Annotated in this window: 48 protein-coding genes and 6 pseudogenes (1 of these 54 running past the window's edge); 21 read left to right on the top strand and 33 right to left on the bottom strand. The window is 58.6% G+C overall.

Annotated features, from left to right (window positions below):
- Positions 1–386 precede the first annotated feature (386 nt).
- The 3 genes from GGD50_RS30180 to GGD50_RS30190 all read right to left on the bottom strand — a co-directional run bounded on the left by GGD50_RS30180 (position 387) and on the right by GGD50_RS30190 (position 3,217).
- Positions 387–2,195, bottom strand: a complete 1,809-nt coding sequence (locus GGD50_RS30180; protein WP_183940802.1) for an SWIM zinc finger family protein — start codon at positions 2,193–2,195, stop codon at positions 387–389.
- Complete coding sequence (locus tag GGD50_RS33600) at positions 2,192–2,365, bottom strand: hypothetical protein (protein WP_425504000.1); 174 nt, start codon at positions 2,363–2,365, stop codon at positions 2,192–2,194. The genes GGD50_RS30180 and GGD50_RS33600 overlap by 4 nt, the downstream gene beginning before the upstream one ends.
- Positions 2,366–2,587: 222 nt before the next feature.
- Positions 2,588–3,217 (bottom strand): TetR/AcrR family transcriptional regulator, encoded by a 630-nt coding sequence (locus GGD50_RS30190; RefSeq protein ID WP_183940804.1) that lies wholly within the window; start codon positions 3,215–3,217, stop codon positions 2,588–2,590.
- Between the two features lie 194 nt (positions 3,218–3,411).
- On the opposite strand from GGD50_RS30190, the gene GGD50_RS30195 reads away from it, so the two are divergent.
- Positions 3,412–5,874: a beta-glucosidase gene (locus tag GGD50_RS30195; protein WP_183940806.1), complete on the top strand. Its 2,463-nt coding sequence runs from the start codon at positions 3,412–3,414 to the stop codon at positions 5,872–5,874.
- 585 nt (positions 5,875–6,459) lie between these two features.
- Here GGD50_RS30195 and GGD50_RS30200 read toward each other — a convergent pair.
- A pseudogene (locus GGD50_RS30200) lies at positions 6,460–7,112 on the bottom strand (plasmid pRiA4b ORF-3 family protein).
- A 137-nt stretch (positions 7,113–7,249) separates the two neighbouring features.
- Here GGD50_RS30200 and GGD50_RS30205 point away from each other — a divergent pair.
- Together GGD50_RS30205 and GGD50_RS30210 are read left to right on the top strand one after the other, a co-directional pair.
- Entirely contained in the window at positions 7,250–7,465 is a 216-nt protein-coding gene (locus tag GGD50_RS30205) for a hypothetical protein (protein ID WP_183940810.1), read from the top strand.
- A gap of 519 nt (positions 7,466–7,984) precedes the next feature.
- Entirely contained in the window at positions 7,985–9,127 is a 1,143-nt protein-coding gene (locus GGD50_RS30210) for a Fic family protein (RefSeq protein ID WP_183940812.1), read from the top strand.
- Between the two features lie 586 nt (positions 9,128–9,713).
- Here GGD50_RS30210 and GGD50_RS30215 read toward each other — a convergent pair.
- Positions 9,714–10,922, bottom strand: coding sequence for an NnrS family protein (locus tag GGD50_RS30215; RefSeq protein ID WP_183940815.1), 1,209 nt, complete (start codon positions 10,920–10,922; stop codon positions 9,714–9,716).
- A 198-nt stretch (positions 10,923–11,120) separates the two neighbouring features.
- Here GGD50_RS30215 and GGD50_RS30220 point away from each other — a divergent pair, with 198 nt between their 5' ends.
- Positions 11,121–11,801 (top strand): NnrU family protein, encoded by a 681-nt coding sequence (locus GGD50_RS30220; RefSeq protein ID WP_183940817.1) that lies wholly within the window; start codon positions 11,121–11,123, stop codon positions 11,799–11,801.
- Here GGD50_RS30220 and GGD50_RS30225 read toward each other — a convergent pair.
- Together GGD50_RS30225 and GGD50_RS30230 are read right to left on the bottom strand one after the other, a co-directional pair.
- Positions 11,756–12,394 (bottom strand): UbiX family flavin prenyltransferase, encoded by a 639-nt coding sequence (locus GGD50_RS30225; RefSeq protein WP_183940819.1) that lies wholly within the window; start codon positions 12,392–12,394, stop codon positions 11,756–11,758. The genes GGD50_RS30220 and GGD50_RS30225 overlap by 46 nt on opposite strands.
- Positions 12,369–13,886 (bottom strand): UbiD family decarboxylase, encoded by a 1,518-nt coding sequence (locus tag GGD50_RS30230; RefSeq protein WP_183940821.1) that lies wholly within the window; start codon positions 13,884–13,886, stop codon positions 12,369–12,371. The genes GGD50_RS30225 and GGD50_RS30230 overlap by 26 nt, the downstream gene beginning before the upstream one ends.
- Before the next feature lie 101 nt (positions 13,887–13,987).
- Here GGD50_RS30230 and ubiT point away from each other — a divergent pair, with 101 nt between their 5' ends.
- From ubiT to ubiV, 3 genes are read left to right on the top strand one after another with little or no spacing between them, the layout of a single operon-like run.
- Positions 13,988–14,494, top strand: coding sequence for a ubiquinone anaerobic biosynthesis accessory factor UbiT (ubiT, locus tag GGD50_RS30235; RefSeq protein ID WP_183940822.1), 507 nt, complete (start codon positions 13,988–13,990; stop codon positions 14,492–14,494).
- A complete protein-coding gene (ubiU, locus tag GGD50_RS30240; protein ID WP_183940824.1) occupies positions 14,485–15,462 on the top strand; it encodes a ubiquinone anaerobic biosynthesis protein UbiU in 978 nt (325 codons plus the stop codon). The genes ubiT and ubiU overlap by 10 nt, the downstream gene beginning before the upstream one ends.
- A gap of 1 nt (position 15,463) precedes the next feature.
- Positions 15,464–16,393, top strand: coding sequence for a ubiquinone anaerobic biosynthesis protein UbiV (ubiV, locus tag GGD50_RS30245; protein WP_183940826.1), 930 nt, complete (start codon positions 15,464–15,466; stop codon positions 16,391–16,393).
- A 48-nt stretch (positions 16,394–16,441) separates the two neighbouring features.
- Here the strand turns inward: ubiV and GGD50_RS30250 are convergent, their stop codons facing one another.
- The 6 genes from GGD50_RS30250 to GGD50_RS30275 are packed head-to-tail and all read right to left on the bottom strand — an operon-like array spanning position 16,442 to position 21,571.
- A complete protein-coding gene (locus GGD50_RS30250; RefSeq protein ID WP_183940828.1) occupies positions 16,442–17,254 on the bottom strand; it encodes a c-type cytochrome in 813 nt (270 codons plus the stop codon).
- Positions 17,255–18,877 carry a b(o/a)3-type cytochrome-c oxidase subunit 1 gene (locus GGD50_RS30255; protein ID WP_183940830.1) on the bottom strand — a complete coding sequence of 541 codons (1,623 nt, stop codon included), beginning with the start codon at positions 18,875–18,877 and terminating at the stop codon, positions 17,255–17,257. It lies immediately after the preceding gene.
- The gene (locus GGD50_RS30260) at positions 18,867–19,424 is read right to left on the bottom strand and encodes a cupredoxin domain-containing protein (RefSeq protein ID WP_183940832.1); all 558 of its coding nucleotides are present in this window, start codon (positions 19,422–19,424) and stop codon (positions 18,867–18,869) included. The genes GGD50_RS30255 and GGD50_RS30260 overlap by 11 nt, the downstream gene beginning before the upstream one ends.
- Positions 19,424–19,591 (bottom strand): hypothetical protein, encoded by a 168-nt coding sequence (locus GGD50_RS30265; protein ID WP_183940834.1) that lies wholly within the window; start codon positions 19,589–19,591, stop codon positions 19,424–19,426. Before GGD50_RS30265 ends, GGD50_RS30260 begins: the two co-directional genes overlap by 1 nt.
- Before the next feature lie 7 nt (positions 19,592–19,598).
- Positions 19,599–20,858 carry a c-type cytochrome gene (locus GGD50_RS30270; protein WP_183940922.1) on the bottom strand — a complete coding sequence of 420 codons (1,260 nt, stop codon included), beginning with the start codon at positions 20,856–20,858 and terminating at the stop codon, positions 19,599–19,601.
- Entirely contained in the window at positions 20,858–21,571 is a 714-nt protein-coding gene (locus GGD50_RS30275; RefSeq protein ID WP_183940836.1) for a c-type cytochrome, read from the bottom strand. Before GGD50_RS30275 ends, GGD50_RS30270 begins: the two co-directional genes overlap by 1 nt.
- A gap of 247 nt (positions 21,572–21,818) precedes the next feature.
- On the opposite strand from GGD50_RS30275, the gene nirK reads away from it, so the two are divergent.
- The 6 genes and pseudogenes from nirK (at position 21,819) to GGD50_RS30300 (ending at position 26,450) form a co-directional block, all read left to right on the top strand.
- Positions 21,819–22,970: a copper-containing nitrite reductase gene (nirK, locus tag GGD50_RS30280; protein WP_183940838.1), complete on the top strand. Its 1,152-nt coding sequence runs from the start codon at positions 21,819–21,821 to the stop codon at positions 22,968–22,970.
- A gap of 79 nt (positions 22,971–23,049) precedes the next feature.
- On the top strand, positions 23,050–23,985 hold the full coding sequence (locus tag GGD50_RS30285) for an SUMF1/EgtB/PvdO family nonheme iron enzyme (RefSeq protein WP_183940840.1): 936 nt from the start codon (positions 23,050–23,052) through the stop codon (positions 23,983–23,985).
- A gap of 17 nt (positions 23,986–24,002) precedes the next feature.
- Positions 24,003–24,698, top strand: a complete 696-nt coding sequence (locus GGD50_RS30290) for a Crp/Fnr family transcriptional regulator (protein WP_183940842.1) — start codon at positions 24,003–24,005, stop codon at positions 24,696–24,698.
- 139 nt (positions 24,699–24,837) lie between these two features.
- Positions 24,838–24,980: pseudogene (locus GGD50_RS33605) on the top strand (IS110 family transposase); the annotation flags it as partial.
- A 525-nt stretch (positions 24,981–25,505) separates the two neighbouring features.
- Positions 25,506–25,922 (top strand): hypothetical protein, encoded by a 417-nt coding sequence (locus GGD50_RS30295; protein ID WP_183940844.1) that lies wholly within the window; start codon positions 25,506–25,508, stop codon positions 25,920–25,922.
- Between the two features lie 30 nt (positions 25,923–25,952).
- Positions 25,953–26,450, top strand: coding sequence for a hypothetical protein (locus GGD50_RS30300; protein ID WP_183940846.1), 498 nt, complete (start codon positions 25,953–25,955; stop codon positions 26,448–26,450).
- Positions 26,451–26,853: 403 nt separating this feature from the next.
- On the opposite strand, the gene GGD50_RS30305 is transcribed toward GGD50_RS30300, so the two are convergent.
- Positions 26,854–27,072 (bottom strand): hypothetical protein, encoded by a 219-nt coding sequence (locus tag GGD50_RS30305; protein ID WP_183940848.1) that lies wholly within the window; start codon positions 27,070–27,072, stop codon positions 26,854–26,856.
- A 125-nt stretch (positions 27,073–27,197) separates the two neighbouring features.
- Between GGD50_RS30305 and GGD50_RS30310 the strand changes: the two genes are divergently transcribed.
- Positions 27,198–27,761 (top strand): threonine transporter RhtB, encoded by a 564-nt coding sequence (locus tag GGD50_RS30310; protein ID WP_183940850.1) that lies wholly within the window; start codon positions 27,198–27,200, stop codon positions 27,759–27,761.
- A gap of 97 nt (positions 27,762–27,858) precedes the next feature.
- Here the strand turns inward: GGD50_RS30310 and acnA are convergent, their stop codons facing one another.
- The gene (gene acnA / locus GGD50_RS30315) at positions 27,859–30,468 is read right to left on the bottom strand and encodes an aconitate hydratase AcnA (protein WP_183940852.1); all 2,610 of its coding nucleotides are present in this window, start codon (positions 30,466–30,468) and stop codon (positions 27,859–27,861) included.
- 16 nt (positions 30,469–30,484) lie between these two features.
- A complete protein-coding gene (locus tag GGD50_RS30320; RefSeq protein ID WP_183940854.1) occupies positions 30,485–31,837 on the bottom strand; it encodes an MFS transporter in 1,353 nt (450 codons plus the stop codon).
- A 144-nt stretch (positions 31,838–31,981) separates the two neighbouring features.
- On the opposite strand from GGD50_RS30320, the gene GGD50_RS30325 reads away from it, so the two are divergent.
- Positions 31,982–33,055 (top strand): lactonase family protein, encoded by a 1,074-nt coding sequence (locus tag GGD50_RS30325; protein WP_183940856.1) that lies wholly within the window; start codon positions 31,982–31,984, stop codon positions 33,053–33,055.
- Here GGD50_RS30325 and GGD50_RS30330 read toward each other — a convergent pair.
- From GGD50_RS30330 to GGD50_RS30375, 10 genes and pseudogenes are all read right to left on the bottom strand, one after another.
- The gene (locus GGD50_RS30330) at positions 33,046–33,930 is read right to left on the bottom strand and encodes a GntR family transcriptional regulator (protein ID WP_183940858.1); all 885 of its coding nucleotides are present in this window, start codon (positions 33,928–33,930) and stop codon (positions 33,046–33,048) included. The two genes, GGD50_RS30325 and GGD50_RS30330, sit on opposite strands and share 10 nt — an antisense overlap.
- Positions 33,931–34,308: 378 nt before the next feature.
- Positions 34,309–34,742 (bottom strand): annotated as a pseudogene (locus GGD50_RS30335) (cupin domain-containing protein).
- Positions 34,743–34,787: 45 nt separating this feature from the next.
- Positions 34,788–35,426, bottom strand: a complete 639-nt coding sequence (gene otnC, locus GGD50_RS30340; RefSeq protein ID WP_183940860.1) for a 3-oxo-tetronate 4-phosphate decarboxylase — start codon at positions 35,424–35,426, stop codon at positions 34,788–34,790.
- On the bottom strand, positions 35,423–36,685 hold the full coding sequence (otnK, locus tag GGD50_RS30345; protein ID WP_183940862.1) for a 3-oxo-tetronate kinase: 1,263 nt from the start codon (positions 36,683–36,685) through the stop codon (positions 35,423–35,425). Before otnK ends, otnC begins: the two co-directional genes overlap by 4 nt.
- Positions 36,686–36,709: 24 nt before the next feature.
- Positions 36,710–37,650: pseudogene (locus tag GGD50_RS30350) on the bottom strand (amidohydrolase family protein).
- Between the two features lie 37 nt (positions 37,651–37,687).
- The gene (locus GGD50_RS30355; RefSeq protein ID WP_183940864.1) at positions 37,688–38,347 is read right to left on the bottom strand and encodes an aspartate/glutamate racemase family protein; all 660 of its coding nucleotides are present in this window, start codon (positions 38,345–38,347) and stop codon (positions 37,688–37,690) included.
- Positions 38,348–38,427: 80 nt separating this feature from the next.
- Positions 38,428–39,504: an ABC transporter ATP-binding protein gene (locus GGD50_RS30360; RefSeq protein ID WP_183940866.1), complete on the bottom strand. Its 1,077-nt coding sequence runs from the start codon at positions 39,502–39,504 to the stop codon at positions 38,428–38,430.
- Positions 39,497–41,263, bottom strand: a complete 1,767-nt coding sequence (locus GGD50_RS30365; protein ID WP_183940868.1) for an ABC transporter permease — start codon at positions 41,261–41,263, stop codon at positions 39,497–39,499. The genes GGD50_RS30360 and GGD50_RS30365 overlap by 8 nt, the downstream gene beginning before the upstream one ends.
- Positions 41,264–41,323: 60 nt before the next feature.
- Entirely contained in the window at positions 41,324–42,424 is a 1,101-nt protein-coding gene (locus tag GGD50_RS30370) for an ABC transporter substrate-binding protein (protein WP_183940869.1), read from the bottom strand.
- Positions 42,425–42,545: 121 nt separating this feature from the next.
- Positions 42,546–43,640: an isocitrate/isopropylmalate dehydrogenase family protein gene (locus GGD50_RS30375; protein WP_183940871.1), complete on the bottom strand. Its 1,095-nt coding sequence runs from the start codon at positions 43,638–43,640 to the stop codon at positions 42,546–42,548.
- 351 nt (positions 43,641–43,991) lie between these two features.
- Between GGD50_RS30375 and GGD50_RS30380 the strand changes: the two genes are divergently transcribed.
- Entirely contained in the window at positions 43,992–44,243 is a 252-nt protein-coding gene (locus GGD50_RS30380) for an acylphosphatase (protein ID WP_183940873.1), read from the top strand.
- A gap of 48 nt (positions 44,244–44,291) precedes the next feature.
- On the opposite strand, the gene GGD50_RS30385 is transcribed toward GGD50_RS30380, so the two are convergent.
- Both GGD50_RS30385 and GGD50_RS30390 read right to left on the bottom strand, forming a co-directional pair.
- Positions 44,292–45,215, bottom strand: coding sequence for a GntR family transcriptional regulator (locus GGD50_RS30385; protein ID WP_183940875.1), 924 nt, complete (start codon positions 45,213–45,215; stop codon positions 44,292–44,294).
- A gap of 106 nt (positions 45,216–45,321) precedes the next feature.
- Complete coding sequence (locus tag GGD50_RS30390; protein ID WP_183940877.1) at positions 45,322–46,068, bottom strand: transporter substrate-binding domain-containing protein; 747 nt, start codon at positions 46,066–46,068, stop codon at positions 45,322–45,324.
- A gap of 89 nt (positions 46,069–46,157) precedes the next feature.
- On the opposite strand from GGD50_RS30390, the gene tam reads away from it, so the two are divergent.
- From tam to GGD50_RS30415, 4 genes and pseudogenes are all read left to right on the top strand, one after another.
- Complete coding sequence (gene tam, locus GGD50_RS30395; protein WP_183940879.1) at positions 46,158–46,931, top strand: trans-aconitate 2-methyltransferase; 774 nt, start codon at positions 46,158–46,160, stop codon at positions 46,929–46,931.
- Positions 46,932–47,073: 142 nt separating this feature from the next.
- Positions 47,074–47,585: pseudogene (locus GGD50_RS33040) on the top strand (cation:dicarboxylate symporter family transporter).
- Between the two features lie 16 nt (positions 47,586–47,601).
- Positions 47,602–47,796: a hypothetical protein gene (locus GGD50_RS30410; RefSeq protein ID WP_183940883.1), complete on the top strand. Its 195-nt coding sequence runs from the start codon at positions 47,602–47,604 to the stop codon at positions 47,794–47,796.
- 1,402 nt (positions 47,797–49,198) lie between these two features.
- The gene (locus GGD50_RS30415; protein WP_246451629.1) at positions 49,199–49,957 is read left to right on the top strand and encodes a helix-turn-helix transcriptional regulator; all 759 of its coding nucleotides are present in this window, start codon (positions 49,199–49,201) and stop codon (positions 49,955–49,957) included.
- A 252-nt stretch (positions 49,958–50,209) separates the two neighbouring features.
- Here GGD50_RS30415 and GGD50_RS30420 read toward each other — a convergent pair whose 3' ends face one another.
- From GGD50_RS30420 to GGD50_RS30435, 4 genes are all read right to left on the bottom strand, one after another.
- A complete protein-coding gene (locus GGD50_RS30420) occupies positions 50,210–51,301 on the bottom strand; it encodes an IS5 family transposase (protein ID WP_183940887.1) in 1,092 nt (363 codons plus the stop codon).
- Positions 51,302–51,365: 64 nt separating this feature from the next.
- On the bottom strand, positions 51,366–53,174 hold the full coding sequence (locus GGD50_RS30425) for a diguanylate cyclase (RefSeq protein ID WP_343070039.1): 1,809 nt from the start codon (positions 53,172–53,174) through the stop codon (positions 51,366–51,368).
- A 474-nt stretch (positions 53,175–53,648) separates the two neighbouring features.
- Complete coding sequence (locus GGD50_RS30430; RefSeq protein ID WP_246451631.1) at positions 53,649–54,113, bottom strand: chemotaxis protein CheW; 465 nt, start codon at positions 54,111–54,113, stop codon at positions 53,649–53,651.
- Positions 54,113–56,131: a HAMP domain-containing methyl-accepting chemotaxis protein gene (locus GGD50_RS30435; RefSeq protein WP_183940893.1), complete on the bottom strand. Its 2,019-nt coding sequence runs from the start codon at positions 56,129–56,131 to the stop codon at positions 54,113–54,115. The genes GGD50_RS30430 and GGD50_RS30435 overlap by 1 nt, the downstream gene beginning before the upstream one ends.
- Before the next feature lie 1,058 nt (positions 56,132–57,189).
- Between GGD50_RS30435 and GGD50_RS30440 the strand changes: the two are divergent.
- Positions 57,190–57,423: pseudogene (locus GGD50_RS30440) on the top strand (short-chain fatty acyl-CoA regulator family protein); the annotation flags it as partial.
- Between the two features lie 214 nt (positions 57,424–57,637).
- Here the strand turns inward: GGD50_RS30440 and GGD50_RS30445 are convergent.
- A protein-coding gene (locus GGD50_RS30445) for a TetR/AcrR family transcriptional regulator (RefSeq protein ID WP_183940895.1) crosses the window boundary here: on the bottom strand, positions 57,638–57,671 show its 3' end. The gene runs 587 nt beyond the window's last position; only the last 34 of its 621 coding nucleotides appear in the window; the start codon falls outside the window, past its right edge; its stop codon occupies positions 57,638–57,640.

The raw sequence follows: 57,671 nt of genomic DNA on the forward strand, positions 1-57,671 counted from the left end.
TCAAGCGCAGCATAGCGCAGTTGGATGGCGGCCTCGTCAATCACACCGCGATTCTATAGGCTTCAAACCAAAAGGGAATCCCGGCGCCGCAAAAATCCAAAGCTGCGATTCCTTTATTTATCAACAGAGCCTTAGACCAAAGCCGTGGTTGCCAAGGCTAAACATAGCATCAGTGCGCCAACATAGATCATCGCCTTTGCGCAAGAGCTGCGCTCCTTAAAACCTCGAGGCGAGCTAAGGCACGCGTCTATGAAGAGCAGCCCAAAACTGGATTATCGTCGACGGATTAGCGGGGTCATTTCCGCCATAGGACCATGGCGCGGATCACGCTGTCGTGAGCCTGGACGGCGACAATCACGGTGAGAGTCGCCTTGGTGTGATTGACGTCAAGGCGTGCGAGCGCCCGGCCGCAGCGCTGCAAGCAGCGGTCTAAGCTTGTGTTTGCGCCGATGTTTTTCGATCAGTAGTTCGATCCTTGCAACCCAGTCCTCCAACCGGCCTGCAGCGTCATAGGCGAGCGCAGCTTTTTCAAGCCACTGGGCCGCCAACTCATATCGTCCCGAATGCCCAGCCTCCATGATGCTGTTAGCCATGCGTTCGGCAATGTTGATCACCCAGTCGGGATGGCTGGCACGCGCGACGTCCGCGAGCCGCATAAGATCCGTATCCTTCGGATCGACCAGCATTGTCTTGAGATCGACGGATCGTACCGCTTCAGTGGTCATGCCTTCATGGAGGTAGATCTTCGTTCGATCCCAAGCATACGGCGCGGCCGCAAGGCTTGCCAACAGGCTGACGCGCAATTCGATCCAATCCGGTCCCGCCAAGATCGCGGCCACCTCAAAATCCTCAAGCGACAGGCTCAAGTTAAACGCGTAACGTGCAGCTATCACCGCCAGCTCTTTTCGTCCGAGCAAACCGGCGTTATCGCGTAACCAGCGTGCTAGGTTCGCCGCTCCCGAGAAACGGTCTTCTCCCAGCCTCTGGCCCAATCCCCACTCAGCAAGGTCCAGCGCTGCATCGATATGCCCTGCGTCCTTGAGGAGACGCGCAAGCTGGAGCGTCTCTTCGCCAGAGCGGAACCTTTTACGCGCGTGGTCCACGGCCTCATCGAGGCGTCCAAGGCGGACCAACATGGCCGTATAGTCGCCATGGCAGCCCGCAGCGCTGGCGAGGTTGAGGTATGCTTCCGTCCGACCGTCAACATTGAGAACGCGCAGCCGCGCTTGTGTCAAACGCTCGCTCGTCCGGTCGCTTCTTCCCGATGGCGGCCAGGATCGACTTCTTCCAGCCAGAGCATCGTCAAGGCCGATCTCGTCCCACCCCTGCTCAAGCGCATCGACTGCAACCTGCAGATAGTCATCCAGGCCGTAGTCGTCGAGCATGCCTTGCCAGACATCGAGCCGCACCATCAGATCGTCGCGCTCTTCTGGAAGAAGGTCGCTCATCAGGACTGCTTCGGCGATAAGTTGTCCGAGTGAAGGAAAAAACTCGTGCAGCGTCTCATCGAAGTCGGCCTGTTCGCTCCACGCTGGCACAAGCGCTTCCATCACCGGCTCCAGGATCTTCAGAGCATTGCGTCCTTCACCGATATCCAGGAAAGGTTTTGCTTTGTCGATCAGCGCCGAGAATGCCTCCTCATCGAGGGCAGGCCCGTCGTCGTCCCAGGCTCGCCTGCTTGGATACCGGCCCGACAGCAGCCGCTCGGCCTGCCGCCTGACGAACTCTGGATTGATCGCGGCTGGAGGCTGACCCATCATCTCCGGCACGCTGGTCGCCAGTTCGGCCTCCAGCCAGGGTTCCAGTCCGGGATCTTGTCCGGCCCGCTTGACCAACAGTGCCATCAAAGCCTGACGATCAAGGTCGCCAAGCATGTCGGCAAGGGACGGACGTTCGACGACCGCACCGGGCGCCTCCATGCATTTGAGCAGCACGGCAACGATATGTTTGCAGGCACCACCCCAGTCATACGGGCAGGTACAACGGGTGGCAGCTACACCGGCGTCGTGAAGCTCGATGGTGACGGCATAGGGCGTGGACGTGAACTCGCTACCTTCGACCTCGGCAATGATCCGCCCACCGCGGCGCTCCAGCCCCAACACAGCATCGCGCCGCAGATACTCCCGGCCACGGGCGAAGGATTCTACCGTCGCCAGCGCACGCACCGCGTTTTCGTCGAAAACCGGCCTCTTCATGTGTCGTCTTGCTCCCCGAGCCCAAATTCGTCGCCGCCGGCATTGTCCACCAGCTCGTCATCCGCATGTTCGCCATTCACCAGCCCTGTTGGAGCATCGCTCACCAGCAGCATTTTTCTGCTTAACGACCCTGCATCCTCCATCGCCTCGAGGTTCAGCATATCGCGCAATGTCTCCATCCCCAAGGCGAAGAGGAAATGTTTGGTGGTCACAAAGGTGTAGGGCGACCTGGTGCCGGACTGCGTGGGCCGGACGCAAGAAACCCGCACCGCGGAGCACCGCGATCGTGTCACGGCTGGCCTCCTTGCCGAAATTTTCGACCGAGCGGCGCGGGTGATCGGCTGGACATATCCGACCTCCATCAGCACGATGAGGCGTCCGCAAGCCAAAGCTCAGCCCTGCAAGCCAAGGCTGGTCAGTAAACGGCTGACATAGGCTTCCAGCCCGCCGACCATGTCGAAACGATTGGGATCGCGGAGCCAAAGCATCTGCAGGCCATCCATTATGGCGATCAGCTCGGCCGCCATCGCCGGGGCGTCGATCCCACCGTCGATCGAGCCATCGGCGATTGCCCGCTCGAAGGTCGCGGCGATATCGTTCTGCATCTGGACGGTGCGATCGAGAAACCACGTCTTGGCGGGGTGGTCCTTCATCAGGCTCTCGGCGTTCAGGATTGCGAAAGCTCTAACGACTTCGATCATTCCGGCGTTGTGCCGGAAGATTTCGACCATTCCCTTGAGCAGACCGCGCAGATCCGAACGATAGTGGCTGATGAAGTCAGCGCTATCGAGATCGCGCTTGGCGAGGATCGCAAGCAAAAGATCGACCTTGGTCGGGAAATGGTGCAGCAGGCCGGGCAGCGAGAGGCCGACATCGCGGGCAATGTCGCCGATCGCGGCATTCTGGTAACCGTCTTCGGCAAAACGCCGCATCGTCGCCGCCAGGATCTGCACGCGGCGTTCTTCGCCCTTGCGGGACCGGCGCTGCCGTTTGTCTTCTTGTTCGGTCGTCGGTTCTGCCATCATTTCTCCCGTCCGCTTTTTACGGCAAGGCGCCGATCCGCAATCTTCCAGTCGGTCTGCCTATGTCTTTTCATACAATAGGCTCGTCAGGTTGACATCTTAAAAATACCGAGTAATCGGTAGGTTTAAGAGCTTTCGTAAGCCTCAGTGGTAGCTTGCCCGGCGGCTCGCATTTCTTTGAACGGGAGATTTGCATGATCGATTCCATTCTCGAAAAGATGACGCTCGAAGAGCAGGTGTCCCTGCTATCTGGCGCCGACTTCTGGACGACCGTGCCCGTCGAGCGTCTCGGCGTGCCGAAGATCAAGGTGACGGACGGCCCGAACGGCGCCCGCGGAGCGGGCTCGCTGGTCGCCGGCGTCAAGGCGGCCTGCTTTCCTGTCGCCATCGCGCTCGGCGCCAGCTGGAGCCCCGCTCTGATCAGGCAGATGGGCACAGCCCTTGCGCGCCAGGCCAAGAGCAAGGGTGCTGCCGTGCTGCTGGCGCCGACGGTGAACATCCATCGCTCCGGTCTTAACGGGCGCAATTTCGAATGTTATTCTGAAGATCCGATGCTGACTGGCGAACTTGCGGTCGCCTATATCGAAGGCGTACAGGCCGAGGGGATCGCTGCGACGATCAAGCACTTCGTCGGCAATGAATCCGAAATCGAGCGGCAGACGATCTCGTCAGACATCGACGAGCGGACGCTGCGCGAAATCTACCTTCCGCCCTTCGAACAGGCGGTCCGCCGCGCCGGCGTTATGGCCGTCATGTCATCCTACAATCGCCTCAACGGCACTTATACCAGCGAGCATCATTGGCTGCTTACCAAGGTTCTGCGCGAGGAATGGGGCTTCGACGGCATCGTCATGTCCGACTGGTTCGGTTCGCATTCGGCGGCTGAGACGATCAATGCCGGACTCGATCTCGAAATGCCAGGCCCGGCCCGCGACCGCGGCGAGAAGCTGGTTGCGGCGGTGCGCGAGGGTAAGGTGGAGCCAGCGACCGTGCGCGCGGCGGCGCGGCGCATGCTGCTGCTGCTCGAGCGGGTCGGCGCGTTTCGAAAAACGCCCGATCTTACGGAGCGCGCGGTCGATCTTACAGAAGACCGGGCGCTGATCCGACGGCTCGGCGCGGAAGGCGCGGTCCTCCTCAAAAATGACGGCATCCTGCCACTTGCCAAGACCTCGCTCGACCGGATCGCCGTCATCGGGCCGAATGCCGCGACCGCCCGCGTCATGGGCGGCGGCAGCGCCCAGATCGCGGCGCATTATATGGTGAGCCCGCTCGAAGGCATTCGCGCCGCTCTTTCCAATGCCAACAGCATCAGCCACTCCGTCGGCTGCCGCCACAACCGCCTGATCGACGTGTTCAAGGGAAAAATCACGGTCGAATATTTCAAGGAACGCGGCTTTAAGGGCGCCCCCCTTCATGTCGAGACTGTCGATAAGGGCGAGTTCTTCTGGTTCGAGCTGCCGTCGGGCCAGCTTGAACCAGCCGATTTCTCTGCGCGAATGAAGATGCAGTTCGTGCCGGAGGAGAGCGGCGAGCATGTCTTCGGCATGACCAATGCCGGACTGGCGCGGCTCTTCGTCGACGGGCGGCTGACGGTCGACGGCCTTGATGGCTGGACGCGCGGCGAGAATTACTTCGGCACCGCCAATGACGAACAGCGCGGTGCGGTGATGCTCGAGGCGGGCCGGACTTACGAGGTGACCGTCGAGTATGAGCCCTCCATAACGAACGAGGACGGCATCAACCTCATCGCCGTCCGTTTCGGCGTCGAAAAGCCGCTTGGCGATGCCGACATCGAGGCCGCCGTCGAGACGGCCCGCAATGCCGACGTGGCCCTTCTCTTCGTTGGCCGTGACGGCGAATGGGATACGGAAGGACTTGATCTGCCAAACATGCGGCTTCCGGGCCGGCAGGAAGAACTGATCGAAAAAGTGGCGGCCGCCAATGCCAATACCGTTGTCGTGCTGCAGACCGGCGGCCCCATTGAAATGCCCTGGCTCGGTAAAGTCCGCGCCGTGCTGCAGATGTGGTATCCCGGCCAGGAGCTCGGCAACGCCGTCGCCGACGTGTTGTTCGGCGATGTCGAGCCCGGCGGTCGCCTGCCGCAGACCTTCCCGAAGGCGCTTTCCGACAATTCCGCCATCACGGGCGATCTCGCCGTCTATCCCGGCAAGGATGGGCATGTGCGTTACGGCGAAAGCGTCTTCGTCGGCTACCGTCATCATGATACTCGCGCCGTCGAGCCGCTCTTCCCCTTTGGTTACGGCCTCGGCTATACGCGTTTCCGCTGGAGCGAGCCGCGGCTCTCGGCAAGCGAAATGAGCTCCGAAGGCGTAATCGTCAGCATCGATGTGACCAATATCGGCGACCGCGCCGGCTCGGAACTGGTCCAGCTCTATGTGCGTTCGCCAAAAGCCAAAGTGGAGCGGCCGGACAAGGAATTGCGCGCCTTCGCCAAGCTCGCACTGCAGCCCGGCGAGACCGGCGCGGCCATACTGAAGATATTGCCGCGCGACCTTGCTTATTTCGACGCCGAAGCCGGTGCCTTCCGGGCCGAAGCGGGCGACTACCAGCTGATCGTGGCGGCGAATGCCGCCGACATCAGGTTCGTCATCGACCTGCCGTCACCATCGAGCTACCTGCAGCCGCCTTCGTACTAGGCGGCAGTTTGGAGGGATATGAAGGTCCACATCTGAACCTGCGGAGAACTGAGACGCCATGAACCGGCGCGGACCAAAGAAACGAACGCCGCCGAAGAGTGCCGCCCGAGCCCGATCGATCCGGTGGGACAAGCCTGGCAACATGGCAACGCCTCCCTCAGAAGAGGCTCGGCGCTGCGACCTTCCTGCTTCGCCAAGAAGACCTCTCGTTCCGCCCGCGTCAGCTCGAGTTCTGCGGCGATCTGGTGGCGCTCGTGCGGGTGTGGGGTTTCGCAGGTCCTTGAGCTCCTCGATGGTCCGATCCAGTTCGTTGGCCATGTCATCGTCTCCTTGACCTTTGTGAAAGACGAGCGCTCCGGTCATGGCGGTATGAGAGGGTCAGGGATCGCGAAGCGACCGGCGGAGCCGGCAAGTGGGAAGCCGATTTCTAGTGTCGCCCGCAAAGGCGACGACGAAAAATTGCGGGAACTGCTCTTAGGTCTTAGCCAAGTGTCCTCTTAGCTGGAAGACGCTGTTAGGATGAGTTTTCGGCTATGGCAGTTATTCCGAGTGTATCGTTAGGTCAACAGCCCTTTTTTCTGTCGATCAGGCGCTTTCGCGACGGAAGCGATAGTCTCCCTTTGATACGCGCATGGCCTTTGCGATCGCCTTGTTGATCTGGTCGAGATCGCAGGCTTCCGGATGGAATTTTCGGCCGACCCATCGCCGCATATCTTTGTGTTCATCATGCTCTGGATCAAGCCAGGCGTCGAGGAAGTCGGCATAGCCGGAGGTTCCACCGACATCCTCTGGAGGTCCGGAGCGTTTGCCGGCAGTGCAGCGGGGATATTTTGCGCCTTCCTCGCGAGGAACACGCTCCAAACGAAGGAGATGACGCCAACTGTCTCCGAAGTCGTATTCATAAAGGATCGTGAGGGTGTTCTCGTCGCGAACGTATGGGAAGTGAAGGTCGATCATTCTGACCTCAGTGGCCTCGAAGATCTTGCTGTCGAACAGCCCGTCTTCATCGAACTCCGGCGCGCCGTAGATCAGACCGCCGATGTTGAACTGGTGCAGATGACTGTCGGTCCAGCCGAAAGCGGCCTGCAGCACTTCGTGAAGTTGAGCAAGGTTGAGTGAGATCGGCAGTTCGAGAACACGGCTAATCTCGGGTTCGATGTCGAGGATATGAACCTCGGCACGCACGATGAAGTTGTCTGGGTCAAACGGGTCAAGCATGTCTGGACCATGCCCGGCATAATGGCCGTAGGCAATAGATGGGTCAGCAAGTCGGATAAATTGGAATGAAGTGGTGTGGGCGAGGTTAGGATTTTGGCGCGCTGTGGAGAGGCATAGGCCTCACGGTGCGATCGCGTTCGGCAATCAGGCGAGCGTTGTGACGCTTCTGTCGCTCGACCTGCGTTTCGGCCTTCAGTGTGGGCTTCATCAGGACGGTATTTTCACTCACCATGCGTCGCTCCTCGATTTGCAAAACCTGGATCAGGGCTCGCTGCTGGGCGAGTTGGTCTTCCCAGGCAGCCAGCTTTTCGGAAATAATCTTGCGTTCAGTGGCACGACGCGATCCTCGATCATGGAGCGAAGATTAGTGTAGATGGCGTTGCGACCGACACGCGCCTCGTGGGCACTGTAGTAGTTTGCGCTCACGCATCGTTGACTTCAGAATTTGCATGATACCCAGGAACCCTAGCGGCGGCCCAAATGCGGACTCCGCCTTTGAGCGCGGCTGCGGTAAGATCCTCGACAACATCGGCGGAGAAGGCCGGGATTTCCCAGAGAGATTCGACCACCTGTCTTTTGCAGTTGAACAAATATGAACTTCCGACCTATCGCCGATCATCGACGCCACAATGCAAGTAAATCAATTTGTTAGGATATAGCTGTCTCGGAGAGCACCGTGAAATAACTTGAAATGCCTTTCGAAAGGGTTTTCACAGTGCGCAAAGAAGTGACGGACCAAGCCTGCCACCGGCCTTTAAATCCAATCGGCCTGCGATAGACGATTTCACGTCTTCCCACTCTGACGGCCTTTGCGGAGATTACACCTATTATTCTCCGCATTGTTGCGGATAAAAAACTTGCTATTCTCCGCAACGGCGACCTATTCTAAGACATGACCTATATTTGGCAGTCTCCCAATTGGCCAGCATTTGAATGGCCGTCAGACGAGCTTGTGACCAGTCTCACAACCGTTCGCCTTGATCAAGGCCGCCTCATCGGTCGTGTGGAGGGTCTTGGTTTTCGCACCCGTGAAGCAACTTTCCTGCGGGCTCTGACAGATGACGTTGTCAAATCGTCAGCGATCGAGGGCGAACGGCTGGATGAGCAAGAGGTCAGGTCGTCGTTGGCCAGGCGCCTTGGCATAAGCATTGACGGCTTCGTGACGCCCAACCGCTCGGTCGAGGGCATCGTTCACATAACCCTTGATGCTACGATCGACTGTCTCAAGCCGTTAACAGCCGAGCGCCTCTTTCAATGGCATGCAGCTCTATTTCCAACCGGCCGCAACGAATGGGGACAGAGGCTTCGCGTCGGCGACTGGCGGGACGATTCCGGTGGCCCGATGGAAATCGTATCCGGTGCGTTCGGACACGAGAAAGTACACTATGTTGGGCCACCCGCCGACCGCCTGGAGAAGGAGATGACGGCCTTCCTCGATTGGTTCAACGGATCACAGGAGATGGATCCTCTCGTCAAAGCAGCCATCGCCCATTTGTGGTTCGTGGCCATCCACCCGTTCGGCGACGGCAATGGCCGCATAACCCGTGCGATTACCGACATGACCCTTGCGCGCGGTGGCGGGGGAGCTCCGCGGCTATATTCCATGTCCGCGGCCATCGAGAAATCGCGTACCGGCTACTACGAAGCTCTACAATCGGTAACCGCCAGAGAGGAACTCGATATCACGAAATGGGTTCGATGGTTTCTGGATTGTCTAGGCGATGCGGTGGGGGCCGCATTGCTGACCCTCGACAATGTCATACTCAAAAACGAATTCTGGCAGGCCCATGCCGCGCATCATCTCAATCCCCGACAGGCCAAGGTTCTCAATCGGTTGCTGGAAGGAAATTTCGACGGGAAGCTCACATCGACCAAGTGGGCAAAATTGACGAGTGCATCTCAGGACACGGCCTCGCGTGACATCGCGGACCTCTTGGCTAAAGGCATCCTCCGCAAAGGCGAGGCCGGCGGCCGCAGCACGGCTTACGAATTGGTTTTAGAAGTCTCTACCGACAGCCAATCCCCATCCGAATAGGATCGGCACGCATCCTTGCGTCATCCGGCTCGCTGCGTACAGGACTGCCAGCATCTCCCTCATTTTCTGACTACTCGACCGAATGGACAGGCGTTTGTTCGGTTTCCTCCCGGTGCGGCATTTCCATTCAAGCGCCCTTTGGCGGACATCTGAAGAATCTTCGCGTGAAACGTGAGCGACTGACCAAAATTTGTATAAATTCTTTGGTCAGACAGCAGAGCAACACGCCCAAACCAACGTCTGATACGCTCCATCGAATCCACGATCGGATAGACCGAGCAACGCTTTGCGCTTGATGGGACCCGAACCGGCAAGCGGCCACCTAAACTCCCGCGTCTTCAGTCTGATCTCATCGAGATGCAGATAGGTCCCAGTCAGGGTCCGACTATTTGGACGAGGCCATGAGTGAAGACTATCATGTTTTCTGCATGGACTGCGGTGAGCGCCTGACTCTCGGAAAATCCCAAAGGATTTTCGACGACCGTCTAAAGCAAGATGGCTTCGTTCCTTTCCCTGATAATGCGTCCCACACGCCGTCGAGTGAACTGGCGGCGTGCGGTGCACTCGGACTGAAAGACTATCAGCCTTACCGAACCGTCAATGGCTTTCTGCCGAAGCAGAGCATGGGTGCATGTTCGATGGCAAAGAGGCCGAACGCCGCTGTCCATCCGAGGAGCGCCATCATCAAGATCGCCACACTATAGTCAGGGAACAGTTCCGCCATCGGTCTGACGAAGGCTACAACGAGGAGAATAACATAGGATAGGTTCGTAACCCGGCTGGACTTCAGCTTCCGGCCGGTGTGGCCGCGGCTGGCACGCGTCATCACCGCCAGCATCGTCAGCGATATGGATCCGATCGCGAAGATATGAAGAACGGCAAGCTCCGGCAGGCCCACCGCCTGGAGTGCAGTGGCCGCAAACCCGAGAGGCACAAACGCGAAGGCGACGTGCAGCACGAACAGGATGGGTTCTGGCCAAGTTGTCCAGCCGCGCCAACGCACCAATCTGACAACGTTGAAAACGGCGGCTGCGAAGCCGAGAATGCCACTCGCCCATGCTCCGGGCCAGACTGCCCATACCGTGAGCGATACCGCGCCGACGATGATCGAGGCGGCGTCGAAGCGGTTGTAGGGCACGGGAAAATCGGTCCGGCCGGACTGGTTGATCCAGTTGCGCGTGAAGCTCGGAAGAATTCGCCCCCCGACGATCGTCACCAAGAGAACGTAGGCGCCGAGGCCCAGACGGATCGCCAGTTCCGGATGGCCTGCTTTCACGACTTGGAGATGGAAGAGAATGTTCGCAAGCGACAAGACAGCCAGACCGGCAATCACCTTGAGGTCGGCCCACTTCCGGCCGGCGACGACCTCACGGGTTGATAGAATGAGCATAGCAGGAAGGAACGCGCTGTCGATGATCACGGCAGGAATAACGCCTACGAGGCTGCTCGCGAGCATGGCGAGACGACCGGCAGTCCAGAGGCTCAAAAGAGAGATGAGCGGGCGGCCCGAAATCGGCAATCGTCCAGTCCAGTTCGGTATGGCTGTAAGCAGAAAGCCGGCGAGGATAGCTGGTGCAAATCCGAAGAGCATTTCGTGGGCGTGCCAGTAGAGCGCCCCGTACTCCGTGGCGAGTGGAATGCCGAGCGTCAAAAAGGCGGCCCAGAGATCGATACTGACGATCGCCCATATCGCGGCAGCGAGAAAGAATGGGCGAAAACCGTAGGAGAAGATGACAATACCCTCGCGAGACATTCCGCGGGGAGCATGGGCACCGCCATCCTTTTTGTTCTGCATGATCATTGTCTCCGAAGTTGATCATTGAGACATGTCATTATTTTCAGGAGGGGTCGTTGAGATTGCGCAAATACGGGGCGCGCCACCACAGAAACGCCACTAAACGCTGAAGTCGGTGGCGCCAATGTTGCGGTAATTGATTGCGATCAATCTTAAGGCGGAACCGATTTGCTATTACGAGCGCTTCAGGAGGTTCTCATGATCTCGTTCGTTTCCGCTTTCGCATTCTTCCTTCTCCTTCATTCGATCCCGGCTATTCCAGTGGTTCGCTCCAGCATCGTCTCGCGCATCGGCAGGCCGACATACTTCGTCGGCTATTCTGCCGCCTCGGTTGCCGCTCTCATTTGGCTGTTCTCGGCTGCGCTGGCGCTGGACTATATCCCGCTTTGGGACCTACGCCCTTGGCATGCAGCCGTAACATTTGTCCTCGCGCCACTCGGCGGTTTCCTGGTGATTGCGGGATTGTTGAGTGCAAATCCGCTCTCCATTGCGATCAGGCAATCGGACGATGTCGGTGCCGTGGTGGGCATAACAAGGCATCCGGTCCTTTGGGGATTTGCGATCTGGGCGTCCGGTCACATCGTTGCGAACGGCGATTTGCGGTCGCTGCTTCTCTTTGGAGGATTTGCCCTTTTCTCGCTGGGGTCGATCGCGATCACCGAAAAGCGGGCCCGCCGCCGCCTCGGGGACCGGTGGAAGACCTTGTCGAAAGGCACCTCGATCGTGCCGCTGGCAGCCTTCTTCTCAGGTCGCCGCCCCACTTGCGATCTCCCCATGCTCCTCGCCGCCCTGATTACGGTGGCACTCGGCGCCTGGCTGTTGTTCGCAGGAGGTCATGCTCTGCTTTTCGGAGCAGATCCGATCGCCGTGTTCGGCTGAGTGGACGAAGCCTCTCCGGTCCATGCCCGCGACTGATGCGGAAGAGATAGGCCCAGCAGGTCGATCGCACGGCGGGCCAGATGGTCAACGACGTCTTCGATCGACTGCGGCCGGTTGTAGAATGCCGGTACCGGAGGCATGACGACGGCTCCCATTTCCGTGACGGATGTCATGTTGCGAAGGTGGCCCAGATGCAGCGGCGTCTCGCGCGTCATGAGCACAAGACGGCGGCGCTCCTTGAGCTGAACGTCGGCGGCACGGGCGACCAGGGTTTCCGACACGCCCGTCGCGATCGCCGCCAGCGTCTTCATCGAGCACGGTGCGACGATCATCCCCGAAACGGGAAAGGAACCGCTCGCGATCGCCGAACCAATGTCCTTGTTATCGTACCATGTGTGCGCCTTGAGCAGCATCCGGCCGTGCGTTTCCGGCCCGACCTCATGCGCCAGCGTCCTCTTGCCACCGTCGGTGACGACGAGATGAACCCTGATCCGCAGCGCCGTCAGCCGGTCGAGAACCGCGACGCCAAGCGACGCCCCGGACGCTCCGCTAACCGCGAGAACGACGTCATGCCCGTCCGCTTGCCAGTTCACGACCTATCTTCTCCCAGATTTCGCCCGCGCGTCTTGTCAATTCCTCGGGCATATGAAGCTCACGACCCCATTCCCGTTCCGTCTCGACGCCGATCTTGTTCGTTGCGTCGAGCCCCATCTTCGTTCCGAGCCCGGCCTTCGGGGAGGCGAAATCCAGATAGTCGATCGGCGTATTCTCCAGGACGACAAGGTCTCGCGCCGCGTCAAACCGCGTCGATATCGCCCAGACGACGTCTTCCCAACTCCGGACGGACACGCCGGCATCCACGACGATGACAAGCTTCGTGTAGTTGAATTGGGGAAGCATCGACCAGAGACCCATCATCACCCGCCTCGCCTGACCCGGATATCGCTTGTCGATCGAAACGACGGCGGCGCGATAGGAGCAGGCCTCGGGCGGAAGCCAGATGTCGGCGATCTCGGGAAAATGGCGTTTCGCGATCGGGACGAACAATGCGGTCATTGCCTCGCCGAGCACCGAGGGTTCGTCGGGAGGTCGGCCCGTATAGGTCGTCAGATAGACCGGCGATCGTCGGCTGGTGATTGCCGTCAGGCGAACGACCGGAAAGGGTTCGACGGAGTTGTAGTAGCCTGTATGGTCGCCATAGGGACCTTCCAGCGCCGTCTCGTCTTTTGAAACCAGGCCCTCCAGAACAATCTCCGCATGCGACGGTACGAATAGGGGCACGGTGCGGCCTCTGGTCACCTGCGTTCGCGAGCCCCGCAGAAGGCCGGCGAAATTGAGTTCGCTCATTCCCTCCGGAAGGGGCATGACCCCCGACAGGATCGTGGCAGGGTCGGCGCCGATGGCGACGGCGATGGGCATGTCGAGCCCCTTTTGCTGCCACTGCCTAAAGTGCTTCGCGCCACCGCGGTGGGCAAGCCACCGAACGATCAGCGAAGCCTTGTCACGAACCTGCATTCGATAGATGCCCACGTTTATGTCGTGGGGATCGTCGGGGCTGCATGTGATCACGAGAGGCCATGTTATCAGCGGCGCAGGTTCGCCGGGCCAGCACCACTGGATCGGAAGACGGCCGAGGTCGGTATCCTCCCCTTCCAGCACAATCTCCTGACAGGGTGATTTTCGGGAGTAGCGGAAGCGCATCGATGCGGCGGCCTTCAATAGCGGAAGCTTCCTCCAGGCGTCGGAAAGCGACCTCGGAGGGGATGCCTGCTGCAATTCAGCCAACTCCTCTGCAAGACGCGGCAGACCGCCGGTCCCGAGCCCCAAGCCTAGTTCGATGCGTTCCCTGGTGCCGAAGAGATTGGCAACCACCGGTATCGCGGAGATTGCCCCTTCGCGGTTCATGGGTCGTCTGAAGAGGAGCGCCGGGCCGCCTTGACGGAGCACCTTCTGGTGCACCGCAGTAACCTCGTGGACAAGAGAAACTGGCTCGTCCACCGCAACGAGCATTCCTCGGCGCTCCAGGTCCGAGAGAAAACCCTGCAGGTTTACATGTCTTTGAATAGTCCGATCGTCGTTCAGCATTCATGAGCAATCGCACCACGAAACCGTCGACGTCTTTGTGCGGGATCAAACAGCGACCTCTCGATTGGAACTAGTTTGCCTCGTCAAATTAAGAGGCCTCAATGCTCGCTCCACCCTCCCTGATGGCGACAGCCAGGATCGTTCCGTTGCCAATCGCCGCACGCATCGCTGACCTTCTCCTTCAGCAAGTCCTGAGAAATCATCCGAAACTGTTCGATCGATTGGGCGAATACGGCAATGCGCGGTTTGCTTTCGTACCGACGGACTTCGCCTTCTCCTTCTGCATTCGACCCTTGGATCGTTCGGTGCGCACCGTTCGCAAGGGAAATGTTCCGCAAGCAGAGGCCACGATCACAGGCCCCTTGGCCCTCATGCTCGCTCTTGCCGAAGGCCGGGTCGATGGCGACGCGCTCTTCTTTGCTCGAAAACTCCTTATCTCCGGTGACATGGAGGCCGTGCTGGCATTGCGAAACGCACTCGATGACAACGAAATCGATCTGGTTCGGTCGCTGAGCAAGCTGGCCGGTCCGATGAGCCATTCGGCCGGGAAGATACTTGATGCCATCAGACGTGGAGCACTCGAAGTCCAGGGTGTCCAATGGAACTGATCTGTCCAGCCGGAACGCCGGCATCCTTCCGTGAAGCTGTCGACGCCGGGGCCGACGCCGTCTATTGCGGCTTCCGCGACGAGACGAACGCACGAAATTTTCCTGGCCTGAACTTCGACCTGTCCGAGCTTCGCGAGGCCGTCGCCTACGCAAGAAAGCGTAATGTGAAGACCTTTGTCGCGCTGAACACGTTCATGACGGCGGGCAAGGAAGACCTTTGGTATCGCCGGGCAGACGAAGCAACGCGAGCCGGCGCAAACGCATTGATCGTTGCCGATTTCGGTCTCATGGCGCACATAGCCAAACATCATCCGACCCAGCGTCTCCACATCTCGGTTCAGGCCTCGGCCTCCAACGCAGACGCCTTGGCCTATCTGGTGGAAAATTTCGGGGCCGCGCGTGTGGTGCTTCCGCGCACGCTCACGATACAGGACATCGCCAGAATTGCCCGTCAGGTCGCCTGCGAAGTCGAGGTCTTCGTATTCGGCGGCCTTTGCGTCATGGCGGAGGGGCGTTGTTCTCTCTCCTCCTATGCAACGGGCAAGTCTCCGAACATGAACGGCGTCTGCTCGCCGGCAAGCCATGTGCGCTATCAGCAGTCCGGCCGCGACATGATCTCGGATCTCGGTGGCTTCACCATCAACCGCTTCGCGGAAGCAGAACCGACCGGCTATCCGACCTTATGCAAAGGGCGTTTCGAGATCGGAGACGCCAAGACCTACGCCTTCGAAGATCCCGTTTCCCTTGATGTGATGGACCAGCTCGACCAGCTTCGCGACGCCGGCGTCAAGGCACTGAAGGTCGAGGGCCGCCAGCGCGGGAAGGCCTACATCTCGGAAGTCGTCTCGACCCTGCGAGCGGCCCTGCATGCGGCTCCCGATGAGCGAACCCGCCTGATGGCACGCCTTAGAACGCTGAGCGAGGGTCAGCAAACGACACACGGCGCCTATGAAAAGCGTTGGAGGTAAGATGACGGCTTCGATCAACCTAACCCTCGGGCCACTGCTTTATCTATGGCCGGCCGAGAAGTTCCGCGACTTTTACTTCGAGATCGCCGACGAAGCGCCCGTCGACGTCGTCGTCCTCGGCGAGACAATCTGCTCGAAGCGATTGCACGTCATGGAGGCCGAGATGGCCGCCGTGATCGACCGGTTGGAAAGGGCTGGCAAGACGGTTCGGCTCTCCACACTTGCGATGGTGACGCTCGAGCGCGAGTCAAAATATCAGAGGGAACTTGCCGAGGATGAATCGCATCTCGTCGAGGCAAACGACCTGTCGGCTCTGAGGATTTTGAAAGGCCGGCCGCATGCTGTCGGTCCCTTCGTCAACGTCTACAACGGAGAGACCGCGCGACTGCTTGCGCGAAATGGCGCGACAAGCATCTGCCTCCCTCCCGAGCTTCCTGCAACGTCCGTGTCGAAGATCACCCAAGCCTGCCCCGGCCCGGAATTCGAACTGTTCGCATTTGGCCGCATTCCTCTCGCCCTATCGGCCCGATGCGCCCATGCACGGTCCAAGGGGAGGACGAAAGACAACTGTCAGTTCGTCTGTCAGGAGGATCCGGATGGTCTCGCCGTCAAAACGCTATCCGGGCAGCCGTTTCTGGCGCTGAACGGCATACAGACTGTCTCCCACGCGTGTCAGGCTCTCCTGGATTCCCCTGAGGACCTGCGTCCGATGGGAATTGCGTCGCTCCGGCTTTCCCCGCAGGCCTGCGACATGGTGGGTGTGTCCAAGGCATTCAGAGCGCTGGTGAGCCGCGAGAGCGACGCCAGCGAGGTGGCCGCACGATTGAGGACCATCTTTCCCGATGTGCCGCTCGCCAACGGCTTTCATCACGGCCAGGCCGGAGCCGAGTGGATCGCTCGACTTAAGAATTCGGCATCGTCGAATTCATAGCCGTGAATATGCGAGGCCTCCAACCATAGTGGAATAGATGCGGCCGCCCTAATCGGTGGTGAGATAAGGCGGCGGCTTGCTGGCATAATATTTTGCCGCTTCGTCGATTTCCTCCAGTGTCATCGCGCGGGCGACGTTGCGCATCTGCTCGCTGATGTCGTTGCGGCGCAGGCCAGAGACAAACGCCAGAAGCTGCGTCTTCAAATAGAGTTCCGACTGCCCCTCGAGCCAGGGGCTGCCAAGCTTGTTTTCGATACTGCCGTGGCACGACCCGCAAGGAGCAATTCCGCGGGTTGGCGCGCCGCCGGCGACGATGCGCGGCACCGGTATCTCGCCAGCGGGATGGTAGCTGGGCAGGCGCGGAAGATAAGAATAGTATGCGGCAAGATCCTGCATGTCCTGCTCGGACAACTTCGCGGCAAACGGGCTCATGACCGCGTTGGTCCGAACGCCGTCCTTAAAATCGCGAAGCTGCTTGTAAATCACGCTTGCATACTGCCCGGCAAGGTTCGGTGAATCCGCACGGCTCACCCCCGTCGGTCCATGGCAGATGGCGCATTGCTGTGCCAGCGTGGCGCCTCTTCCGATCGCCGCTTGGTCCCGCTTCAGCGATACCGCGGTGGCGAGCTTCACCTGTGAGGTCTTATAGTCTGACGTCACCGTCTCGACCGGCGCGCTGCGTTGCGGCAGTCCCGCGGCTCGGCAGATCGAATCCCAGATGCCGGCGACCTTCTCCCTCGCCCCGAGGTTCGGAAGAATGACGAACCCCAGCGCGGCTGCGACCACGAAAACCGCCGCCACGACCGCAATGCTGGTGACGGTCCATCGATTTCGGAAGCTGATGAGGGGCTCGTCAGCCATTTACCGTTCTCCCACGTAAACCGCCGGCACCGACGTGTCGTTGCGCACTGCAAGCTGAAGGATCGGATAGCCGTAATTCGTGATCGTCAGCCCGATCATGAGGGTGATCCACAGAGCATAGCTGTTGAGCGCAAGGGGAACCTTCGTCGGCGGATGGACGGCCAGCGCGAAGCGATAATCTTCACACTTTTCCGGCGTACCAAACTGCGTGCGCACAAGAACCAGTATGAACAGGAGGCCGGAGATCACGAGTATGAACCCACCGATGGCGGAGAAGACAACCGACATCGCCTCGTTCGCGAGGGCCGGATCGGTGTAGTCGTAATAGGCCATTCGGCGAGGCATTCCCAAGATGCCGACATAGTGCCATGGGAAGGTCGTTACGATCATGCCGATGAACCAGAGCCAGAGCTGTGTTCGCACCAATGACAGGCTTGCAATGGGACGCCCGGTCAGGTGGGGCCATAGATCGTAGGCGATCGCAAAATACATAATGACGATCGCGCCGCCGAAGATGAGATGAAAGTGCCCGGTGATCCATTGCGTGTTGTGGATGGAGGCGTCGAGCTGGTAGCTCATGTTGATGAGGCCGCCGGCGCCACCGAAACCAAGCATGATGAACGAAAAGGCCAAGGCGAGCATCATCGGATTGCGCCACGGCAATGCCGTGACCCATCCGAACATGCCTCTTCCGCCTCGTGCGCGCGCAGCAATCTCCACGGAGGCGCAGATGGTGAAGACCGTAAGAAGTGTCGGCAGAGCCACGAGCGCGGTGAAGGCCGAATGCACGAATTTGAAGCCGGCGCCCACCTCAGGATCGGCGAAGGCGTGATGAATGCCGATCGGCATCGCCACGACCAGGAATAGGATGAAAGAAATTCGCGCCATCGTATCGCTGTAGACCCGGCCTCCGATCGAGCGTGGAACGATCGTGTAATAAGCGATGTATGTCGGCATCAGCCAGAAATAGACGATGGCGTGCAGGGTCCACGAAAAGAAGACGCGTGCTAAGCCGGCGTCGATCGTCGATTTGAACCCAAGCGCAACGGGAAGTATCTGGAGAAGCAATTCCAGGGCAGCACCGACCGCCGTCCAGGCCCAGAGATAGGAGCCCGCAACGTTTGCGAACATCGCCAAAGGCACGGGAACGTCCGGGTTGGCTTTCTTCCAGGCCCTGAGGTTGATCGACATGAGCACGACCCATATCCACGAGCCGACGACGACCAGGACGACGCCGATATAGTAAAACGGCGAGCCGATCAGCGGCGGATAGAACGTGTACAATACCGACGCGAGGCCGAGCGCGACGGGCACCATCGCAATGATCGCGCCGACCGCGATCAGCCAAAATCCCGCCCAGGCCCAACGGACGCCGATAAGCCTTTGTTTCAGCGCCGTCTCGCTGATCGCATAGCCGAACGCCATGGCAACCAAAGTCGGGAAGACATATCCCATGACGGTGCCGTGCGCCGTCACCGACCTATAGTACCATTCAGGATTGTTCAGCCACGAATGAAGCGGGCTGCGAACGTACATCTGCCAGGCGCCCAATAGAAGCGCGAGGCCGAATGAGGCAAACGCCAGCCAGAAATGCGCGAGGATCAGCCTGCGATTATGGAGCACAGGAAAGCCTCCTCTTGTTCGCCATTTCCGAAAGGAACTCTTGCTTGTCCACGACTTTCACCTTTCCCCACATTCCTTCATGGCCGACACTGCAGAACTCCTGACAGGGCATCAGGTGATCTCCGGGCTTGTCGAAAGTCGCCTTCAGTACGGACACATATCCAGGCACCAGCATCGTGTTGACGTTCGTGCCTTGGATAAGAATTCCGTGCACGACGTCGGCACTGGTGGCGCGGAACGTCAGCGGGGTCTGGGCGGGTACGACGATACAGGATGGAGAAAAGGAATATTGCTGCCCGATCGCCCGCACCGTCACGGAGCCGTCAGGCTCCAGCGCGCTTCCAAGGTTGGATTCGATGAACTCGCCCTGAAGGTGGATCGTCGTGGGATCCGTGGTCTCCACGCTCGTCTGCGGCATGGTCGCCTGGTGGATGCCCGCGAATGCAGCCATTCCGGCCAAAAAAACGATGATGAGGACCGATATGGTTGCCCACCGCCTCTCGACCCGTTCGGCGACCGCAGCACCTTCGCCATGAATGTCGCTCATCAGCCGCTCCTCGGTACGAATACGAGTAGGTAGAAGAGAACCCAGACGAGAAGGACGATGACCGTGGCCACGCCTGCGACCGCAACCGCTCCTCTTGGCCCCTCGGAGACAATCCTTTCCACCATCGCGTCGTCAGGCGCTTCGGCAGGTTCTTGCGAATTGATCATGACGTCCTCACTGGAGTGGTGCGGATCTGAGCTTGTTGGCGTCCGCGGCGCTTACCGGCGTGCCGCGGTTTCCCCATGCGGTTCTGATATAGGAGACGACGGCCGCCACCTCGTCGTCGGAAAGGTTGACGGCGAAGGGAGGCATGCCATGCGGCATCGGGTTCTTGTAGGTCGCGGGCGGATATCCTCCGTTGAGAACCATCCTGATCCCGTTAACCGCCGATTCCATCTGGATTGACTGGTTGCCGGCGAGCGGCGGATAATCCGGCGGCTTTCCCTCGCCCGCGGCTCCGTGACAGCTCGCACATTGCTTGTCGTAAACCGTCTTGCCCAAGCTGATCAGGAGACTTGCCTCGGAGGTCGCGACGGACGGCCGAGGTGTCGCCGGCTCGTCCTGGGCGATGCTCTTGAGGTAGACAGCCATTGCGCGGATGTCGTCATCGGTCATGTATTGGAGACTGTTGAACACAACCTCCGCCATCGGACCGTAGACGGCTCCCCTTGTCGAAACACCCTTTTGGAGAAGATCCGATATCTCCTCGAGCGACCAGCCGCCCAGGCCTGCCTCCTTGTTGGAGGTGAGCGAGGGGGCATACCAGTCTTGCATCGGAATGAGTCCGCCCTGGAAGGCCTCCGACTGCCTGCTGCCGCCCAATGCATTGATGGGCGTGTGGCACATCCCGCAGTGCCCAAGGCCCTCGACGAGATAGGCCCCGCGGTTCCATTCGTCGGACTTGTTTGGATCGCGTTCGAACTCTCCCTCCTTGAAGAACAGCGTTCTCCAGCCCAGGATGAGCGAACGGTTGTTATAGGGAAAATCGAGCTCATGCGGCCGGTTCGCCTGATGGACCGGAGCGATCGCCTTCAGGTAGGAGAAGATAGCATCGCTATCCTCACGGGTAACCTTGGTATAGGAGCCGAAAGGCATCGCGGGATAGAGAAGGCCGCCGTCCGGAAACCGCCCATGATGCATCGTCATGTAGAAGTCATCCGCGGACCAGCGCCCAATTCCCGTCTCAGGATCAGGCGTGATGTTGGAGGTATAAAGCGTTCCGAACGGAGTAGGCATTGCTCTCCCGCCTGCGAACACCTTCCCTTCCGGCGCGGTGTGGCATGCGACGCAGTCGCCGGCCCGGGCCAGGTATTCCCCCTTCTTGACAACGTCCGCACTGGCCTGCGGAGACTGGGCGGAAGCGGGGCCAAGCGTCGCCATCAGCGCGATAAGGGATGCGGCGGCCAGAGCCGGCTTGATCGGGTTGCGACGCATCATGGCTTCTTCTCTCCATCCGGCTGGCTGCCGCACGCAAAAGGAAGCGACCATGATCCGGCTGCCGATGGCACGGGGTCGGCAGGCTGGGGCTGGTTCGCCAGATAGGCCGCGACCGCGCGCACGTCGTCCTCCGTCAACCGCGCGGCGACAAGTTGCATGCAGTCAGGAGCCTTGGCGGTGCGCGTTCCGTACCGCCAGCCCCCGAGTTGCGCACTCACGTAGGTTGCGCGAAGACCAAGAAGGCCGGGAATACCGGGCGCCTGCCCGGTCAGAGAACTCCCATGACAGCTAACACAGGCGGGGATGGATCGGTCGAGATCACCCTTCGTTACGATCGCATGCCCGCGGTCAAGCACCGTCTGACTAACATCCGTCGGCGGCTTCTCGGGTAGCGACGGATGCTGGTCTGCAAAATAGGCAGCGATCTGGGCGAGGTAGTCGTCGGTCAGATATTCAAGCAAATAGTTCATCGGCGGGTATTTTCGTCGTCCCGCCTTGAATGCCTCGAGCTGGTTCAGGAGATACCCCGCCGGCTTTCCCGCAAGTCTTGGGAAATAGGCGTCGTTGGTGCCCTTCCCTTCGACCCCGTGGCAGGGCGTGCATGCCTGCACCCGGTCAGCCATATCGTTCGGATAATGGGCCATCTGTTGGGCGAGCGCCGGCGCCTCTCCCAACAAGGAGAGACAGAGAACCAAGAACATTCCTCGCATGATTACTACGTCCCTCCGCAGCAGCGTCACATGAAAGTGAAAGATCTCTAAGCGGACAATATGTCGTTGCGATAAACGTTCAAGTGGGAAAAATGGCGGTCTCTGAGATTACTCGAAGACCACAGCCTAAAGTTTGCGTCGCAGCAAATAGGCAGTTTGCGCCACATCAAAGAGTTTCTCGGGTCTTCTTCTACTTTCCTTGTCGACCGGGCGGCGTTCGCCCTCTCTTCGATGATGGAGATTGGAAATGACACATACTCTGCAAATGACCCGGCGCACCATGCTGACGGGCGCTGCTGTCGCGGGAGCGCTTACGCCCATCATCATGTCCACGGTTGCTCATGCCGACGAGGAAGTGGCCTCGGCGGAAGCGGTTAGGAAGCCGGGAGCGGCGGTAGATCTATCGAAGATCGCGCGCGAGAGGATCGAGCTCGTCAAGCCGCCCTTCGTCCATGCCCACACGCAGAAGGCTGAAGGCGGCCCCAAGATCAAGGAGTTCACGCTCACCATCCAGGAAAAGAAGATGGTGCTGGACAAGGAAGGCACCGAAATCAACGCCATGACCTTCGACGGCTCGGTTCCGGGACCGCTGATGGTCGTCCATCAGGATGACTACGTCGAACTGACATTGGTCAACCCCGATACGAACACGATGCAGCATAACATCGACTTTCATGCCGCCACCGGCGGTCTGGGAGGTGGAGCGCTCACCGTTGTCAATCCTGGCGAGAGCACGGTTCTACGCTTCAAGGCGACAAAGGCAGGCGTGTTCGTCTACCATTGCGCACCTCCGGGAATGGTCCCCTGGCACGTCACGTCCGGGATGAACGGCGCGATTATGGTGCTGCCGCGCGAGGGGCTGACTGACGGTCGCGGCAAACCGATCGTCTACGACAAGGTCTATTACGTCGGCGAACAGGACTTCTACGTCCCGCGCGACGCCGACGGCAAGTTCAAGAAGTTCGGCAGCCCCGGCGAGGCATACGAAGAGACGGTCGCCGTCATGAAGACCCTCCTGCCGACCCACATCGTGTTTAACGGCGCCGTGGGAGCGCTGACCGGCGAAAACGCGATGACTGCAAAGGTGGGCGAGACCGTCCTGATCGTGCATTCGCAGGCGAACCGTGACACCCGTCCGCATCTCATCGGCGGCCACGGAGAGTATGTGTGGGCGACCGGCAAGTTCCTGAACGCTCCGGATATCGATCAGGAAACATGGTTCATTCCGGGCGGCACCGCCGGGGCCGCGATCTACACGTTCAAGCAGCCGGGCATCTACGCCTACGTGAACCACAATCTCATCGAGGCGTTCGAGCTGGGTGCGGCTGCCCACTTCAAGGTGACCGGCGACTGGAATGACGATCTCATGACCTCGATCAGGGCGCCCTCGGCAACCTGATCGTATCTCGGGCGCGCGGGTCCCTCGATGTGGCCCCGCGCACCCGCTTCAATAGAAGGGCGCAATTGCGAACAAAGCCATGACACCGCACGCCGTTAGAAGAACGGTTTCGGAAATGTCGATCCTCATACCCCTCGCTATTCTCGGCTTGCTCTCTGGAGCGCTCGCCGAGAAGGCGGGGCTTCTTTCGTTCGAAGGACAAGGTCTCGCCGTCGTCTCCCCCGAGGTCGTCACCATCGCGCCGCATGCCTTCGAATATCGCGACGCGACGGAATACTTTCGCAATGGCCTCGCGATCGACGCTCCCAAACGGCAAGAAGCCGTGATGGTTCCGCTCGATGTCATGAAGTATCAGGTCACGCAGGCCGAATACGAACGTTGCGTCTCCGATGCCGCATGCGTCCCCTCGGAAGCAGGCGCTACCTTGCCGAACGACAGCATCCCGGTGACCGGCGTGAGCTATGACGATGCGCTGCGTTACGCCGCATGGCTGTCGCACCACACCGGGCAGGAATGGACGCTGCCGACCGATTTCGAACTCGCTTACGCGGCGGCCGATCGATTCCCCGACGATGCGCTTGGCATCGACCCGGACGATCGCAATCCCGCCAAACGCTGGCTCGCCGATTACGAACGCGAAGCCCGCCGCGCCGCGTCGGTTGATCCTCGCCCCCAGCCGAAGGGCTCTTTCGGCATCAGTCAGACCGGGCTCGTCGATTTCGCCGGAAATATCTGGGAATGGACGTCGACCTGCAACAGGCGCGTCGATCTCGACAAAGCGAAAGCCGACGAAGATCTGGACCCTTCCAGTTGCGGGGTCATGATCGCTGCCGGACGACATCGCTCGCCGATGAACAGCTTCGTCAGAAACCCGAAAGGTGGAGGATGCTCCGTGGGAGCACCTCCTGACAATCTCGGATTCCGTCTCGTGCGCCGCCCGTCGCTGTTGGAAAGCATCGCAAATTTTTTTCGCAGGGCCACCGCGCAGCTCCTTGCAACAATCATTAAAACCTAAAGAAAGACGAACAGACGATGAGGGTCGATCGCACAGTTTTAAAGACGCTGCCGCTATTCGAGCGAATGACGGATCCCGATCTCGATGCAATGCTCGAGCATGCTATCTCACGCCGTGTCGCAATGGGTGACTCGGTGTTCGAGCAGGGGGCGCCGGCGAAATCCTTCTTTCTGCTGCTGCACGGGCGGTTGAAGGTGACGCAGGTCACTCAGGACGGCCAGCAGATCATAGTCCGGATGGTTCATCCGGGGGATCTGTTCGGCTTCGCCATGGCACTTCGCCGATCGGACTATCCCGGCACCGCGGTTGCTGCAGCGGAAAGCGTAGTACTCGGATGGCCGACGGAAATGTGGTCGTGTTTCGTAGAGCAGAATCCCCGACTGGCTATGAGCGCGATGCAGACGATCGGGCAGCGCCTGGAAGAAGCGCATACCAGGATACGCGAAATGTCGACCGAGGAAGTTGAAAAGCGGGTCGCCCATGCCGTCCTGCGACTCTCCAAGCAGGCCGGTCGGGCGGTGGATGCAGGGATTCGCATCGATTTCCCAATCTCCCGTCAGGATATCGCGGAGATGACCGGGACGACACTGCACACGGTCTCAAGAATCCTCAGCGCATGGGAGGCGAAGGGTATCGTCGAGGGCGGCCGGCAGAAACTCACGGTAACTGATGGAGAGCGTCTGCTCATCCTCGCCGACGGCGCACGGAGATAACCGGCAGCCGGTCAGGGTACGGACCGAAGACATGGCAAGGTGGAAGCTCACTCGTCAAAAACTCCGGAATTAGATCCCATATGTGGCGACCTACGCTGTGGCAGAGTGTGGGCACAGAAACTCTCTTTGGAGGCCAATCATGCTTTTGTCCGCCTATCACCCCAAGGCATCTGCCGCTATTCGCATCGATCTCGGGGCGATATTCGTCTCATTGGAGCTCTTAACAAGTCGACCTGGCTGATAACATCGCTTGCACCGGGCAGCGAAAAGATCTCGCGCCACGCCCCTTGAACTCGTCGATTTCGGCGACAAGATTTAGTATCTCGGGCAGCGCATACCAGATTAGAAGCCAGATCATGCCCGAATAGATTTTCGCCCGTTCTCTTCTCCGACGGTTCAAACTAGCCAACCGACCCAAAGAAAGAGTTGGAGGCACGATAACTTCAGCTAGAATCCCGTGGCATTCACTGCATGATTCCAAAAAACTCAAATTGAGGCTGCTCCGAATAAGGGCGCTGCGAAAGCCTTCGTCGGAGCATAAGCGGTTTTCACATTGCGGATGTCGCGCGAGCGGGATTAGCGTCTTTGGCGAAGCGTAGCCTTCGCTAGAGCGGGCGCAACTCACATTCTGTTTGATGCCGAACAAGCAAGGCCGGCAATAAAATGGGTACGATACGGCCAATGGAGACGTCCCGATATGGCACCCCTGCTCGTGCCGATGCTTGGACCGATCCGATACGTCCAGGCCAGGTATTTTGGCCGAGACAATGTGGCTGAAAGCAATCGAATGGGTAAAGGGGGAAGCCGATGACGTCAACTCTCAGGCCGTCGCCGGATGAGTGGGACGTTGTCTCCGCCATCCGTCAGATAAAAGTGCTCGCCAGGCGACTCGAGCCCGAATACGACTGCTCGTCGGCCGTCGGCGAGGTTTTGACAAGAGTGGAGCCGTCCGAAAGGAAATCGATTGTTCAAGAGCTCTACCATCTCGCGCTTCGCCAACGTGTAAAAGTGGCCACCCTCGTCGACCTTACCACCGGACTGGAAGAGTTGGACTCGTATGCCGAGCGAGGCGAGCTTGAAGAAGCGGCCATGCTCTTCGATGACATGGCGCTGCAGGCGCGGCTTGGGTCGCAACTTCTCAAGGCAGTGGTGCTCAGCCGAGTGAGCCTCGCAGGAGCGTCAATGGGCACCCAGAGCTCCAGCATCGAAGGATCGGAACGATGAGGAACGAACTCGAGCGTCGCCGTCATCTGGATGTTCTCGAATTCCTCGGTTCAAACAGCGGTGTCGGTGGAGAGCCGCGCGCTATTCTGGAATCGTTTCTGCACGGTTGGCGCTTCACGCCTGGTGTCCAGGGAACCCAAACATATTCGCGAGGTAGAGGAAGTCGGAGTGGAACGCCGGAAGATGATCGGGATTGATCGACGCACCGCAGAGACGATCGCATTCGACAAAGCGACCAGAACCGGCTCCTTCCTGTTTCACGCGCATGACCGGCATTCTTGCCAGGTGACGGTGACAAGAAGAAGTATTCTGACCGCCGCCTTGCCGCCGCGCGACGGAGCGCTTCGATTTCTGGAGTGCATGGATGTGTTTGCGGCGATCGCTTCGGAAAAGCTTTTGCAACTCGGAGCAATTCCAGCCCTGAGGATCACCGCCGAAGACGTAAGATTATGGCAGCGGCTTGGTGGCAGGATGGCAACGAACAGACAAGATAAGCCTCACCCGGGCCAGCGGCAAAAGCAACTCTAGCATTCGGCGCCGCGATCAGTGCGAAAAGCGCGCACGAGCCTCGCGCTCGCAAATCTCTTGAACCGCCATTTCCTCATCGCTGCGAGCCAGGCTGCGAAGGATGAGCTTCAAAAGCTCCCATTCCGTAACCGAATTTCGATTAAACCACGAGGAGCCGGCAATCCTGGTATGAATCTGTTGCACCGCCGCGGCTTGCTGTGGATTTAGATTGATCAAGGCTCTACCTGCAACTTTCGAGATATTGACGTGGTCCCGCCCTCCTCATCCAAGAGCGGGCCACAGTGGGCATGCCTTCAAGAGGGTCGAAAACCGAGCATGGCCTAATATGCAACCAACCGGACTTCCCGTCCTTGACCTAACTCAAAATGCTGATCGATGGCTTCCCATGCGACGACGTCTCACTCTAAAGATCGTCCAGGAAAAGTGCCGTAGAGAAATAGCTGATGCCGATGGTGCTCGCGAAAAGGTAGACGAACATTCCGAACGCTATGTAGCGCTCCGGAGCAACGAGCGATGAAGCGACTGGTGAGACACCGTTCGTCCATATTATCAGGCCGACCACGGTGCCAATCGCAAACCCGATCAAAAGCCGAGTAAGCATGAATGAAATCAAGCGAGGCATGGAAACATCCTCCAATCGATTTCAACGGACAAGCGGGAGGCTGGTTCCATCCCAATATGACTTTGATCAATTACCGTCCATGTATCGTGTGCCAATAGAAGCGAGCAAACTTCGGAACCCCGTAAATGGATCTTCTACATTTCTTTATCGCCGCCTTCGCTCTGCTGATCCTGCCCGGTCCAACGAACACAGTTCTCGCATTGTCGGCAGAGGGCCTGACGCCCTTGCGCTTCACCTCGCTTCTGGCGATCGTCGTCTCGGCCTATGCCGCCGTGGTGATCGCCGTCTCCGGAATCGGGGGGCCATTGCTTCACGAGCATCCGGCCATCGCCCAGGGAGTCAAATTGTTGGCCGCGACATGGGTCCTCTATTTGGCATTCAAGCTCTGGGCACCCAATACCGCCAATGCGCCGGTCGCTATTGGCCGAAAGCAACTGTTTGTGACCACCTTGCTGAACCCGAAGGCAATCATCATCGGCCTCACCATGATGCCCTCACCTGCAGGCGCGATTTCGCCGGCCGCCCTCGGGGTCTTCGTGCCGACCGTGATTGCGACTTCGAGCGTCTGGCTGACAGTCGGACGACTCGTCGTTGGTCGCTCTACGGGAATGCCCAGAATTGCACGCCGGCTCGGCGCCGCCATTCTGGTCATGTTCTCCATTACGCTGACCGTAAGCGCTATATCCTAGGGATGTGGCTAAGATGGTTGCCGTCGCCAGGTAGAAATACGGCCTGTCTGGAGCAATTTGGCCCTGGTAGCCTTAGGATCGCCGCATGTTCTCGGGCTTACTGCACAGAAGCCTTTCGAACGGCCTTATTCAAGATTAGCGGCAGGATACCGCCAGCTCGGAGGATCTCGACCTCGGCAGTGGTCTCGATCGCCGCAGTCGCAACGAGGTTCGTTTCTAGCCCATCCTTCCGCTTCACGACGACCTTTATCTCGCAACGCGGATCGATGTGAGCCGGATCAGCGGTGATCACAATAAGGTCACCTGACTTAAGCGCGAGTTCGTCTGGACCAAAGCCTTCCGGCAGCCGCAGCGGCAGGACGCCCATGCCTATCAGGTTCCACCTGTGGATCCGCTCGAAGCTCAGGGCGAGAACTGCCCTTGCCCCGAGCAAGGCAACTCCCTTCGCAGCCCAATCACGCGACGATCCCATGCCATATCGCTCGCCGGCGACGATGACGACGGATCGATCCTCTCCCGAATAGCGTTGAGCCGCCGCCCATAGGGACACGACTTCGCCCGAGGGAGCGTGGATGGTCGAGCCCGGCGATAGATCTGCGCCAAGCAAGTTGCGGACGGTCTTGTTGGTAAACAGGCCACGGACCATGGCTTCCCAATTGCCCCGGCGGGAGGCGAAGACGTTGAGATCGGTGGGGTTCTCTCCTCTTTCGATGAGATAGTGGCCAGCATCGCCCTTTGCTGAAATGGCACCGGCTGGAGAAATGTGGTCCGTCGTTATGTCGTCGCCGAGAACCAGTATCGGATGGGCTTCATACTGACCCAGCCGTGTCCCCTGGCCAAAACTCGCAAAGGGCGGCCGGCGAATATAGGTCGACGTCTCGTCCCACGGGAAAATGGTCGTGGTCGGCGCCCCCAGCTCCTGCCATGCCTTGCTGTCTTCGGCAGTCTCATAGGCGGGCGCGAAGTCGGCCATATCCGCCGCCCTTGCCAAGGACTCGTCGATCTCCGATGCCGCTGGCCACAGCATCGAAAGCGTAACCGGCCGTCCCTCGCGGGAGTGGCCGATGGGGTCTTTCAATATGTCGAGCTCGACGGTACCGGCCAATGCAAACGCGACGACCATCGGCGGAGATGCAAGGAAGCCAGCTTCAAGCTGAGGATGCACGCGGCCTGGGAAATTCCGATTTCCGGACAGCACCGCTACGGGGAGAATCCCACGCTCTGCCATCGCCTTTGCCACGGGCTCCGTCAACGGACCGGAATTGCCGATGCAGGTGGTACAGCCATAGCCGACAATCCCGAAGCCCACGGCCTCGAGATCTTCAAGCAGGCCGGCACGCTTGAGATAGCGTTCGGCGGTTGGGGATCCTGGCGCCAGGGAGGTCTTGACCCAATGCGGTGGACGCAGTCCGTAGGCGCGTGCCTTGCGCGCAAGAAGTCCAGCAGCGACCAGCAGCCGGGGATCGGAGGTATTGGTGCAGCTCGTGATCGCGGCGATCGCGACGGCACTGTTGTTCGGCTGCCCTTCGATCTCGATCGATACCTTCTTCATGTCGGCGATTGCTTGCGCCGTCGCGCTGACCGGAATGCGATCCTGGGGACGCCGGGGACCGGCAAGACTTGGCTCGATGCCTGCGAGATCGATTTCGAGAGTAGAGGTATATCGTGGCTCGCACGACGGATCGAACCAGATGCCCACGCGTCTGGCATAGTGCTCGACGAAATCGACATGATCCTCGCTTCGCCCTGTCGCCCTCAAATATTGCGTCGTGTGGCCATCGATCGGGAAATAGCCGCTGTTGCCGCCGAATTCCGGCGTCATATTGGCAACGACGGCGCGATCGCCGGCTGTCAGCGTCGAAACGCCCGGCCCGTAAAACTCGACGAACTTGTCCTGAAGATCGATCTGGCGCAGCAGATGCGTGACCACCAGCGCGAGATCGGTGGCAAGCACGCCGTCGCGCAGGCCGCCGGTCAGCCGTACGCCGACGACATCCGGCACGCGCAGCGTCACCGGCATGCCGAAGAAGACGCTTTCCGCCTCCAGGCCGCCGACGCCCCAGGCAAGCACGCCGATCCCGTTGATCATCGGGGTATGACTGTCCGTGCCGATCAGCGTATCGGGAACGGCCCACCGCCTGCCGTCTTTCTGCTGATCGGTCACGACCGTCGCTAGCCGCTCCAGATTGAGGGTATGCATGATGCCCGTCCCGGGAGGGTGGACCCTGAAGCCGGAAAGCGTATTGGTGGCCCATTTCATGAAGGTGTAGCGCTCGGCGTTGCGCTCATATTCGCGCTGCATGTTGCGCTCAAGCGAAGCCGAGCTTCCGAACGCATCGACGGCGACGGAGTGATCCGTCGAAACATCCACCGGCACCACGGGATTGAGCAGGGCCGGATTGCCGCCGGCCTCCGCCAATGCCGACCGCATGCCCGCAATATCCACCAGTGCCGGTCCACAGGTCGTGTCATGCATGAGGACGCGGTTCGGCAGGAAGGGGATTTCGACCTCGCTGCTGCATTCGTCGAGCCAGGCGGTGATCGCCGATTTGGCGCGTTCGGCATCGTCCCCTCCTGTCCGGAGCACATTCTCCAGCAGGATGCGATGGATATAGGGCATCCGCTCGAGGAGACCGTCCGCCACCTTCGGCAGATCGATGATGTCGTACTGGATACCGTTTACGTCGAATTTGCTGATCGTCGTCATGCTCTGAAACTCTGCCTTACGCCTTGGGCTGCCTGGCGCGCCCGATGTGGAATTGTCCGGACGGATCACTATCGCCTGCCGCCTCCGCATTGGAGACGCGCATGAACCAGGTCATCAGGAAGGACAGCAGCAAAAGTGCCGCGAGAAACATGAGGCCGCCAAGCGCGCTGCCCGTCCATGTCTTGGCAGCACCCATGGCGTAGGGACCGACGAAACCGCCGAGATTGCCGATGGAATTGATGGCGGCAATCGAGACGGCAGCGGTCGATCGGCTGAGGAAAAGACCAGGCAGCGACCAGAAGGGTGACTTGAAGGCAAAGATGCCGGCGAGTGCCACGGAAATGAGGGTAACTGCGATATAGGGATCGCGCGTCAGACCCGTGGCCGCGAGCGCGATGCCGGCAATCAGCAAGGGTACCGCGGTATGTTTCTGGCGCTCGCCAGTCCGATCAGAGCTGCGCGACCACAAAACCATGGCGACGGTGGCGACGGCATAAGGGATCATGGCGACGAGGCCGATCTGCAAATGGCTGAGATCGCTCCCGAAGTCCTGAATAATCTGCGGCATCCAGAGTCCGATACCGAGATTTCCAACCTGATAGATGAAATAGATGGCCGATAGGAACAGTACCTTCGGGTTCGAAATAGCCTGCCAGAGACCAAGATGTTTGACGTTCTTGCGGTTGGCATGATCGGCGGCAAGCTCCTTGGTCAGCCAGCTCCGCTCCTCTTCGGTCGGCCATTTCGCCTTTTCGGGGCGGTCCGTCATGTAGAAGTAGTTGAAGATGCCGGCGGCAACCGCAGGGACGCCCTCGAGGATCAGCATCCATCGCCATCCGGAAAGACCGAAGCCGCTGACATTGTCCATGATCCAGGTGCTGAGCGGCGCTCCCATCAAATAGGAAACCGGAATGGCGGCCGTGAAGAATGCCACCGTCGTCGCCTGCTCCTTCGAACGGAACCAGTAGGTCAGATAGATAATGATGCCGGGGAAAAAGCCGGCTTCGGCAACACCGAGAAGGAAGCGCAGCACATAAAGCTGCATGGCGGTCTGGGCAAAACCGGTCAGCGCGGCCACCGCACCCCAGGTCAGCAGGATGCGCGAAATCCAGATGCGCGATCCGTATCTCTGCAGGGCGATGTTGCTCGGCACCTCGAAGAGGAAATAGCCAATGAAGAAGACGCCGCCGGCAAAGCCGAAAGCTTCGGCAGACAGCGCCAGATCCTTGTTCATCTGCAATGCCGCGTAGCCGAGATTGGCGCGATCCAGATACGAGATGACATAAAGCAGAAACGTATAGGGGACGATCCTCCAGAAGACCTTCCGCATCGTCGTCTTTTCTAGCGCGCTTGTCGCTATATCGGTCATTGCTACCTCCCAGAAGCATTGATGGTGACCAGGAGACCCCGGAGCACATTTGGCCTATTTACATAATATAATTATAAAATGCAATTGCGACGATGAAGGCAGCGCGTTATGATTTTCGACATATCGTTCACGGAGAGTGTCGGAATGGCTGGAGAGAAGACGAGGATCGTCTATGTCGGCGCACGCACGACCAAGGCCCGCAATGCGCGCGGCAACGGGCTGAACGTCTATCGGCTGACGCAGGATTTGAGCTGGAAGCATCGGCAGCTGCTGGAGATGGAAAACCCCTCCTTCCTCGCCTTCGATCGGACAGGTCATTTCCTCTATGCGGTTCACGGCGATTCCGACCGCGTCAGCGCTTTCTCCATCGACCCGGCATCCGGGCACCTGACCTTCCTGAACGAGCAATCGACTAAAGGGCGCAACCCTGTGCATCTCTCATTCGATCCATCGAACCAATTCCTGATCGTCGCCAACCACGTCACCTCTTCGCTCGCCGTTCTCCGGCGCCAGGACGATGGGCGGCTTGGCCCAGTCGAGAACCTGACGACCGTCGACGGACAAATCGGCCCACATCGTGTGGAACAGCCTTTCGCCAAACCGCATCAGGTGGAGTTCGACCCTTCAGGAAACTGGATTGCCGTGCCGGACAAGGGACTGGATAAAATCCTCGTTTTCCGTTTGGACCGCGCCTTCGGTAAGCTGATCGAAGTGACATCCTGCCAGACCCGGGAAGGCGCTGGCCCGCGTCACATCGCCTTTCATCCCGAGGGACGGCTCGCCTACGTGATCCACGAGTTGGATTCGACCGTAGCCGCCTATCGCTTCGACCCAGCAACGGGAAGCATCGAACCTTTCCAGATCCTCTCGTCGCTCGCCGACAGCTTTACCGGCAACAGCCGTGGCGCAGAGATCGTGGTTTCCGCCGATGGCCGTTTCGTCTACGCCTCAAATCGCGGCAGCGACACAATCGCAGCCTTCTCGGTCGGCGAAGACGGCCACATGGCGCCCCTCGGCTCGTGGGCCACGGCGGGAAGGACGCCGCGCTTCTTTGCCATGCTCCCGGAAGGCCGGACGTTGCTGGTCGCGAATGAGGACACCGATACGATCACAGCCTGCAGCATCGACAAGGCAACCGGACATCTCTCGCCTGCATCGAGCACCCTTACCGTCGGCAGCCCCGTCTGTATCGTTTTCAAGGATCTGGATCAGACCTGAGGCGCCTTGATGCGGCTTGCTCCCATGATGTGGGTATAGAGAAACGCCGCCGCCTCGTTGCGGCGGCCGTCCTCCACCAGGTCGAGAATATGCAAATGCTCGGCCGTCTGTCTGGGCAGCCGGTTCCTGTCGATGGTGATGTGATATTCGATCAGCCGGCGAAGCCGATTTATGCGCTTGATCGCATCGAGGAAAAATTCGTTGCGTGAGCAGGCAACGAGCATTTCGTGAAATTCGTTGTTCGCCTTGAATATCTCGGCGCGGGACCAGGTCTGATAGCCGCCGTCGCCAAGCTCGGTCTGGACCTGACGAGCGTGCCTGAACCCTTCCGGGTCGGGCTCAAAACTCGGCAGCAGCATAGCCTGCTGCTCGATCACCGCCCGGAAAGCATAGCCGTCCTCGTAGCTCTGCCTTGACGTCAAGGTTTGACGAAAGGCCCAGCCATTGCCGGGCAGCCGCTCGACCCATCCCTCATCGGCAATTCGGTGCAAAACTTTCAGCAGCCGGCTTCGCGGCAAATCGTAAAGGCGCATCATTTCGCTTTCGCTGACGCGCTCGTCGAGTTTGCCCGAGAAGCGATCTTCGGCGATCCGGAAATAGATAGCTTCGTCAGCATCGCTATCTTTCGCGGTCTCCGATCTGAGTGCGTCGAGATTTTCACTGTCAACTGCCAGAAAATAACCGCGGTTCGGTTCGGCGCGCACGATGCCTCGGCTCTCAAGACTGCGCAGCGCGCTCATGATCGGCGCACGCGAGACGCGGAAAGTATCGGCCAGCATCTGAAGAGGCAGATGCTGGCCCTGACGTATGCCGTTCGTCTTCACGAACTCAATGATATTGCCGCTCATTTGCGGTGTGAGACTGCTTCTCGCCATGGATTCCGATCTGTCGCTTTTGTCCTTCTTCTAACACCACCCGCCGGATCAGGACAGCCTTCACGATGCCGACAACCATCGCATTTATTTCGCAGCCTTTGCGAGGCCGTCGTATAGGTCCCGAGAGATCCTTCTACTTGCCCCTGACGTTCTTGGCCGGCGCAGGCTGCATCAGCGAGAGTGATCCCTTCACCTCCGCGATCAGGATCAAACTTGGCCGCTCCTAAACCGCCCTTTGTTTAGCTTCCTTGAACAAAAGGCACAATTACATTTTATAACAATATTATGCCAACTCTGTGGAACGGATGAGACGGTCAATTTCGTTCCGAAAGGTTGCGGGCAGATGAACCAAATGCGTGGTACGCGGATCCGCTCAACCTATTCCACCCCCGTCGTTGCAGCCTTCTGCTCAGCATCGATGGCACGTTCCTCACCGGTAGCGATCATCGTTCGCGTCGCGTCTATCGAAGCATATGTCCAGAATATCCGCATGGCTTGGCTGTCGGATGCATTTATGAAGCGGTGAGGCACGTGTGCGGGTATCCAGGTCGTGTCATTCGTGCCGAGACGATGTTGCTGACCGTCGATTTCGACGATCGCTTCGCCATTCAGCACCATGACGCTCTCCTCGCAATTGTGCTTGTGAAGAGGGATTGAGGCGCCGGTTCAAACTCGGTGATGCCGTTGATCATGTCCGCCGACCCGCACTTTCGTGTGACAAGCGGGATGGTGCGGGCGCCTCCGCCCCGATCATTGGCCTTCATCTCCTTCGGCCGGAATATCGCTGCCTGAATGGGAACGTGTCGATCCATCCAATCCTCTATAACAAAGACTGCCGGCCCTGTGACGGAGGCCGACTAATAGGCGGCGAAAACAGCCTTCAATTCGGCCACATTCGCGTCGCTGAGAAACCTGGCCGGCGCGCCACGCAACAGTACAAGCAGTTTCGCTGTCTCTTCGAGTTCTTCTGCGGCATAAACAGCCGAGCAGATGTCCCTCCCCGTGACGACGGGGCCATGATTTTCGAGCAAGACCGCCGCATAGCGTCCGCCGAGCTCGCGAATCAAATGACCGGCCTTCTCATCTCCCGGTCGAATGTAGGGGATCAGCTTCACCTGCCCGACGCGCATTACGACATAGGGCGTCAATGGCGGAATGCAGTCGTCCGGGTTTGTGTCGTCCAGGCAGGACAATGCCGTCGCGAATGTCGAATGCAGGTGTACGACCGCACCAGTTTCGGGCCGCGTTTCATAGAAGGCGCTATGGAGAAAGATCTCCTTCGATGGCTTGTCGCCGGACACGTGTCGTCCGCCACGGCTGATCTTGCTGATCTGCGCCGGATCCAGAAAGCCGAGGCAAGAATTCGTCGGCGTCATCAATATGCCATCGTCCACGGCCGCGCTGATGTTTCCCGCCGATCCTACGGAAAAACCCCGTTCGTAAAGCGAACGGGACAGACGAACGATATCCTCGCGGACTTTGCTTTCGGAACTCATCGGCCAGACAACCTCTTCAATGCTTTGACGAAGAAGTCCGGCGAACCAAAATTTCCTGACTTCAGCGCGAGTGCGATGGGTTTTTCACCGTGTGAAAGCAGAACAGGCACTCCAGGATCGATTTCCTTCCCGATGGTCAAAGCGCCGAGATCCAGCGCCGATACTACCGCGCCCGATGTTTCGCCACCCGCCACCACCAAACGAGTGACGCCGGAGGCGACGAGTTTGCGGGCGGTTTCGGCAAATAGCCCGTCGAGTTTTTCCGCCACGATTTCCCGACCATATTTGGCTTGTATGTCCCGCACATCCTCAGGGGACGCCGAGGAATAGGCCAGCGGCTCTCTACCGTGATGTGACCGGATGAAGTCGACGATATCTTCCGACGTAGTTTCTCCGCTCATGACCTTGTCGATATCGATGGCGAATACCGGATGATCTGCCTTGTGCAGATCGATCTGACCTCTCGTCGCTCCGGAACAACTGCCCGCCAAGATCGCCTCGGGACCCCCGACGCCATTTGCCGCACCGAGATTTCCCTTGGCTAGGCCATGCTTGATGAAATTTTCCGGCAGTCCCAACGCAATTCCCGATCCTCCGGTGACGAGCCGATGGCTAAGCACAGCCGAACCGATGTTGACGAGATCCTCGTCCGAGATGGCATCGACGATGACCATGATGTTCTCGGAGGCTGCGAGGGCCGCCCGGATCGCCAGATCTCCCTGCCTGACGACACCGTGCGGGACCAATCCGACGGGCGCTTTGGCTTGGTAGCCCAGCCAACGGCGGAGGTCCGGGTCAGTCATTGGTGTCAATGGATGGTTTTGCAGACCGGACTCATTCAGAAGACGGTCCTGAACGAATAGATGTCCCATATAAACGGTTCGGCCTGCCCCCGGAAATGCCGGGCATGCGACGACGTTCCGCACGCCGAGAGCCGCGGCAAGCGCCTCTGCGACCGGCCCGATGTTCCCCTCCCTGGTCGAATCGAAGGTCGAGCAATATTTAAAGACAATCTGCTGGCATCCTTGGGCAAGCAGCCAGCCGAGTGCAGCAAGAGATTGGGTGACCGCCTCTTCGACTGGAATCGACCGGCTCTTCAGCGCGACCACACCCGCTTCGACATCCGGCGGCGACGGCTGCGTCGGGATGCCAAGAAATTGCGCGGTCCTCAGGCCGCCATGGGGTTGCAAGCCCTTGGCGATGGTATTTGCAATGTCGCTTGCGCCCGTGAAGTCGTCGGCAATCACACCTAGTAGCATTTAAATTCCTTTCCTCCGGCCAGATCAAAAGCCGTAGAGCTTGGCCGCGTTATCGACAAAAATCTTCTGGCGCGTTGTATCGTCGGACGCCCATTCAGCACTGAGATCCACGAGAAGCGCGTCGTCGGGCTTGCCGAATTTTCCCGGTGATGGGTGTGGCCAGTCGGAAGCCCAGAGCACCCTGTCCGGTGCCATCTTGAGATATGCGCGAGCCAGCGCTCCCATATCCTCGTAGGATGGCGGCCCCACCTTCGTGTCCTGGTAGATGCTCGAGAGCTTCACATAGGCTTTCCCCTTCTCCGGCATCGCGACAATGACCGCGAATGCGGGATGCCCGGTACCGGCGGGCTGGGGAATACGCCCCAGATGATCGAAGACGACAGTCACCGGCAATCGCGTCATAAGGTCGGCATTGGCAGCGATATCGTCTCCCTGCATGTGGAGCTGAATATGCCATCCGAGCTCGGCGACCGCCGGGACAAGGGTTCGATCATGTCGACGGTCGTTGCGCCTACGCGGCCGAGATTGAAGCGAATGCCGCGAACGCCAGCCTTGTCCAATTGCTTCAGCGTCTCGTCGGTTACCGACGTATCGACCACAGCAATCCCCCTTGCTCTTGCGCCGAGCTTTTCGAGAGCCGACGGCATGCATGAATTGTCGGTGCCATAGGTGGAGGGCTGCACGATGACGCTGCGCTCGAAGCCCAGCCTCTCGCGAAGTCTCAAATACGCATCCATGGTCGCGTCGGGCGGAATGAGGCTGGCATTCGGCGCAGCCGGAAAACGGCTGTCATAGATATGAAAATGAGCGTCGCAGCTATTTGCCGGCACCTTGAATTTCGGCCGCTCATTGCCTGCAGAAGGCGACATGGTCTCTTCGCTGCGAACGTCAAGCCCCGAGTAAAGAGCCGTAGCTCCTCCCAGCGCCCCGACAACGAACATACGTCTTCCCACCATCATGGGCATGGCCTCCTCATTCGTTTATACGGCGGAGCTTCCCAAGCTAAGCAAGGAGCTTCCGTAGCTTTGCGACAGCGGCATCCGGGCTGCCGAACACAGGAATTTTGGTGACGGCTTGCACGGGCTCAAGCGCGCGCGCCGTCGAGAAATGGGCGAGCATGATCGCGTCGAAGCCACGCAATCGGGCAGCGGCATTCGCGACCAGTCGGTTATGGGTTTCGACATCGCCACCGCGGATCGCTTCGATTGCGCCATCGACCAGGAAGCTTTTGATCGTGGCCGAGGGCTGCAGGCGCCTGGCTTCCTCCAGGAACTCCTCCTCCATGCCCTTGCGTGCGGGTGGAAAGGTATAGAGCATCGCAGTCCGTCCGCCCTGACTGATCGCGGCTTCGAACATTGCTTCATTTGGCTTGAGGACAGGAACGGGAAGTTCGGCGGCCGCCTTTTCGATCGCCTGCCCGAAGGCGGAGCAGGTAAACAGCACCGCATCGCTCCCCGCCTGGACGCCATAAGCGGCAAGTGCGGCGATCCGCTTCGTAAGCCCCTCCGTCAGTTCCGCAACCTTTGCCCGATCAGGAGACAGACTGTCTTCTAGAATATTGATCGTCTCCGCCTCAGGCCAGGCCGATACGAAACATGCATGGATCGGTTCCATGGCGATAGGTGTCGCATGAATGAGCGCGATGCGAGGAGCGGCAGGCATGATGACCTCTGACTTTCTGGCTATTTTGCCGAGGAGTTGGCCGCCGCCTTGAGAGGAGAGGCGGCCGCCTTCGACGTGGCTTATTTCTGGGCGTCAGCGAAAACCCAGACGCTTTCGGGCGGGATCTGTGCCCAAACCTTGCCCGTCGCCATCTGTTTCGTTCCATGCGCCTTTGCCACGAAATCCCCGCGGCGGAGCCGGTATTCCCAGCGGTCGCCCAAATAGATGCTGTCATCGAGATCCATTTCGATCCCGTCATTTGCGGGAGCGTCCGTGACCTTGATCTGTTCAACGCGGATAACAGCCCGGGCTTCCTCAGCCGGACCGAGGCCGGAAGCCTCCCGGACCGTGCCGTTCAGCGACCACCCCTTGCCGCCTATGGTGGCTGCCTTGCCATCAACCGTCTGGATCTTGCCCTTGACGATGTTGTTCGCGCCAAGAAAATCCGCGGAGTAGAAGCTGTTCGGGTTCGAATAAATTTCTTGCGGACCTCCCTGCTGGACGATCCGGCCATCCTGGAGCAGAAGAATGTTGTCGGCGGCCGCAAGGGCTTCGCTCTGGTCATGCGTCACCAGGATCGCGCAGATTTCGAGATCGAGGATCAGCTTGCGAATCCAGTACCGTGCCTCCTCGCGGAGCTTGGCATCGAGGTTTGACAGCGGCTCGTCGAGGAGCAGCACGCGCGGTTCGTACACCAAAGCGCGGCAAATTGCGACGCGCTGCTGCTGGCCGCCAGACAACTGCGACGGATAGCGGTCGGCGAGATGACCTAGGCCAAGGCGGTCGAGGATTGCCTGAACGCGATTGCCGATGTCGCTCGGGTTCACACCGCGAAGTTTCAAGCCATAGCCGACATTTTCCTTGACGGTGCGATGCGGCCAAAGTGCATAGGATTGGAAAACAAGACCGATGTTGCGTTGCTCGGGTGGCAGAGCCAGTTTCTTTTCGCCATCGAGCACGGTCTTGCCGCCGATGACGATGGAACCGACCTCCGGCTGCTCCAGGCCCGCGACGCAGCGAAGAAGCGTGGTCTTGCCGCTGCCCGATGCGCCGAGCAGTGCCACGATGCTGCCCCGCTCCGCCGTAAACGAAGCACCCTTCAGGATTTGCAGACCGCCCAGCCATTTCTGGACATTGTTGACGACGAGTTCAGTCATGGATTTTTGCTCCCAGACGGAGTGCCAGGGCAAGGCCTGCACCCGTCAGTACGATGCTAATGAGGGAAAGCGCAGCAATGGTGTTCATTGCGCCGGTCTGCAGCAGCGAGACCATGAGGGAACCAACAACTTCGGTCCCAGCGCCCATGAGATAGACACCTGTTGCGTATTCCCGCAGAAAGATGATCATGATCAAGGCCCACGCGCCGGCCAGGCCTGGTCGAACGATCGGGATGACGACATCCTTCCAGGTCCGCCCGATCGTTGCACCGGTCGTGCGAGCGGATTCTTCCAATTCCGGCGCGACCTGCAGGAGCGTTCCCTGAAGAAGGCGCAGGCCGTACGAAAGCCCGACCACGACATAGGCTACGAATAGGCTGACCAGTGTGGGACGCAGCGGCGTCAGGAACGGCACGAACAGAAATACCCAGAAGAACGCTAGACCAACGACCAATCCCGGAAGCGCACGCGGCAGCAGGACGATGTAGTCCAGAACCGTGTTGGACATACCCCAGTTCCGGTGGCCTGCGAGCCCGACCAGAAGATAGATCCCAACGGCGACGGCGCCGCCGACAACCGAAAGCAGGATCGTGTTGATGATACCGTTCTTCAAGGCAGGCACGTCGAAGAGGTGCGCGAAGTTGGCGACGGTCAGATGATCGAAGAGGTTCACCCCCTCGCCCCACGCATCGACGAACGCACGCACAAGGATGCCGCCGATTGGAAGAACGACCGACACAAATAGCCAGAGGCCGATGATGCCAAGGGCGATTGCCTGGCCGCTGGCGCCAAGCTTGAGGGTCGCGACGCGAGCCCCCTTGCCACCGAGAGCCGCGTAACGGCGAGCGTTGCGAAGCAGACGGCGTTGCATCCACACAAGCGGAAGAGTGATCAGGACGAGGACCACGGCAACGACGGCCATCAGCTGATATGTCGGCGTCCCGAACAGGGTAGTCAGCTTATAGATGTAGGTCGTCAGCACCATGATGCCGTTCGGGTCGCCGAGAACGAGCGGGATGCCGAAGGTTTCGAAACCCAACAGGATATTGAGAGCTGCAGCAAAGATCAGCGACGGCAGAACCATCGGCAAGGTGACGTCTCGCGATACACGCCAGATGGACGCGCCAGTCGTCCGAGCCGCCTCCTCCAGATCGGACGGAAGGTTTCGCATGGCTGCGGAAACATAGAGGTAGACGTTCGGAACGTGGCTAAGGCCGGCGATCAGGATCATGCCCCAGATACTGTAGATGTTCCAAGGAACGAAACCGACGAGATTACGGACGAAGATCGAAAGGAAACCCGCAGGCCCCACCGAAACCGTATAGCCGAAAGCGAGCACGATCGACGAGATAAACATCGGCACCAGGACGAGGATTTCCAGCAGTCGTTTGAGCCGGATGTCCGTCCGTGTGATCAGGAATGCAAGGACACCTCCAAGCGGAACGGCGATTGCGACCATCCCGAATGAAAACAGAGCGGTTGTGCCGAGCGCCCGATAGAATGCCTTGTCGGTGAAGACATATTGGTAGGCATCGAAACCGAAGCGGGCCCGAGGACTGAAGAACGGCGCCGTGAGAAAGCTCTGGTAGACGATAAGGCCGACCGGCGTAAGCACTGCAATCGCCAGCAGCGTGATAACGATAACGCGGTATGCGTTGGCATTCCCCACGCGCGGCATCTTCGGAGGATAGTTTTTTTCGGCTGGCGCGGACTTTGCGGAGACCGCAATCGCGCGCGGAGCCTGTGCTTGTGTAGACATCAGTGCCTCTCGAATCCATCTGAGGGGCTGCAGCGCCACCAGCGCCGCAGCCGTTAAGCATTAGCGGCCGAGGGCTGCCTTCCAGTCATTGAGGAATTTGACGCGCTTCATCTGATCCATGTATTCCAGCACGCCTTCGTCGACTGCGATAGGCTTCAGGCCACCGCCGACACGGTCGTTGAGCGTCTTGACATTGAGGCCGCTCGTGACGTCTTGGCGAACCGACGGAAGACCGCTTTCGGCCAGCAGCGACTGGCCTTCGGACGAAAGCATGAAGTCGATGAAGAGCTTCGCCGCATTTGGATGCGGTGCATCCTTCGTCTTCAGGATCAGGCGAGAAAAGGCCGGGGTGTAGTCGGTGGCGAAGTGAACGCCGAGGTTCGGGCTTTCCTTGACCCAAGCCAGCGCATAGCTGCCGATGATGTTGATGGCGATGACGTTTTCGCCGGAAACGACGGTTTCCTTCATGCCGCCGGAGCTGGAGTAGATCTTCGCGCCATCGTCGCCCATTGCCTTGGCAAGATCCCAGAAGTCCTTGCGGTTGCGGGCGTCGTTCGAATGATGGAGAAAGCCGGAGCCGCTCTTTTCCGGATCGAAGGTAGCCACCTTGCCCTGCAGCGTCGACTTGTTGGTCTTCAGAAAGGTGATCATATCGGCATAGGTCTTGGGAAGCTTGTCTTCGCTCAAGGCCTTTGTGTTGAAGATAACGCCTATCGGTTCTACGGTCGTTGCATAGAGCTCATTCTTGTAATCGGCCCATGCCGGCAGCCTTGACGCTTCCGGAGAGACGTATTCGTCCGCATAGCCGTCCTGCACGAGCGTCATCTGAAGATCCATTGCAGAGCTCCAGACGACATCGGCCGTGGTCTGCTTTGCCGCCGCTTCCGAGATGACCTGATTATAGGCACCGTTCGTGCCCAGATCGTTATAGGCTATCTTGATGCCGTATTTCTTGCTGAATGCATCCTGCAGTTTTTGCGACTGCGCGGCATCGGTCGATGTGTAGACCGAGACGGTTCCCTCCTTTTTCGCCGCGGCGATAATGGAGGCGTAATCTGCCGGATAGCCCGCGGGAACGTCCTGCGCCAATGCCGCGGATGCCAGCAGCGAAACAACTGCAGCCGTGACGGCGATCCCCTTCGGGGACATATAGTTTTTCATGATTTTCTTCTCCCAAGAATGCGCCCGAACACCTGTCTCCCTCGGGCGATGGTCTGAAGGGCGCACCTCGCGTCCTTCAAAGGCTCGACTGGCTGCATGCAGCCAGAAAACCGATATGCTGCTATGCGTTTGCGGCTTTCCTCGCACCGCTGTCATTGCGGATTGCCTGTGCAACCAGCGTACCGAAGGCGTCGGTATCGACCGTGCCGCCCAGGTCGCGGGTACGGCTCGCCGGATTTGCCAGGACCTCGTCGATAGCGCGTTCGATCTCGGCACCGGCCGCCTCGAAATTCGCGAGCTTGCGCTGTTCGCCGAGCCAGCTCAGCATCATACCAACGGACAGGATTAGTGAGGTCGGATTAGCGATATTTTTATTCTGGATATCCGGAGCAGACCCATGTTGAGCCTGTGCGCAGACGAGACCAAGCTCGGCATTCGCATTGATCGAGCCGGCAAGACCAAGGCTGCCGGATAGCTCGCTGACGAGATCGGACAGGATATCGGCATAGAAATTGGTCGTAACGATCACGTCGAAGCGTGAGGGATCGCGCACCAGATGCGCGGCCATGGCATCGATGATGAAATCATTGAGTTTGACCTCCGGAAACTCCTCCGCGACCTTGCGAACCTGCTTCATGAACAAGCCGTCCGTCAGGATGAAATTGTTCGCCTTGTGGACCGCGGTGACGCGCTTATCTCGCTTCATCGCCAGGATGAAGGCCTGGCGAGCGATACGCTCGCACGCTTGCGCCGTGATCTTGCGCACCGAAAGCGCGACATCCGGTGTCGGCATGAATTCACCCGTGCCAGCAACCATGTTGCGGTCCGGATAGAACCCTTCGGTCGCCTCGCGCATGATCACGAGATCCATTTTCTTGGCATTGTTTAGAAAGTCGCGCGAGCGAGCCGGGCGAACATTCGCGTAAAGGTCCAGCTTGACGCGGAAGCCGGCAGAAACATTGACGCCGCCCTTATCACGCGCCGGATAATCCATGTGCGACTGCGGCCCGAGAATGATGCCATCATAACCGCGAGCTCGCTCCAGAACCTCGTCGCACAAGGTCGTACCGTACTTTTCGAGGCTGGTGAAACCGGTGTCCTCGTAGTCGTATGTCAACCCCAGCCCATAGGCTTTGTCGGTTGCCTGCAGGACCTCCATAGTTGCCGCGGTGATCTCCGGCCCGATGCCGTCGCACGGCGTAACCATAATCTTCATGTGATCAATCTCCCTGGAAGGCGACAGCGTTACTCGCCGCACATCATCACGGAGGCATATTGGCTTTTGAGATGTAAAAATGCAAACTATTATTGCGGAGCGGCCGAATTTTCTAATTCGTCCCCTTTTTCTCCCCTTAACTAGATTCCCATTCTACCTTTGGGCGGAGCAATGGATTAGCGTTTTATGCAAATCCAGTGAAATGCAATGATGACGGTGAGCCCTCGCGCACTATTGGCTTTATATTTCCATAAAGCCAACCGGCGCATTATAGCTCACGCAGCCCGGGAACCGGCACTTCCTGCGTCGGTCATAACGCTTTCCACTTTCGCTCACGTTGCCAGATAGGAGATGGTCATCGGCGACGATCGCGTTGTCGCTTTGGTGCGAATAACCGGCAAGGTGCAGGGGGTTGGTTTCCGCATCTGGACCCGCAATGAGGCGGATGGATCGGTCCTTGCCTTGATCACAGGACCGGATGCGGCGGCCTCAGCGATGATGACGCGCTTCTGGCAAGGGCCCGCAGGCGCATCCGTCTCAAGTGCCATCGAGGAGCCCACCCCGCTTGTGGAAGGGCCGGCGGATTTTGTCATCACCGGCTAATGGCGCCGCAACCGAAGCGCTTGCGAGCCGGTTTTTTCGCGATCTGGACTATTTGACGAGTTCCACGCGGCGGTTCGCGGCCACTCCCTGCGACCACTGCAGCGGAGACTTGCGGGACAGCGCGCCATCAAGATGGCGCCGCATGGCATAGGAAGCCTCGATGATTTCGCCTTTCTCCAGCAGGGCCAGGATTGCGAGATGCTCCTGACACTGGCCGTGCAATCGGTCACGATCGACATTGGATCGGTATTCCAGCAGGCGGCGCATCCGGTTCACCCGGACCAGTGAAATGTGGAAGAACGGATTGCAGGACATCTTGATCAGCTCTTCATGAAACAGCGAGCCATTGTACAGTTGCCGTTCGGCCGGCAAGTTCCTGATGTCGGTCGCCAACATGCGCTCCTGGATGCGGCGCTGTTCCTCGATGATCTTGCGATCGAGCGCAAATGTGGGTTCCAGCATTGCCGCCGGTTCGATCAGCATGCGGAAACGATAAATCTGCTCGAAGGCTTCCGCCGTCTTGGCGACGGGAAGCAGTCGCCAGCCGTAGCCCTGTTTCCGTTCGGCCCATCCCTCTCTGGTGGCACGCACCAGAATATCGTTGAGCTGCGCCTTGGTCAGATCGTAGCGTTCGCGAAGCATCTGCTCGGTCACATCGGCCGGAATGCGGTCGGTAAGCCAGTCCTCGGACAGCCGATGATAATCGCTCATCGTTTCGGGAAGCTGATCGTCGTGAGCATCGTTCTCTTCGATGGTCACTGTTGCTGAGACGAAGAAGCCGCGATTTAGTTTCTGCTCCAGGAGCCCCTGCTCGAACAGGACCTGCATGGCCTCGCGCACGGGCGAACGGGATACGCCGAACTTGTCCGCCAGCCCCTGGGTGCTCAGATGTTCTTCCGGCTTGAGTTCGCCGGACCGGATCAACTGAGCGATCTCCTTTGCAATATTTGTCGTGAGTTGGCTGCTTCGCATCTATGGTGCACTCGTTATCCCTGAATCACCATCAGAATAAGGCCTTATCCGATATCTGAGTAGCGCAAAGTCTGGCCCCCGGTGGATTTGCCAGACAAGAAAACCATCATGGTGCAACGGCCGCATGCGGCATCTGGTTCTCATCGAACACTCTTCTGATTGTACCGCCGGCTTTCATCACCTCGATCATTCGCGTGGCTGCCGCCAGAGCGTGGGCATGCGATTTCGGCACCACGACTGCGGTTCCGGCCTCGTGGAAATGGCCTTCCACGGCGCGGCAGTCCTTGAAATCGGCAAGCAGACTGAGAATAGACTCTTTTCCGAGAGCGAGCGCATCGATTTCGCGATTTCGAAACCTGGCCACCGCCTCGTCAAGCGATACGATCGCTTCTATGGAGGTGCGGTGAAGCGACTTCTGGGCGCTGCGAAACGTTGCGGTTCCGGCAATTCCCGCGACCCGGACACCGCTCGTGTCGACATCCACCACGCTGCGAAACTCATCAGCGCGCGTAAGATAGGTGCTCACGCCTAAATAATAGTTCGAGCCAACCGCGACCAGCCTGCGCCGCTCATCGTCAATCGGCACGAAGGAAAGCGTCCATGAGCCGTCCCCGGCATTGGCGACGATATCGCCCGAACTGGCGAATTCCACCAGTTGAAGCGGAAGAAGGCAGCGTCTGGCAATCTCACGCGCCAGCGTGACGGTCACGCCGCGCGGCTCCCCGCCGGCTGCATCGCGCACGCACCATACCGCCGAGGCGGCCGGGCCAACGGCGATGCCCGCAAGCATGCTGCCATTCGGGGCGAGTTCGTTGCGTTCTTGTTCTGATAGTTCGAAGGAATTGGCTTGCATGGGATATCCTGCCGCATTTCGACGATGCATTATCGCATTTATAAAGATAGAAATGCAAATTTATTGGCCATAGAAGAAGGAGCATCGTCATGTCCGCCGCCTGGTCACCGTCCCAATATCTCAGGTTCGAAGATCATCGCACCCGTCCGGCCATGGATCTCCTGGCGCGCGTGGCAGCACCGAATGCGACCAGAATAACCGATATCGGCTGCGGTCCCGGCAATTCGACCGAGCTGCTGATAGAGCGCTTTCCCTTAGCCGATATCCTCGGGATGGATTCGTCACCGAAAATGATCGAAGCGGCTGGAAAGCGGCTTTCCTCCTGCCGCTTCGAACTCGCCGACATCGCCTCGTGGAGGCCGGATGCACCGCAGGATCTACTGTTTGCAAATGCTGTCCTGCAATGGCTGCCCGATCATGAAACGCTGCTTCCGACCCTGATGTCCTTCGTGAGGGATGGCGGTATGCTCGCCGTCCAGATGCCTGATAATCTGAACGAACCGACCCATGTCGGCATGAGGACCGCCGCCGACGACGGACGCTGGGTCGACCGTCTCCGGGCTGCCGACGGCGAGCGCACGACGATCTTGTCGGCATCCGACTATTGGTCGATCCTGAAGCCGCATGCGGCAAAGATCGATATTTGGCGGACCACCTACAATCATCCTCTGGCCGGACTGGATGGGATCGTCGACTGGTTCAAGGGTTCGGGGCTGCTGCCTTACCTCAGCCGCCTGTCGGTCGTAGAGCAGGCCGAATATCTCAGGATCTACAAAGGCCTTCTTGCTGACAGCTATCCGGTGATGGCTGACGGCACAGTGCTTTTGCCGTTTCCCCGGCTGTTCATCGTCGCCTCTCGCTAAGGTCATTAGCTGCGCTGACTGAACCATTTCGCAAAGTTTGCGCAACCGCCACCCCAATTGCAGTCACATGTTCCCGGCATACGGCGGCGACTAATCATCAATTCTGAAGCCGCTCGGCGACGGCTTCATCAAGCTCCTGAAAATGGTCGTCGCGCCGGTGATCTTCACGATCATTGTCATCGGCATCGCCAGGATGTCCGATATGAAGGCGCTCGGCCGGGTCGGACTGACGACGGTCCTCTACTTCGAGATTCTGACGACCGCCGCATTGTTAATCCGGCTTGTCGTTGCGCATATCATTGAGCCAGGGGCCGGAACGAACATCGATCCGTCCTCGTTGAAGGCGGACGCCGTAGCGGGCTTTGCGAAAACCGCGGAATCCCAGCATCTGGTCGATTTCTTCCTCAAGATCATTCCGGATACCTTCGTTGCGGCCTCGTGAACGGTGAAATTCTTCCGGTCGTGTTCATCGCCGTCCTGACGGGATGCGCGCTTGCCCGTGCCGGCCGTGCGAGCGAACAGCTTATTGTCGTCATCGAGCAGGTCTCCGACCTATTCTTCAAGATGGTCGGCTTCCTGATGTATCTTGCGCCGATCGGCGCTTTCGGGGCGATGGCGTTCACCATCGGCAAACCCGGCGCGGTTCACAATTGATGATGAAACTTTTATAGTGAACCTCAAGGCTGCTGGCGTGCCTGAAGCCCACGCACAAGTTCTGGCCGGCATCATGCTACCTGTCCGAATGGGCTGGACCGCTGCCGTTACGGATTCTGTTCTGAAGCTGACCGGGCACGAGCCGCGCGCACTTCAAGTTTTTGCCGTAGAGATGTTTGCAGATGTTGCTGAAACTTCAGCCGGTGCATGAAGAGAAAGACGCTGCATTCTAGTCTTTTGGAACGTATGCCCTTTCAATGGGCACTGTAGGGGCGTGAGCCTTGAAAGTTTCCTATGAAGGGGCATAGTTATTCGCGATCGGGGGACCGCCGGAGTTTCCAAGACCTCCGAGCATTAGGCTCAAATCCAGCCAGACACTTCGGTTGTTTGCACAGCGATCGGCCCCACTGTCTACGCGCGATACTCAACTAAGTCCCGCGTCTCAGTTTAACATTAGCCGGGCAATAATGTCCGGACGGTCGAATGGAACATTATGGCCTGATCCTTCCGCTACATGCAGCGCGATCGAACGGTTGGCCTTTTTAGCGCGTTGCACATGCGGCAAAGGCTTTGGGACTGCTGGAGCCATAGACCCAGTCGCGCTGCAGCGTCATTGCGGCAAGATCACTTTTCGAAATTTCCTTTTCACCTGCGCCGCATGCAAGGTCGAGGATGATGGCTGGTCCTGCCGCAGCCAGTTCCTCGTCGGGAACACGGCTGAGATCTGCGGGCTTCCCGTCGGTTCGGGCATCCGCGCAACCTGGTTCTAGGCGTGGCGGGGAGGCGGAGTTTACGGAGGGCACGATCGATTCCACCTCCAGCTCGCCTAGCGTCAGCCGCAGATTATACCTCTGTCCGCTTGGGCCAGATCGCCAGAGGCATTGTGATTTTCGTGCCGATCAGAACCTCGCGAACGGAAAGTCCATCCAAATTCTCAAATCTTGACCAATAGATTTTTGTAGTGATAACGATCAAAAAACTGGACTGTCGTTGCGTCGCAACAAACTTCTTACGGCCCCCTATATGTTTTATCTTATATCAGAATATTAAGCATCGTATGATCTTTAAAACGCAGAGCTACAATATAGATCAATATACTCTGAGACTACATCTAGCAATATTTGATAACTTTCATTCCATTAGAAATAACAATCTCGGAAGATATTCCAGAAATCATCTATCAAAAGTTGCGCTGATGGCGCAATCGACAATCGATACGAGATATTTCCAGAGCACGACTAAAAATATTGAAAAATATATTCTTCTCATTTTCTACATTTGCTGTCTGTCGCGGAACGGCAGCAGAGCATTTATGGCATAATGTGATAATATTATGTAGTTTTCTCTTGGGTCAGCGCATTTTAAGCATTGAATAATGGAGGGCCAAGTTGACAGATATTTTAGCGTTCAAACTTGAGGCGACTTCGCTCACGACGAGTGAGGTTTCCGAATGGCTTACGGGCGAAAAGCAGGACAATTCCTATCGGCCTCTCAGTACCGACAGCCGTGGTCTTTTTTCGTTCGGCGTTCATGGTGCCGGTGATTTGGTGGGGTGGACGGGAGCGACATCATCGGACCGCGCCTTTGCCGTCACGATCGAAAATGACGATTTCATGTTTTTCGTCGAGCATGGAACCTGCTACGACCTGGCAACGGGCGGCATACACCATGCTATCACGCCGGGCACAGCGCTGCTGACGACAGCCGACCGCTATTCCGCGGTAAACATCCATGCAGGCTCCGTTGCGGAAGGTTTCTGTATCCCAAGGAGCGCGGTACACGCCGCTCTGATCAGCACCTTCGAACGTCTGCCACCCGCCGATTTCGAATTCGCTCCCCGGCAGGATATGACAGCGGGACCGGCCGCACCGCTTTTCAAGCTGATGCGTTTCTTCCGAGATGAGATCTGCGCCGATCAGAACCTAGAGGTCTCTCCCCTTGCCCTGACGAGCTTCCAGGAGATGTTCTGTCTGCTGATGGTGCAGAATCTGCCCCACACGCTCTCCGACACCAGATCACCGGCACAGACGATTGCTCCCCGACAGCTCCGACGAGCGTCGGACTTTGCAAGAGAACATATCGCAATGCCCATTACGATCGCCGACATGGCAGCGGCAGCAGGCGTCAGCGTACGGACGCTTCAGGTCAATTTTCGGCGATTTTTCGATATGACACCAATGGCTTATCTAAGGCAGCTGCGTCTTGCCGGCGCACGGGAGGAAATAACGGCGGCGGCGACATCCTTAACTGTCCGTGAAATCGCATGCCGCTGGGGATTTACACATCAAGGACGTTTCGCTCAAGAATATCGTGCCGCTTTCGGTGTCTCCCCCAAACACGACATGGAATGCGCCGCGAAAAGAACCCGCTAACGGATGGCCAACGGTCAGCACTGCTAGCATCCCATCTGGCTACACTAAACGCTGAGAAGGACAAGGATGACTTCCTGCATTGCGATTGTTTGTCCGCTCCGCAACCGAGCCGAAGTTCCTTTTAGACGCTTGGAGACCTCGAAATACCGGTGAATTGGTGATGGGCGGCGCGTCCTGATGTGTGTTGGCGGCTTTCGCCTCCGATATCATGCTGGATTTCGTGGTGTCGCCGCCCTTTCGGGACAGCCGGGGTCATGCGGCCGCACGGCGTCCTTCGTGGAAGACGTAGCGGAGCATGTTGTAGGCGAGGTTGGCCATACCGATCTTTACCGTCGCCCTGTTGATGCCAATCGTGCGGATGAAGAGCTTCATCTTGTCCTTTTGCCTGGCGAAGACATGCTCGACGGCGGATCTGATCTTCGATCGCCGCCCGTTTGCCCGCGACATCGTTTCCGGCATTGGTTTGCCCTTCGGCTTTCGCTGGTGGATGTCCGACTTTAGGCCATTTTGCTTCAGCCATTCCTCATTGGTCTTCGAGCGATAGGCACTGTCGGCCCAGACGGTCGAGGCAGTATTGTCCTTTGCGACGACGTTCCTGAGTTGAGCGCCGTCATGGGCGGCCGCACTCGTCACCGTCCATCCCCGGATGAACCCATGCGCCCGGTCGATGCCGGCATGGTTCTTGTAACCAAACATCGGAATGGCGATGTCATGCTGCCGGGTCGCGGCTGATGTCGGCGTTTCCGTCGGTTGCTTTGCCTTGGAATACTTCACCGTCCAACGCGCATCCCGATCCTTCTGCGCGAGCTTGGCGGGCTTGTCCTTCCACTCGTCCGGGATCTCACCCGCCTTGATCGCGTCTTTCTCGTCCTGGCTGTTGCGCTGCTTGGGAGCCTGGATGATCGTTGCATCAACGATCTGACCACCTTTGGCCAGGTAGCCCGACCGTGAGAGATGCTTGTCGAAACTGGCGAACAGATTGTCGGTGGCACCGGCCCGCACCAAGCTTTCGCGAAACAGCCAGATCGTCTTAGCATCCGGAACCTTGCCGGAAAGGCCGAGCCCGAGAAACCGCATGAACGACAATCGATCCTGGATGACGAACTCGGCCTGTTCGTCGGAGAGATTGTAGAGCGCCTGCAGCACCAGGATCTTGAACATCAGCACCGCCGGAAACGGTGGACGCCCGCCCTTCGATCCGTCGGAACGCTTCAGCGCTTTGGCCAACGGCTTCTCAAACGCAGGCCAGGGAATGATGCTGTGAAGCTTCTCCAGAGGGTCGCCGACCGCACTCAGCCGCTCGTAACGCTCGTCCAAATCCCAAAAGCCTGGCTGCCCGCGCATCATCCGATCCCTGCAAATCACCCAAGCCGGATTGAATCACGAAAATTGGCTGAAGGGGAGGTTTTTAGAGGCGTCCGCTTTCCTGCTCTCCTGGAGTGGCCGCGAAGGATTCCGCAACGATCGCTTGATTCCGTCCTGTCTGCTTTGCGCGATAAAGCGCCCGATCAGCTTCGAGCAACAGTGTGGCCCGAGAGATATTCTGGTCCGGCGTCGCCAGTGCAATACCGACGCTGAGCGTCACGTGTCCGAATGGCGATCCTTCATGCGCCAACTTGACAGCCGCCATCCCCGAACACAGAGCCTGTCCGATCACGGGCGCGTTTGCTGCTGAGGCGATCCGCGCGATAACGGCGAATTCCTCTCCGCCATAGCGGGCAACGAGGTCCTGTTTGCTGCGCGTATTGCGTTCCAGCACCCTGGCGATTTCCCGGAGGCATGCGTCTCCCGCCGGATGCCCGTATCGGTCGTTGTAGCCTTTGAACCAATCGGCATCCACCATGGCGAGCATCAGCAGGTCGTCGCTTTGCCCAAGCGCGGCGAGTTCGTTCGCGAGAACCTCGTCGAAGCGGCGCCGGTTGGCCACGCCCGTCATCTCGTCCGTCAGACTTATCGTCAGGAGCTTCTCGTTGAGCCGTTCCAGTTCGGACGTCCGGTCCCTTATCTTTCCCTCGAGCGCTTCATGGGCGGCGTGAACGCGCGCTGCCATCGACGCAAAATCGCGGGCAAGCTCGCCGATCTCGTCGTCGGAATGCGTGGGCAAGGCGTCATTGGCAACGGTAGCGCCGGTGCGGCCGACCAGTTGCGTTGCGTGGATCAGTCGGACCAGCGGTTCGGCGACCTGCTTTTGCAGGATCGAACGAAGGATGAAGAGTTCGACGAACAGCGTGAGCAGCCCGACCGCGATGACGATCCCGAGATTGGCAAGAATGGCAGGCCGCATCAGAGATTTTGGATAGTGGACGGCAAGCACCCAGGGCGTATCCGGAATCCGGCCGACGGCGGTGATTTCGCTGGCGCTGTCGACGAGCGAGACCGAACCCGGCCCGATCGACTGGCTTGCCTTCAGCAATGGCTGGTAGTCGGCGAGTGCCAGCGAGGAAATGGAGGCTGCGCCGGCGCTAGTCGTGATCGCTTCGGTGTATTTGCCGTCGAAGATCAGAGTTCCCTCGGCATCGGCCGCGAAGATCGTAGCGCGTGCGCCCGGCAGCGTCGGGTTCGCGGTTCGTTTCATGAGATCGTCGAGCAATACGTCGACACAGGCCATGATGCGATGTTTGCCTGAAGCATCAGGCTCGTCGGGCGTTGCGATCGTCGTCATCCAAGCGTTATTGGATGGATCCCAATAGATGCGGGTGAAGAAAGCCTCATTTTGAGGCCCGCTGAAGCCGCGGGAGAAAAATTCGAAGGTCTCAAGTTTCAGCGCGTCCGGGCCTTCGTATTTGAAAACCGTGGCAATGTCGGCAGCCTGATAGATCGGAAAGCCTTTTTCCGGAACCACGCCGTAGAAATTGAAGAGACGGTCCTTTGCGGCAGAGCCAAATTGGTAGGAGAGCAGATAGGATAGGGCGAACCGTGTCTTCACGTCGTCATCGGGCGCAACGTCAGGCGCGTAGGTCGCCGACATGCCGGGAAATCTGCGCCCGTCCGGCAAGGGCTCGCCTTCAAACAATCCCGGACGCTGCGTGTAGGATCCGTCTTCATGACGATAGAAAATATCGTCGAAGTTCCGTGCCAATGATTGCCGGGCTTCCGGTATCGCGTAGATTCTGCCGAACTCGACAAGGAAATTCCTTTCGAGGTCCGTTACCTCGCGAAATGGCAGGGATTCGCGCTGCAAAGCCTGCTCGGTCGAAAGGGAAACCTGTCTGCGCACCGATTGCTCGAGCGCCGAATGATTAATGAAATATGAGAAGCCGCCCGCGCAAGCACATACGAGCGCAATTCGAAGGGCTGCCAACCGCAAGGCCCGGGACGCCAGCGTATGACGCGTTTTACGGTTCACCCCTAGTCTGGACAAGATCTTCAGCAATACGCCCATGCCGGTACCACTCATTTGCGCGCTCCGGCAGGGATGATCGACAATCCGCTTGCGCCGATCGCTCGCGTGCCAATCACCGGCAGGCCGCTCGATATCATGCATTTACCTTCGTCGTTCGAGGAGCCTATCCAGCTGCCTCCTTGAGAGCAGCGTCAAAAGGTCGTGCGTTAATCGGGATCGCCCGAAAGCGCAAATTTCGTTTATGGCGCAATGAGTTCAACAAGGTCACCGGAAGCTCACTCGGCGGCATCGAGGTGTTGCCCCCATCTGCGGCTTGGCGAGAAAGCCGCAGATGGCAAAGAAGCTGATCTAGGCAGCTTCGATCCGGTCCTCTATGCCGGCAAACATATGCTCGAGATTGAGGAAGCAGACCATGCCCTGTTCCAGAGGAATGATGCCGTAGGAAAAGGTTGGATCGAACGTCGAACCCAAGTCGGGTACCGGCTGGATGCGATCACCGCTGAGCGATAGGATGTCGGAAACCTGATCGACAACGAGACCGATGATACCATCTCCGACCTCGACGACGACAATGGCGCTGCGGCTAGTATCGATGGCGCCCGGCACACCGAGTTTTGCCGCAAGGTCGATCACCGGAATGACAGAGCCGCGCAAGTTCATCACACCAAGCACATGTGGTGGCGCATGGGGCAGCGGCGTAGCCGCTGCCCATCCTCGGATTTCTCGGATCGAAGTCGTCTTGATGCAGAACTGTTGGTTGCCGAGATGGAAGGCGATTATTTCTTGTGTTGCGTTATGAGCCGCGCCTTCCATCAAAACTCCTCCCATTCCTTGGTGGCGACAGCCGCTGCAGCGCGTCCCCCGAAGGCACCGGCAAGCCTCTGACCTAGCGCGCGGGCCGGCGAAGCCACAGGCTTGCTGTCGTGACGAGCAGCACGAGGCGAGGAATCCGAACCGTCGAGTTTGAAGCGGGCAATGAGCTGTGCCAGATTGGAAGCCTCATCCGCCAGCCGGTTAGCAGCAGCAGTCGATTCTTCGACCATCGCCGCGTTCTGCTGTGTCGTCTGATCCATCTGATTGACGGCGGTGCTCACCTCCGACAGTCCGGTCGATTGCTCTTTCGCTGCCGTGGCGATCGAATGCACGTGCTCGTTCACCTTGATGACGTGGCTCTGGATCAGCCCGAGGGCATCGCCTGTGGCCGTTACCAGCCTGACGCCGGTGTTCACCTCTTCACCAGAGCGGTGGATCAGTGCCTTGATGTCCTTGGCAGCGGTGGCCGAGCGCTGCGCCAGTTCTCGCACCTCCTGCGCGACGACGGCAAAGCCCTTGCCGGCATCGCCGGCGCGCGCTGCCTCGACACCAGCATTGAGTGCCAGGAGGTTGGTCTGGAAGGCGATCTCATCGATGACGTTGATGATCTGACCGATCTCACCAGACGCCTGCTCGATGCGGCCCATTGCCGAGACTGCGTCCTTGACGACGGCACTCGACTGCTCGGTGCTTCTACGTGCCTCATCGACCATGTGGCTGGCTTCCGTCGCCCGCTCTGTCGAGCTTTTCACGGCGACAGTGATTTCTTCGAGAGCTGAAGATGTCTCCTCGAGCGCGGCCGCCTGCTGTTCGGTTCGCTTCGACAGATCGCCGGAGGCGATACGCATTTCACCGGCGCCGCCATTGATCGTGTCGATCGCCACGCGGACCTCGCCGAGCACCGAGCGCAGATTGGCCATGGATGCGTTGACATTGTTTTTTAGCTCGCCGAAGGCGCCTTGGAACTCGCCGTGCATGTTTTCCGTCAGAACACCGTCGGCAAGCGCCGAGATAACTCGGCGAGTTTCGGCGATACCACGATCAACGGAGGTCACGAGCTGGTTAACGCTCGTGGCAAAACGGTCGAGATCAGCATTGTCGTAGTGTTTGGTGATGCGCTGCGTGAAGTCACCGGCAACGGCGGCCGACACCACTTCGCCAATGCTCGACTGCAGGTCGGCGCTCTTCGCCTGTAGCGCCGCTTCCTGGGCGTTCATCTCGCGAACCCGGATGCCGTTTTGCTTGAACACTTCGACGGCACGTGCCATTGCGCCGAGCTCATCACCACGTGCGACACCCGGAACAGCAATATCGAGATCACCACGGGCGAGCGTGGCCATAGCTTCGGTTAGACCCCGCATCGGACGCACAATTTGCAGCGCCGCAATTGCCAATCCCAATATGATTGCGAAAGCAGCGCCGATCGTCTGAACGACGTAACTAGTAAGAATTGTCTTATCGGTGACTGCGTTCGCGGCATCGTTTTTGCGCTGTAGCTCTGATTTAGACCGATCATACAGTTTGGTGGCATCGGTATCGAATTTGGCACGAGCGGGCGCGAAAGTGTCACGGGTAAGCTTGAGAGCTGCGTCATTATCATTGGCGAGTGCCAGCTTCTGGATCGGCACAATCGTTGCGCGGATCGCCGTCAGTTCGGACGTGATCGTCGCAAAATCATCCTTCCGTTGCGGGTAGTGAGCTAAAGCCTGTTCGATGAACTTTTCCGTTTCATCGAAAGCTTGCGCGAGCTCCTCACCAGACCTCTGTATGTCCGATTGGTCGGATTCTGCGATTAGGCGATAAAGAACACGGCCGATCGCGTCGGAATTGCCGGTAACCTCTGCTAGTTTGATCGCCCCACTGGCGTCGTTGTCGAGCACGCCACTGTAGGTCTCGTCTATCGATCGCAATTTGGTTGCCTGGAAGATGCTTATGCTGGCGCCGATCGCTACCGTAACGATAGTCAATATGAGCAGCTTGCTGCCAATCTTCAGGGAGTTCAAAGAATTCGTGAACATGTATGGTCGCGCCTTTCTGATTAGCAAAACACCATGAGAGTGCTGCCGAGGTCGGGGAACGTACACTCGTCCGCCCGAATTACCGGATGCCGATTCAGCTCATTTGAACGGCAAGACCAGGTCCGCAGCCTCTGTGACGCCAGACTGGTCTCTGATGATCAATTCGATCCCAATGGTTAACGAATTTTAGCTTGCCCGGCTGGGACGCACAGAAGAATGCGCTTTGTGGATTAAAACGTCGTCAAATGTACCGGCATATTACAGAGTTTCTGAGGTTCATTATCCTTATTGCGCAACCGACGGCCGTCCAAACATGGTAAATGTTTTATTAATGGTTGTAGATTTAACTGGCCTTGCGCGGCCACTCGTCGTTTCCTCGATGCGTGCGTGCGAGGCTTGAGGAGTTTGCTCTATCGTTCCATCCGGACAAGACCCGCCTGATTGAGTTTGGCCGTTTCGCTGCGGTCAATCGCAAGCGGCGCGGGGTCGGCAAACCGGAGAGCTTCGACTTCCGGGGGTTCGCGTTCATTTGCGGAAATTTACGCCGCGGGAACTTCCTGCTTCAAAGGAAGACGCGACGTGATCGCATGCGGGCAAAGCTTCGAGAGATCAAGGGATCGGCACTTAAGCTTCAGCTCTTATCGGTGTTTCGTCGCAGCGAGGCATTAGCTGTTGCCATTGAACGTTCGGGGAGAAGCAACGCCCACAAAAAGCGACGTGCAACACCGGGTTAGGGATCGGAACGTCGACAGACCCTCGTGCGCATGGCAATTCCTCCAGTCACTCACCCAGCTCCAATGCCGAAACCGCACTCTTTGGAACTTTTAGAAGCACGAAGATCGGCTGTGTCACTTTCCGCAACATCGCTTCGCCATCGAGAAGGCGCGAAGCGCGTACGACAATACCAACGGTGACTGGCAAGCCGGCCGACAATGCAAACTTGCAGCCTTCTGCCTGCATGCCATGTGTGATTGTTAGATTGTTATCCCTCGCCAAACACCATCGCTCCACTCTGAGGTATCAAGCCCTCCCGCAATTCAACTGGAACGTCTAGATCCTATGCCTTAGCCTTAGGTTGCGAGATTTCCTACGCCGATCGATTTGTTTACGCTGACGATCTCGACGTTGGAAATCGAGCGACCTTCGAGCCGATTGGCATTTCGTGCCGGATCTGCGACCGCGCGAATTGCGCAAGTCGTGCCGTACCCCCCATAAAGGGACAGTTGATAATTGAACACAATCGACGCGGTCAGTTGCCATATACGCTGCGTCCGGCTGGCGAAAAAAACTAAAGAAGGGACGCTCTCGCGCGTCGCTGCAGCATTAGAAAAATTCGCCATCCGCTCGAGCAGCCCAGGAGAGCAGAAATATGCGAATTCGGCGCCACGATCGTTAGGCCGCCGACAAGTCAACTTGTTGGTAACAAATGCCGGACACCGATTGGTGCATCATGGGCAATTGGGAAGACAATCCCTCGTGAACAGGCATCTAACAATCCTGCGTATTCTATGTCATCCAAAACCCTTTTGAGGCATTTAGG

The sequence above is a fragment of the Martinezella paranaensis genome, assembly GCF_014200235.1.
Taxonomy (GTDB): domain Bacteria; phylum Pseudomonadota; class Alphaproteobacteria; order Rhizobiales; family Rhizobiaceae; genus Rhizobium; species Rhizobium paranaense.

Excerpts from the sequence above, each read along its gene's own strand:
- GGD50_RS30285 (WP_183940840.1), top strand. The coding sequence starts at position 23,050 with ATGACACCGCACGCCGTTAGAAGAACGGTTTCGGAAATGTCGATCCTC.
- GGD50_RS30260 (WP_183940832.1), bottom strand. The coding sequence starts at position 19,424 with ATGAGCGACATTCATGGCGAAGGTGCTGCGGTCGCCGAACGGGTCGAG.
- GGD50_RS30215 (WP_183940815.1), bottom strand. The coding sequence starts at position 10,922 with ATGCAGAACAAAAAGGATGGCGGTGCCCATGCTCCCCGCGGAATGTCT.
- GGD50_RS30370 (WP_183940869.1), bottom strand. The coding sequence starts at position 42,424 with ATGAAAAACTATATGTCCCCGAAGGGGATCGCCGTCACGGCTGCAGTT.
- GGD50_RS30210 (WP_183940812.1), top strand. The coding sequence starts at position 7,985 with ATGACCTATATTTGGCAGTCTCCCAATTGGCCAGCATTTGAATGGCCG.
- GGD50_RS30320 (WP_183940854.1), bottom strand. The coding sequence starts at position 31,837 with ATGACCGATATAGCGACAAGCGCGCTAGAAAAGACGACGATGCGGAAG.
- GGD50_RS30180 (WP_183940802.1), bottom strand. The coding sequence starts at position 2,195 with ATGAAGAGGCCGGTTTTCGACGAAAACGCGGTGCGTGCGCTGGCGACG.
- GGD50_RS30415 (WP_246451629.1), top strand. The coding sequence starts at position 49,199 with ATGTTTTTCGTCGAGCATGGAACCTGCTACGACCTGGCAACGGGCGGC.
- GGD50_RS30190 (WP_183940804.1), bottom strand. The coding sequence starts at position 3,217 with ATGGCAGAACCGACGACCGAACAAGAAGACAAACGGCAGCGCCGGTCC.
- GGD50_RS30360 (WP_183940866.1), bottom strand. The coding sequence starts at position 39,504 with ATGACTGAACTCGTCGTCAACAATGTCCAGAAATGGCTGGGCGGTCTG.
- ubiV (WP_183940826.1), top strand. The coding sequence starts at position 15,464 with ATGACGGCTTCGATCAACCTAACCCTCGGGCCACTGCTTTATCTATGG.
- GGD50_RS30265 (WP_183940834.1), bottom strand. The coding sequence starts at position 19,591 with ATGATCAATTCGCAAGAACCTGCCGAAGCGCCTGACGACGCGATGGTG.
- GGD50_RS30420 (WP_183940887.1), bottom strand. The coding sequence starts at position 51,301 with ATGCGCGGGCAGCCAGGCTTTTGGGATTTGGACGAGCGTTACGAGCGG.
- GGD50_RS30195 (WP_183940806.1), top strand. The coding sequence starts at position 3,412 with ATGATCGATTCCATTCTCGAAAAGATGACGCTCGAAGAGCAGGTGTCC.
- GGD50_RS30390 (WP_183940877.1), bottom strand. The coding sequence starts at position 46,068 with ATGCAAGCCAATTCCTTCGAACTATCAGAACAAGAACGCAACGAACTC.
- GGD50_RS30385 (WP_183940875.1), bottom strand. The coding sequence starts at position 45,215 with ATGCGAAGCAGCCAACTCACGACAAATATTGCAAAGGAGATCGCTCAG.
- nirK (WP_183940838.1), top strand. The coding sequence starts at position 21,819 with ATGACACATACTCTGCAAATGACCCGGCGCACCATGCTGACGGGCGCT.
- otnC (WP_183940860.1), bottom strand. The coding sequence starts at position 35,426 with ATGAGTTCCGAAAGCAAAGTCCGCGAGGATATCGTTCGTCTGTCCCGT.
- GGD50_RS30435 (WP_183940893.1), bottom strand. The coding sequence starts at position 56,131 with ATGTTCACGAATTCTTTGAACTCCCTGAAGATTGGCAGCAAGCTGCTC.
- GGD50_RS30330 (WP_183940858.1), bottom strand. The coding sequence starts at position 33,930 with ATGGCGAGAAGCAGTCTCACACCGCAAATGAGCGGCAATATCATTGAG.
- GGD50_RS30295 (WP_183940844.1), top strand. The coding sequence starts at position 25,506 with ATGACGTCAACTCTCAGGCCGTCGCCGGATGAGTGGGACGTTGTCTCC.
- GGD50_RS30430 (WP_246451631.1), bottom strand. The coding sequence starts at position 54,113 with ATGGAAGGCGCGGCTCATAACGCAACACAAGAAATAATCGCCTTCCAT.
- GGD50_RS30270 (WP_183940922.1), bottom strand. The coding sequence starts at position 20,858 with ATGCGTCGCAACCCGATCAAGCCGGCTCTGGCCGCCGCATCCCTTATC.
- GGD50_RS30275 (WP_183940836.1), bottom strand. The coding sequence starts at position 21,571 with ATGCGAGGAATGTTCTTGGTTCTCTGTCTCTCCTTGTTGGGAGAGGCG.
- GGD50_RS30250 (WP_183940828.1), bottom strand. The coding sequence starts at position 17,254 with ATGGCTGACGAGCCCCTCATCAGCTTCCGAAATCGATGGACCGTCACC.
- GGD50_RS30305 (WP_183940848.1), bottom strand. The coding sequence starts at position 27,072 with ATGCCTCGCTTGATTTCATTCATGCTTACTCGGCTTTTGATCGGGTTT.
- GGD50_RS30220 (WP_183940817.1), top strand. The coding sequence starts at position 11,121 with ATGATCTCGTTCGTTTCCGCTTTCGCATTCTTCCTTCTCCTTCATTCG.
- GGD50_RS30310 (WP_183940850.1), top strand. The coding sequence starts at position 27,198 with ATGGATCTTCTACATTTCTTTATCGCCGCCTTCGCTCTGCTGATCCTG.
- GGD50_RS30300 (WP_183940846.1), top strand. The coding sequence starts at position 25,953 with ATGTTCTCGAATTCCTCGGTTCAAACAGCGGTGTCGGTGGAGAGCCGC.
- GGD50_RS30355 (WP_183940864.1), bottom strand. The coding sequence starts at position 38,347 with ATGCCTGCCGCTCCTCGCATCGCGCTCATTCATGCGACACCTATCGCC.
- ubiT (WP_183940822.1), top strand. The coding sequence starts at position 13,988 with ATGCTCGCTCCACCCTCCCTGATGGCGACAGCCAGGATCGTTCCGTTG.
- GGD50_RS30230 (WP_183940821.1), bottom strand. The coding sequence starts at position 13,886 with ATGCTGAACGACGATCGGACTATTCAAAGACATGTAAACCTGCAGGGT.
- GGD50_RS30380 (WP_183940873.1), top strand. The coding sequence starts at position 43,992 with ATGGTCATCGGCGACGATCGCGTTGTCGCTTTGGTGCGAATAACCGGC.
- GGD50_RS30375 (WP_183940871.1), bottom strand. The coding sequence starts at position 43,640 with ATGAAGATTATGGTTACGCCGTGCGACGGCATCGGGCCGGAGATCACC.
- ubiU (WP_183940824.1), top strand. The coding sequence starts at position 14,485 with ATGGAACTGATCTGTCCAGCCGGAACGCCGGCATCCTTCCGTGAAGCT.
- otnK (WP_183940862.1), bottom strand. The coding sequence starts at position 36,685 with ATGCTACTAGGTGTGATTGCCGACGACTTCACGGGCGCAAGCGACATT.
- acnA (WP_183940852.1), bottom strand. The coding sequence starts at position 30,468 with ATGACGACGATCAGCAAATTCGACGTAAACGGTATCCAGTACGACATC.
- GGD50_RS30365 (WP_183940868.1), bottom strand. The coding sequence starts at position 41,263 with ATGTCTACACAAGCACAGGCTCCGCGCGCGATTGCGGTCTCCGCAAAG.
- GGD50_RS30290 (WP_183940842.1), top strand. The coding sequence starts at position 24,003 with ATGAGGGTCGATCGCACAGTTTTAAAGACGCTGCCGCTATTCGAGCGA.
- GGD50_RS30325 (WP_183940856.1), top strand. The coding sequence starts at position 31,982 with ATGGCTGGAGAGAAGACGAGGATCGTCTATGTCGGCGCACGCACGACC.
- tam (WP_183940879.1), top strand. The coding sequence starts at position 46,158 with ATGTCCGCCGCCTGGTCACCGTCCCAATATCTCAGGTTCGAAGATCAT.